Source organism: Nitritalea halalkaliphila LW7, assembly GCF_000265075.1.
Lineage (GTDB): Bacteria > Bacteroidota > Bacteroidia > Cytophagales > Cyclobacteriaceae > Nitritalea > Nitritalea halalkaliphila.
The window spans coordinates 1-57,671 of record NZ_AJYA01000002.1; the positions used below are offsets into that span (position 1 = coordinate 1).

Annotated in this window: 38 protein-coding genes, 4 tRNA genes and 10 pseudogenes (1 of these 52 running past the window's edge); 43 read left to right on the top strand and 9 right to left on the bottom strand. The window is 46.9% G+C overall.

Annotation, left to right across the window (positions count from 1 at the left end):
* Window positions 1-98: 98 nt before the first annotated feature.
* From A3SI_RS00545 to A3SI_RS21920, 3 genes are all read right to left on the bottom strand, one after another.
* The gene (locus A3SI_RS00545) at window positions 99-1,241 is read right to left on the bottom strand and encodes an acyl-CoA dehydrogenase family protein (RefSeq protein ID WP_009053138.1); all 1,143 of its coding nucleotides are present in this window, start codon (window positions 1,239-1,241) and stop codon (window positions 99-101) included.
* 238 nt (window positions 1,242-1,479) lie between these two features.
* Window positions 1,480-2,202, bottom strand: coding sequence for an adenine deaminase C-terminal domain-containing protein (locus A3SI_RS21915; protein ID WP_316929021.1), 723 nt, complete (start codon window positions 2,200-2,202; stop codon window positions 1,480-1,482).
* A 34-nt stretch (window positions 2,203-2,236) separates the two neighbouring features.
* Window positions 2,237-3,112 carry an amidohydrolase family protein gene (locus A3SI_RS21920; RefSeq protein ID WP_316929022.1) on the bottom strand — a complete coding sequence of 292 codons (876 nt, stop codon included), beginning with the start codon at window positions 3,110-3,112 and terminating at the stop codon, window positions 2,237-2,239.
* 152 nt (window positions 3,113-3,264) lie between these two features.
* Here A3SI_RS21920 and cmk point away from each other — a divergent pair.
* From cmk to A3SI_RS00590, 8 genes and pseudogenes are all read left to right on the top strand, one after another.
* A pseudogene (gene cmk / locus A3SI_RS18705) lies at window positions 3,265-3,953 on the top strand ((d)CMP kinase).
* 2 nt (window positions 3,954-3,955) lie between these two features.
* Window positions 3,956-4,851: pseudogene (locus A3SI_RS00560) on the top strand (4-hydroxy-3-methylbut-2-enyl diphosphate reductase).
* A 138-nt stretch (window positions 4,852-4,989) separates the two neighbouring features.
* Window positions 4,990-6,354: a Na(+)-translocating NADH-quinone reductase subunit A gene (locus A3SI_RS00565; protein WP_009053141.1), complete on the top strand. Its 1,365-nt coding sequence runs from the start codon at window positions 4,990-4,992 to the stop codon at window positions 6,352-6,354.
* 4 nt (window positions 6,355-6,358) lie between these two features.
* Complete coding sequence (locus A3SI_RS00570; protein WP_009053142.1) at window positions 6,359-7,573, top strand: NADH:ubiquinone reductase (Na(+)-transporting) subunit B; 1,215 nt, start codon at window positions 6,359-6,361, stop codon at window positions 7,571-7,573.
* Window positions 7,560-8,333: an NADH:ubiquinone reductase (Na(+)-transporting) subunit C gene (nqrC, locus tag A3SI_RS00575; protein WP_009053143.1), complete on the top strand. Its 774-nt coding sequence runs from the start codon at window positions 7,560-7,562 to the stop codon at window positions 8,331-8,333. Before A3SI_RS00570 ends, nqrC begins: the two co-directional genes overlap by 14 nt.
* A gap of 28 nt (window positions 8,334-8,361) precedes the next feature.
* Window positions 8,362-9,045, top strand: coding sequence for an NADH:ubiquinone reductase (Na(+)-transporting) subunit D (locus A3SI_RS00580; protein WP_040669706.1), 684 nt, complete (start codon window positions 8,362-8,364; stop codon window positions 9,043-9,045).
* Window positions 9,046-9,058: 13 nt separating this feature from the next.
* A complete protein-coding gene (gene nqrE, locus A3SI_RS00585) occupies window positions 9,059-9,670 on the top strand; it encodes an NADH:ubiquinone reductase (Na(+)-transporting) subunit E (protein ID WP_009053145.1) in 612 nt (203 codons plus the stop codon).
* A gap of 114 nt (window positions 9,671-9,784) precedes the next feature.
* Window positions 9,785-10,348: a DUF502 domain-containing protein gene (locus A3SI_RS00590; RefSeq protein ID WP_009053146.1), complete on the top strand. Its 564-nt coding sequence runs from the start codon at window positions 9,785-9,787 to the stop codon at window positions 10,346-10,348.
* A 99-nt stretch (window positions 10,349-10,447) separates the two neighbouring features.
* On the opposite strand, the gene trxA is transcribed toward A3SI_RS00590, so the two are convergent.
* From trxA to A3SI_RS00605, 3 genes and pseudogenes are all read right to left on the bottom strand, one after another.
* Entirely contained in the window at window positions 10,448-10,768 is a 321-nt protein-coding gene (gene trxA, locus A3SI_RS00595; RefSeq protein ID WP_009053147.1) for a thioredoxin, read from the bottom strand.
* Between the two features lie 124 nt (window positions 10,769-10,892).
* A pseudogene (dnaE, locus tag A3SI_RS00600) lies at window positions 10,893-15,179 on the bottom strand (DNA polymerase III subunit alpha).
* Window positions 15,180-15,386: 207 nt separating this feature from the next.
* A pseudogene (locus A3SI_RS00605) lies at window positions 15,387-18,004 on the bottom strand (DUF5686 and carboxypeptidase regulatory-like domain-containing protein).
* A 556-nt stretch (window positions 18,005-18,560) separates the two neighbouring features.
* Here A3SI_RS00605 and A3SI_RS19920 point away from each other — a divergent pair.
* From A3SI_RS19920 to rsmG, 13 genes and pseudogenes are all read left to right on the top strand, one after another.
* On the top strand, window positions 18,561-19,250 hold the full coding sequence (locus A3SI_RS19920; protein ID WP_009053148.1) for a carboxypeptidase-like regulatory domain-containing protein: 690 nt from the start codon (window positions 18,561-18,563) through the stop codon (window positions 19,248-19,250).
* Window positions 19,247-20,677, top strand: coding sequence for a SusC/RagA family TonB-linked outer membrane protein (locus A3SI_RS19925; RefSeq protein WP_009053149.1), 1,431 nt, complete (start codon window positions 19,247-19,249; stop codon window positions 20,675-20,677). The genes A3SI_RS19920 and A3SI_RS19925 overlap by 4 nt, the downstream gene beginning before the upstream one ends.
* A gap of 149 nt (window positions 20,678-20,826) precedes the next feature.
* Complete coding sequence (locus A3SI_RS19930) at window positions 20,827-21,537, top strand: TonB-dependent receptor plug (RefSeq protein WP_009053150.1); 711 nt, start codon at window positions 20,827-20,829, stop codon at window positions 21,535-21,537.
* 17 nt (window positions 21,538-21,554) lie between these two features.
* Window positions 21,555-23,051 carry a RagB/SusD family nutrient uptake outer membrane protein gene (locus A3SI_RS00615; protein WP_040669707.1) on the top strand — a complete coding sequence of 499 codons (1,497 nt, stop codon included), beginning with the start codon at window positions 21,555-21,557 and terminating at the stop codon, window positions 23,049-23,051.
* A gap of 92 nt (window positions 23,052-23,143) precedes the next feature.
* Window positions 23,144-24,616, top strand: coding sequence for an FG-GAP repeat domain-containing protein (locus tag A3SI_RS19935; protein WP_238531542.1), 1,473 nt, complete (start codon window positions 23,144-23,146; stop codon window positions 24,614-24,616).
* A gap of 80 nt (window positions 24,617-24,696) precedes the next feature.
* Entirely contained in the window at window positions 24,697-26,436 is a 1,740-nt protein-coding gene (locus A3SI_RS19940) for an FG-GAP-like repeat-containing protein (RefSeq protein WP_238531543.1), read from the top strand.
* Between the two features lie 93 nt (window positions 26,437-26,529).
* Window positions 26,530-27,042: a hypothetical protein gene (locus A3SI_RS00625; RefSeq protein WP_238531544.1), complete on the top strand. Its 513-nt coding sequence runs from the start codon at window positions 26,530-26,532 to the stop codon at window positions 27,040-27,042.
* Window positions 27,039-30,366 (top strand): annotated as a pseudogene (locus A3SI_RS23465) (CRTAC1 family protein). The gene A3SI_RS00625 and the pseudogene A3SI_RS23465 overlap by 4 nt, the downstream one beginning before the upstream one ends.
* Window positions 30,363-31,088 (top strand): FG-GAP repeat domain-containing protein, encoded by a 726-nt coding sequence (locus A3SI_RS19960; protein WP_009053156.1) that lies wholly within the window; start codon window positions 30,363-30,365, stop codon window positions 31,086-31,088. Before A3SI_RS23465 ends, A3SI_RS19960 begins: the two are co-directional and overlap by 4 nt.
* A gap of 110 nt (window positions 31,089-31,198) precedes the next feature.
* Window positions 31,199-33,757, top strand: coding sequence for a VCBS repeat-containing protein (locus A3SI_RS00640; protein ID WP_009053157.1), 2,559 nt, complete (start codon window positions 31,199-31,201; stop codon window positions 33,755-33,757).
* Window positions 33,758-33,839: 82 nt separating this feature from the next.
* A complete protein-coding gene (locus A3SI_RS19970) occupies window positions 33,840-34,247 on the top strand; it encodes a hypothetical protein (RefSeq protein ID WP_238531545.1) in 408 nt (135 codons plus the stop codon).
* Window positions 34,244-35,281 (top strand): vanadium-dependent haloperoxidase, encoded by a 1,038-nt coding sequence (locus A3SI_RS00645; RefSeq protein ID WP_238531546.1) that lies wholly within the window; start codon window positions 34,244-34,246, stop codon window positions 35,279-35,281. Before A3SI_RS19970 ends, A3SI_RS00645 begins: the two co-directional genes overlap by 4 nt.
* A 130-nt stretch (window positions 35,282-35,411) precedes the next feature.
* Window positions 35,412-36,044, top strand: a complete 633-nt coding sequence (rsmG, locus tag A3SI_RS00650) for a 16S rRNA (guanine(527)-N(7))-methyltransferase RsmG (RefSeq protein WP_009053158.1) — start codon at window positions 35,412-35,414, stop codon at window positions 36,042-36,044.
* A 144-nt stretch (window positions 36,045-36,188) separates the two neighbouring features.
* On the opposite strand, the pseudogene frr reads toward rsmG, so the two are convergent.
* From frr to A3SI_RS00665, 3 genes and pseudogenes are all read right to left on the bottom strand, one after another.
* A pseudogene (gene frr, locus A3SI_RS00655) lies at window positions 36,189-36,748 on the bottom strand (ribosome recycling factor).
* An 8-nt stretch (window positions 36,749-36,756) separates the two neighbouring features.
* On the bottom strand, window positions 36,757-37,470 hold the full coding sequence (gene pyrH, locus A3SI_RS00660) for a UMP kinase (RefSeq protein WP_009053159.1): 714 nt from the start codon (window positions 37,468-37,470) through the stop codon (window positions 36,757-36,759).
* Between the two features lie 97 nt (window positions 37,471-37,567).
* Window positions 37,568-38,062 carry an acetyl-CoA carboxylase biotin carboxyl carrier protein subunit gene (locus A3SI_RS00665; RefSeq protein WP_009053160.1) on the bottom strand — a complete coding sequence of 165 codons (495 nt, stop codon included), beginning with the start codon at window positions 38,060-38,062 and terminating at the stop codon, window positions 37,568-37,570.
* A gap of 46 nt (window positions 38,063-38,108) precedes the next feature.
* Here A3SI_RS00665 and A3SI_RS19975 point away from each other — a divergent pair, with 46 nt between their 5' ends.
* The 22 genes and pseudogenes from A3SI_RS19975 to rpsJ form a co-directional block, all read left to right on the top strand.
* Complete coding sequence (locus A3SI_RS19975) at window positions 38,109-38,807, top strand: hypothetical protein (RefSeq protein ID WP_238531547.1); 699 nt, start codon at window positions 38,109-38,111, stop codon at window positions 38,805-38,807.
* The gene (locus tag A3SI_RS19980; RefSeq protein ID WP_238531548.1) at window positions 38,750-39,019 is read left to right on the top strand and encodes a hypothetical protein; all 270 of its coding nucleotides are present in this window, start codon (window positions 38,750-38,752) and stop codon (window positions 39,017-39,019) included. The genes A3SI_RS19975 and A3SI_RS19980 overlap by 58 nt, the downstream gene beginning before the upstream one ends.
* Window positions 38,976-40,481, top strand: coding sequence for a M1 family metallopeptidase (locus A3SI_RS19985; protein ID WP_238531549.1), 1,506 nt, complete (start codon window positions 38,976-38,978; stop codon window positions 40,479-40,481). Before A3SI_RS19980 ends, A3SI_RS19985 begins: the two co-directional genes overlap by 44 nt.
* Window positions 40,433-40,699, top strand: a complete 267-nt coding sequence (locus A3SI_RS19990) for a hypothetical protein (protein WP_238531550.1) — start codon at window positions 40,433-40,435, stop codon at window positions 40,697-40,699. The genes A3SI_RS19985 and A3SI_RS19990 overlap by 49 nt, the downstream gene beginning before the upstream one ends.
* A gap of 173 nt (window positions 40,700-40,872) precedes the next feature.
* Window positions 40,873-40,955, top strand: a tRNA-Tyr gene (locus A3SI_RS00675).
* Between the two features lie 65 nt (window positions 40,956-41,020).
* Window positions 41,021-41,093, top strand: a tRNA-Gly gene (locus A3SI_RS00680).
* A 32-nt stretch (window positions 41,094-41,125) separates the two neighbouring features.
* Window positions 41,126-41,197 (top strand) — tRNA-Thr (locus A3SI_RS00685).
* Window positions 41,198-41,256: 59 nt separating this feature from the next.
* On the top strand, window positions 41,257-42,444 hold the full coding sequence (gene tuf / locus A3SI_RS00690; RefSeq protein ID WP_009053163.1) for an elongation factor Tu: 1,188 nt from the start codon (window positions 41,257-41,259) through the stop codon (window positions 42,442-42,444).
* Window positions 42,445-42,555: 111 nt separating this feature from the next.
* A tRNA-Trp gene (locus tag A3SI_RS00695) sits at window positions 42,556-42,626 on the top strand.
* A 14-nt stretch (window positions 42,627-42,640) separates the two neighbouring features.
* Complete coding sequence (gene secE / locus A3SI_RS00700; RefSeq protein ID WP_009053164.1) at window positions 42,641-42,829, top strand: preprotein translocase subunit SecE; 189 nt, start codon at window positions 42,641-42,643, stop codon at window positions 42,827-42,829.
* An 18-nt stretch (window positions 42,830-42,847) separates the two neighbouring features.
* A pseudogene (nusG, locus tag A3SI_RS00705) lies at window positions 42,848-43,404 on the top strand (transcription termination/antitermination protein NusG).
* A 4-nt stretch (window positions 43,405-43,408) separates the two neighbouring features.
* Window positions 43,409-43,851: pseudogene (gene rplK / locus A3SI_RS00710) on the top strand (50S ribosomal protein L11).
* Between the two features lie 10 nt (window positions 43,852-43,861).
* Window positions 43,862-44,560, top strand: a complete 699-nt coding sequence (gene rplA, locus A3SI_RS00715) for a 50S ribosomal protein L1 (RefSeq protein ID WP_009053166.1) — start codon at window positions 43,862-43,864, stop codon at window positions 44,558-44,560.
* A 2-nt stretch (window positions 44,561-44,562) separates the two neighbouring features.
* The gene (gene rplJ, locus A3SI_RS00720; protein ID WP_009053167.1) at window positions 44,563-45,102 is read left to right on the top strand and encodes a 50S ribosomal protein L10; all 540 of its coding nucleotides are present in this window, start codon (window positions 44,563-44,565) and stop codon (window positions 45,100-45,102) included.
* Window positions 45,103-45,149: 47 nt separating this feature from the next.
* Window positions 45,150-45,524 carry a 50S ribosomal protein L7/L12 gene (gene rplL, locus A3SI_RS00725; protein ID WP_009053168.1) on the top strand — a complete coding sequence of 125 codons (375 nt, stop codon included), beginning with the start codon at window positions 45,150-45,152 and terminating at the stop codon, window positions 45,522-45,524.
* Between the two features lie 155 nt (window positions 45,525-45,679).
* Window positions 45,680-49,555, top strand: coding sequence for a DNA-directed RNA polymerase subunit beta (rpoB, locus tag A3SI_RS00730; RefSeq protein ID WP_009053169.1), 3,876 nt, complete (start codon window positions 45,680-45,682; stop codon window positions 49,553-49,555).
* A 45-nt stretch (window positions 49,556-49,600) separates the two neighbouring features.
* Window positions 49,601-53,910 (top strand): annotated as a pseudogene (gene rpoC / locus A3SI_RS00735) (DNA-directed RNA polymerase subunit beta').
* A 51-nt stretch (window positions 53,911-53,961) separates the two neighbouring features.
* Entirely contained in the window at window positions 53,962-54,273 is a 312-nt protein-coding gene (locus tag A3SI_RS00740; RefSeq protein ID WP_040669753.1) for a DUF3467 domain-containing protein, read from the top strand.
* A 125-nt stretch (window positions 54,274-54,398) separates the two neighbouring features.
* Window positions 54,399-54,782: a 30S ribosomal protein S12 gene (gene rpsL / locus A3SI_RS00745; protein ID WP_009053171.1), complete on the top strand. Its 384-nt coding sequence runs from the start codon at window positions 54,399-54,401 to the stop codon at window positions 54,780-54,782.
* A 25-nt stretch (window positions 54,783-54,807) separates the two neighbouring features.
* Window positions 54,808-55,274, top strand: a pseudogene (rpsG, locus tag A3SI_RS00750) (30S ribosomal protein S7).
* A gap of 5 nt (window positions 55,275-55,279) precedes the next feature.
* On the top strand, window positions 55,280-57,400 hold the full coding sequence (gene fusA / locus A3SI_RS00755) for an elongation factor G (RefSeq protein WP_009053172.1): 2,121 nt from the start codon (window positions 55,280-55,282) through the stop codon (window positions 57,398-57,400).
* A 12-nt stretch (window positions 57,401-57,412) separates the two neighbouring features.
* Window positions 57,413-57,671 carry the 5' portion of a 30S ribosomal protein S10 gene (gene rpsJ / locus A3SI_RS00760; protein WP_009053173.1) on the top strand. It continues 47 nt past the right edge of the window, so only the first 259 of its 306 coding nucleotides appear in the window; it begins with the start codon at window positions 57,413-57,415; the stop codon falls past the right edge of the window.

Below are 57,671 nucleotides of genomic sequence, written 5' to 3' on the forward strand. Positions count from 1 at the left end.
CTAAGCGCTTGGGCGGGGAATAAATAAAAAGGAAGCCAGTTTCGTATTGGCTTCCTTTTTATTTTTTTTTGGCCGAAGGCCAAAGGAGGGGCATGTCCTTAGCGGAGCATTTCTCTGGAAATCACTAATTTCTGGATCTCTGAGGTACCTTCACCGATGGTGCAAAGTTTAGAGTCGCGGTAGAACTTCTCTACCGGATAGTCCTTCGTGAAACCATAGCCGCCGAAGATCTGAACGGCCTCATTCGAAACGCTTACGCACACTTCGGAAGCGTAGTATTTCGCTTGTGCACTGGCTAGGGTTACTTTTTGGCCCTTGTTTTTCATGTCGGCCGCTTTAAAGGTAAGCAGACGGGCAGCGTCGATCTGGGTGTTCATGTCGGCAAGTTTAAAGCTGATCGCCTGGAACTTACTGATGGGCTGATTAAACTGCTGTCTTTCCTTCGCATACTGTATGGAAGCTTCGAGGGCACCCTGTGCGATGCCGAGGGAAAGTGCGGCGATGGAAATACGTCCACCATCCAGAATTTTCATAGATTGGATAAAACCTTCCCCTACCTCACCGAGAATCTGGCTTTTATGTACGCGGCAATCTTCGAAGATTAGCTCGGCTGTTTCGGAAGCACGCATGCCCAATTTATCCTCTTTACGGCCGCCGCGGAACCCGGGAGTGCCTCTTTCGATGATAAAAGCAGTCATGCCGTGGGAGTCGCCCACTTTGCCGTACGGGCGATCACCACTGCGACATCCCCTGAGACTGCCGTGTGTGATAAAGTTTTTCGCGCCGTTAAGTACGTAATAATCGCCATCTTCCACGGCCACTGTACGCATGTTTCCTGCGTCGGAACCTGTGTTCGGCTCGGTGAGACCCCAAGCACCTAGGAATTCACCTGTAGCAAGTTTGGGGAGGTATTTTTGTTTTTGCTCCTCATTTCCGAACTGAAGGATGTGACCGGTGCAGAGCGAGTTATGTGCTGCCATGGAGAGGCCTACTGAAGGGTCTAATTTCGTTAGTTCTTCGATGGCGGTGACATATTCGAAGTAACCAAAGCCAGAGCCTCCATATTCTGTGGGCACTAAAACACCCATGAGACCGAGTTCACCTAGTTTTTTAAACAGTTCGAGGGGGAAGTGCTGCTCATCGTCCCATTTGTTGCGAAACGGGGTGATTTCCTTTGCTCCGAAATCTCGGATCATTTGGGAAATCATGACTTGATTTTCGTTGAGCTCGTAAATCGACATATAAAATTATATTTGGGTTTATTCTTTTAATCTACCCTATAAACATACAAATAATACATGAAGTTTGGAAATTCGATTAATAATAATTTTTCGCTCGGGAATGTGGTCTTTCGGCTTATTGACTGGCGGATGTTGTTCGTCCCTGAAAAAAGTAAAAAGATTAGCGAATGAAAGGGCAAAAAAGAAAAAGGAAAATTGGTTTCCCGTCTTCCCTTTTTCTTTTACTTGCGGTAAAAATTTAGGATAAAAAGAGGTCTTTAAAGGTAAAGGCTTGTCCGTCGAAGAGGCCTTTATCGCTGAGCTTCAGGTCTGGGATAACTAAAAGCGCCATAAAGCTTAGGGTCATAAAGGGTGCCTGCAGCTGTGCGCCCATGCGTTTAGCCTGTGCGTCGATTTGGGTGTAGGCCTGCGCCACGCTGTATCCGTCTTCGCAGCACATCAGGCCCGCCACGGGTAGTCCGAGCACCTGCTTTTCTTCTCCGTTCACGGCAGAAATACCCCCTTTTTCTTGGATGAGGAGGTTGACCGCATCACAGATACTGGCATCGTCTACGCCCACGGCGATGATATTATGGGAGTCGTGGGCCACTGTGGAGGCGATGGCGCCTGCTTTTAGGCCGAAATTTTTCACAAAGGCCATGGCTACGGGGGCTTCGGCATAGCGATTGACCACGGCGATTTTTAGGATATCGGCGGCGACATTGGCCTGGGCCAAACCTTCCTCCACGAGAATATCCCCACTGCTTTCGGGTGTGATCAGCTGTCCATCGAGTGCGGTGATGACGCGTACTCGGGTGCCAGCCGCGGGGAGGTGAAAGTCCTCCACTTTTTTCGGCCCGATGGAGAAGTTGTTAATCGGGGTTTCAGGGTAGGAGGGAAGTAAAGTTTGGCCTTTTTCGGCCACTTTTTCCCCTTGGATATAGGTAGCGAGGTGGAGGAAGTTTTTCAGGTCTTCCACCACGATAAAGTCAGCGGGATCTTGTAGGCGGAGGCTGCTACCGGCAATTTATAGTGAGGATAGGGTTCAGGCAGGCGGCGCGTAGGACGGGGAAGAGGGCTTTTCCTTTGGCGATAGCCCGGCGGACGAGCTCATCGATATGGCTAATGGCCAGGTAGTCTGGATGCTTGTCGTCGGAACAGAACATGACCTGGTCGGGATGGGTATCGATCAGGTCGATCAGGGCGTCGAAGTTTTTAGCGGCGCTTCCCTCGCGGATGGCGATTTTCATGCCGATATCAGCCTTGTCGCGTGCCTCCTCATAGCTGAAGCACTCATGGTCGGTGCTGATGCCTGCGGCGGCATAGTGAGCGGCCTGTTCTCCTCGTAGTCCGGGGGCATGTCCATCGACAGGCTTACCGTAACGATGTGCCAGGTCTATTTTGGCCATCACTTGAGGGTCACGGGCGAGGGTTCCGGGCCAGTTCATCATTTCGGCGAGGTAATGAATATCCGGATCCTCCATGAGCTGGTGGATATCGGCTACTTGGATGGTCGCTCCTGCTGTCTCGAAGGGAGTGGCTGGCACACAGGATGGGGCTCCAAAAAAGAATTTAAAGGGTGTTTTTTTGCCATTTTCGATCATGAATCGGATGCCTTCCATGCCGCAGACGTTAGCGATTTCATGGGGGTCAGAGATGGTGGCGATGCTTCCGTGGCAGACGGCCATGCGGGCAAACTCGGTCGGGATGAGCATGGAAGATTCTATGTGCACGTGGGCATCGATGAAGCCGGGGAGGATAAAGGGAAGGCTGCTGTCGGGCTGGAGCTTTTGGATGCGGCAGATGCGTCCGTTTTTCACTTCGATTTCAGCGGCGTAGATGCTTTCTTGGTGCAGGTCCACTAACTGGCCTTTTAGGCGGAACTCGTTCATGCCGGAGGGGAGTAAAGGTTTGAAATTCAATTTTTAAGAAACTTTCTAAATGCGTGTGTGGGGCGCAAGTCCCGCTTACAGAGGCATTAATTATGCGATAAACTTACTATATTTGCATTTGAAGTAAAAGCATACAGACACTTTTGGGTTTAATGAATAAGATAGTTATTGCCATAGATGGCCTTTCGGGCTGTGGTAAAAGTTCTACTGCGAAGGCGGTGGCGAAAGCCTTAGGCTATGTATATATAGATTCTGGGGCGATGTATCGGGCGGCGACGCTTCATTTTTTAGAAAATGCTACCGAGCTTACTTCCGAGGAGTCTGTGGCAGAGGCTTTAGCGAGTATGGAGATTCGTTTTCGGCCGGGGGCCAATGGTTCCGGGCAAGACACTTACTTAAATGGTCGGCATGTAGAGCAGGAAATTCGAACTATGCGGGTATCGAATTATGTTAGTAAGGTAAGTAAAATTAAGGCAGTACGTGAGGCGCTTGTGGCCAGCAGCAGGCGCTAGGAGCTGAGAAGGGAGTGGTGATGGATGGTCGAGATATCGGTACGGTCGTCTTTCCAGATGCTGAATTAAAGATTTATATGTCAGCGAATTTGGAAGTAAGGGCTGCCCGCAGGCAGACAGAACTGGCAGCAGCCGGGGATGAAGTTTCTCTTTCCGACATCATGGATAATTTAGCTTCGCGCGACGCGATCGATAGTTCGCGCGAGGAGAGTCCCCTGTACCAGGCGGAGGATGCTTATGTCATTGATACGAGCAGTCTACGCTTCGAGGAGCAGGTGGATCAGATCCTGACTTTGGCACGGCGTGCCATGAACCAACAAACCAAGTGAATATGCAAATCACGATAGATAAGAATTCTGGATATTGTTTCGGGGTAGAGTTTGCCATTAAGATGGCTGAGGATGAGATGGAGGTCTCGGACAAGCTTTACTGCTTAGGTGATATCGTGCATAATGATATGGAGGTACAGCGCTTACGGGATAAGGGTCTGGTGGTGATCGAGCGAGAGGATTTACAGGAGCTCAGGAACTGCAAGGTGCTGATTCGTGCACATGGGGAGCCTCCGGAGACGTATAAGCTGGCGATCGCAAATAACATTGAGCTGATCGATGCTTCCTGTCCGGTGGTGCTGAAGCTGCAGCATCGGGTGAAGACAGCTTTCGATAAAATGGAGCAGGAGGAAGGCCAGATTGTCATTTACGGAAAGAAAGGCCATGCAGAAGTGTGGGGCTTACAGGGCAGACTTTAGAGAAGGCTATCGTGGTGATGGAAGATAAGGATCTGGAGCAGATAGACTTCACGCGGCCCGTGACGCTGTTCAGTCAGACGACGAAAAGCACGAAGGGTTTTTATGCGCTAAAGGAAAAAATCGAGGAGCGTATTCGCGCAGTCAAGGGAGAGTTTTCTGCAGTCGATTTTAATGCGAATGACAGTATTTGTCGGCAGGTTTCCAACAGGGAGCCGCAGTTAGCGCGTTTCGCTGAGGAGAATGATGTACTGATTTTCGTAGCGGGCAGAAAGAGCTCGAATGGCAAGGCGCTGTATCAGGTGTGTAAATCGGTAAATGAGCGGAGTTATTTCGTGGAGAATGAGCGCGAAATTCTGCCAGGTTGGTTTTCGCCAGAGGATAAGGTGGGGATTTGCGGAGCTACTTCCACGCCGATGTGGTTGATGGAACAGGTGAGCGAGCATATTCAGGCCTTAGAACAGGATTTAATTCTAGGCTAAAAAGTAGGTCAAAAATTCTTGTTATCCTGTGACTCTACGCACGGTAAAACCTAAATAATAGCTTAAAACGCTTCAATTAACAACTGTATTTTATTAGATTTGAGGCGATTTTCAAGGGATCATACATTCTAAATAAATATGTCAAAAATAGTTAAGCTAAAAAAGGGTTTCGACATTAAGCTAGCCGGGAAGGCGGAGCCGAAAGAAGTCGAATTCCAGACAGCCAAAACTTTTGCGCTAAAGCCAACTGATTTTCAGGGGATTCAGCGGCCAAAGGTTACGGTGAAAGAGGGTGATACCGTGAAGGCGGGAAGCATCATCTTCTTTGACAAGGCGATGGATGAAGTGAAGTATGCGGCACCGGTTTCGGGTGAGGTGGTAGAAATCAAGCGTGGAGAAAAGCGTAAGCTACTCGAAATTAAGATTTTGGCTGACAGCCAGATCGTTTATGAGGAGTTACCTAAGTTCACGCTTTCTTCTATTCGTTCTGCAGATGCGGAGGCACTTAAGAAACACATCGCTGGATCTGGAATGTGGCCACACATCATTCAGCGTCCCTTCGGCGTAGTCGCGAATCCTGCTGACACCCCGAAAAATATCTTTATTTCGGGTTTTGACACGCATCCTTTAGCTCCCGATTATAGCATCGTGCTTAAAGGAGAGGAAGAGAATTTTAAGGCTGGATTAGCGGCCTTAAAGAAATTCACCTCCGGTAAGGTGCACTTAGGAGTAGACAGTGCGAAAGAAGTTCCGAGTGTGTACGCTAATCTAGAAGATGTTCAGGTGAACAAATTCTCCGGCCCACATCCAGCGGGTAATGTTGGTGTACAAATTCACCATATCGATCCGATTAACAAAGGGGATATCGTCTGGACAGTTTCTCCAAGTGGAGTAGCACAAATCGGTAAGCTGCTTTTAACGGGAAGGTATGACGCCTCCAAATTAATAGCTGTTACGGGTTCTGAATTGAAGCAAACAGGTTATGCTAAAGTCATTTCGGGGACTTGTGTGGATAAGCTGGTTCAAGGGAATCTAAATTATGATAATGTACGTGTAGTTTCTGGAAATGTTTTAACTGGAGAGCGCATTCAGCAGGATGGCTACCTAGGCTTTTATCATAACCAGATCACGGTGCTTCCAGAAGGAAATGAATACGAGTTTTTAGGTTGGTTAAAGCCTACGGCGAAAAAGCTAAGCTTCCACCGCGCACTTGGTTTACTTTCTTTCTTAAATGGAAGCAAAGAGTATCGTTTAAACACCAACACTAATGGTGAGGAGCGAGCATTTGTGCAGACAGGCGTTTTCGAGAGTGTAACGCCTATGGATATTCTTCCTGTGTACCTGATGAAGGCGATCATGGCGGAGGATTTTGATGAGATGGAGGAGCTTGGCATCTACGAGTTAGTGGAGGAAGATCTAGCCCTATGTGAGTTTGTGGACGTATCGAAGCATCCGGTACAGGAGATATTGAGAAAAGGAATAGATTTAATACAATACAGTTAACGATATGAAGTTTCTACGAGAATTATTAGATAAGCAGAAGCCCATGTTCGAAAAGGGCGGTAAGCTTGAAAAATTCTATTATGCTTTCGAGGCAGGCGAAACCTTCCTCTTTACACCGAATCATACAGCCGGTATAAAGGGTGCGCAGGTTAAAGATGCTATCGATCTGAAGCGTATGATGATTACCGTGGTGATCGCGATGATCCCATGTTTGTTATTCGGTATTTATAATACAGGACATCAGCATTTCTTGGCCACTGGCCAAACGGCAGGCCTATGGGAGGATTTTGGCGGCAAAATGTTAATTGGTTTGCAGCTGGTACTTCCAATAGTTATCGTGGCCTACGCTGCGGGAGGTTTAGTGGAGGCGGTTTTCGCTGTTATTCGTAAGCACCCAATTAATGAGGGCTTCCTAGTAACGGGGATGTTAATTCCATTAGTAGTTCCAGCTACTATTCCTTTGTGGCAGGTAGCGCTCGCGACGATTTTCGCAGTGGTTATAGCGAAGGAAGTGTTCGGTGGAACGGGGATGAATATCTTAAACGTAGCCATGACGGCGCGTGCCTTCCTATACTTCGCCTATCCGGCGCAGATTTCAGGGGATACAGTTTGGACTTACCTGGGTGACCAAGCGGTAGTCGATGGCTTTTCTGGAGCTACCGCCTTAGCAGTAGCCTACACGGCAGGCGTAGAGGGTGAAGCGGTAACGAGTGCTTTGGCAGCGCATAATACAGCTATCGGAGCAGGCTTATTCGAGTTCGGAAACCTATTTATGGGGTGGATTCCTGGTTCTATCGGTGAAACGTCTACCTTGATGGCACTCGTGGGTGCTGCGATTTTAGTAGCTACAGGAGTGGCAAGCTGGAAGATTATCGTAGGTGGTTTCGCTGGAGCTTATATCATGGGCGCCTTGATGAACTTACTTGCTGTAAATGAGTATATGGCTATGCCTGCGGAATACCACTGGGTAATGGGAGGTTTAGCATTCGGTGTGGTCTTTATGGCTACAGATCCAGTTTCTGCTGCGCAGACTGAAATCGGTAAATGGATTTATGGAATTATGATTGGGGTGCTTACAGTTATCATTCGTGTTTCTAACCCGGCTTATCCGGAGGGAATCATGTTAGCTGTACTCTTTATGAATGTGTTTGCACCGCTAATCGATCATTATGTAGTTAAAGCGAATAAAACAAGGAGGTTACAACGTGCAACAGTCTAATGTATATATCGTAACGTTCTCAGTTATCCTCACGGTGGTACTGGGGCTATTACTATCTGGAACATCGCAGGTTTTAGGACCAATTCAGAAAAAAGCGGTGGAGCTGGATACGAAAAAGCAAATCTTAGGTGCTGTTTTAGAGGCATCTGAGCTTTCTAAAATGAGCGGTGAAGAGGTCTTTGCCTACTACGATAAAAGGATCTCTTCTAAAGTAGTAAACATTAAGGGCGAAGAAGTAGAAAAAGATGAAGACGGCATCGCCATCATTCCGGAGAATGTGGATATCGGCAGAAACTACAAGCGTAAGCCTGAAGATCGCCTTTACCCAGTGTTCATGTTCCTCGCTGAGAATGGTGAAGACGTGGAATCTTTCATTATCCCTGTTTATGGTGCAGGCCTTTGGGATGCTATCTGGGGTTATGTCGCTTTGGAAACAGATTTGACCACGATTAAAGGGGTTACTTTTGCGCATGCATCTGAAACTCCAGGTCTAGGAGCTAGAATTACAGATGCTTCCGTCCAGGCACGTTTCCAAGGGAAGCGTATTTTCGATGAATCTGGTGAATTACAGTCTGTCAACATGCAGAAAGGTGAGGGCAGAGATTACAGCGATGATGCGCATAAGGTAGATGGTCTTTCAGGCGCTACGATTACCGCTGTCGGTGTAAATAACATGCTTAAGGCGTACATGTCTCACTATAGCGCTTATATTCAAAAGCGTAGAAGTGGTGAGTCAGGCGGTATGGCTGTTTTAAATTGATGTTCCACGTCTCTATATTACGATAAGAATGAGTACAGAAACTGCACAAGTGACAGAAGTAAAAAAGCCCGCTGAGGCGCTCCTGTCGAAAAGAAGAAAAAAGTTATTGAGCGATCCGCTTGTCGACGATAATCCGATCACCATACAAGTATTAGGTATCTGTTCCGCACTGGCGGTTACGACACAGTTACAGCCTACATTCGTTATGGCGCTCTCTGTGATCTTCGTAATGGTATTTGCGAACTTAACGATTTCCTTGCTGCGTAATACGATTCCTAGCCGTGTGCGAATCATTGTTCAGCTGGCTGTTATTGCTTCCTTAGTAACTTTAGTAAATGAGGTATTGAAGGCCTTCGCTTACGATATGTATAAGGAGCTTTCGGTTTTCGTAGGTCTAATCATTACAAACTGTATTGTAATGGGTCGCTTAGAAGCTTATGCACTTGGAAATAAGCCGTATGATTCCGTTTTAGATGGTTTCGGAAGTGCTTTAGGTTATGCTTGGATTATCCTTGCAGTAGCTTTCTTCCGAGAGCTGTGGGGTTCTGGATCTGTATTTGGAGTTCCAGTTTTTGACCAAATATCTGGTCTTTTCGGAGATGACTTTAGCTTAGCTACGAATGGTCTGATGGTTTCCCCTGTAGGAGCCTTTATCATCTTAGGCCTTATCATCTGGGTACAGCGTACCAAAACTGGCTATGTAGAACACTAAAAAGAAGCGTAAAATGGATTTATTTAATTTAGCAATTAAGTCGATTTTTATCGACAACATGGTTTTCGCTTACTTCTTAGGAATGTGTTCTTTCCTAGCTGTTTCTAAGAAAGTAAGTACTGCGCTTGGTTTGGGTGCCGCCGTTATCTTCGTTTTAACAGTGACGGCTCCAGCTAACTGGCTCTTGAATGAGTTTATCCTTAAGGAGGGTGCTCTTGTGTGGTTAGGCGAGTCTTTCGCTGAGATCGATCTATCCTTCCTTCGCTTTATCATGTTCATCGCGATTATCGCGGCAATGGTTCAGCTGGTGGAGATGATTGTTGAAAAATTCGCCCCAGCCCTATACGGTGCACTAGGGATTTTCTTACCGCTAATCGCAGTAAACTGTGCGATCCTCGGTGGGTCGCTTTTCATGGCAACTCGTGACTACACGCTTGCGGAAGCGGGTGTTTACGGTTTCGGTTCTGGTGTAGGCTTTTTCTTAGCAATCGTGGCACTAGCAGCTATCCGTGAAAAGCTAAAATATTCTAATGTTCCGAACGGTTTGAAGGGACTAGGAATTACCATGCTGATTACAGGTCTTATGGGAATCGCCTTTATGTCCTTCATGGGTATCGATCTATAAGATTTGACCGTACTATATGAAGTCTTAAAAAAAGCCTCGAGGAAACTTGAGGCTTTTTTTATACGTGTAAATGTTTGATGGTTTTCATTCTTTCACCTTTTCTGTTTTCTTCTTATGTCTTTTGGAAATAAACGCCTCATAACCTTTTTCTTTCGAGGGCTCTTATTTGTCGTTCCCATCGCGCTGACCGTTTATGTGATCGTCATGCTGCTTAATTTTTTAGACGGCATCATTCCTTCACCTATTCCGGGAATCGGGATTCTGCTGATGGTCATCAGTATCACCTTTGTGGGCTATTTAGCGGGGCTTTTCTTGACGCGCCCCCTCTTTGAGATGTTTGAGCGCTGGGTGTACCGTATTCCGCTTGTAAATATATTGTACACGAGTATAAAAGACTTGATGTCTGCCTTCGTGGGGGATAAGAAGAAATTTAATACCCCTGTGATCGTCAAACTTTCGAAAGGCATGTCGCGACTGGGCTTTATTACACAAAATGATCTTAGCGTGCTGGAAGAAGAGGAGCTCGTGGCTATTTATTTCCCTCACAGCTATAACTTTAGCGGTAATTTATACTTGGTTCCTCGCGAAAATGTGCGCATCTTACGACATGTGAAAAGTGCGGATGTGATGAAATTTATTGTTTCTGGCGGGGTTTCTAACCTCGAAAAATGGGACTAAGGGAAGCGTTCTTGTCCTCTCTGCTGCAGTAGCTTTCTTAAAAATAAGGGGAGCCTGTACATGTACAAGCTCCCCTTATGATGCCATTTTACAGGTTGGTTAGAGTTGAGCGTCCAGCTTTTGCGCCAGCACACCCTTAGGCACAGCACCTACCTGCTTGTCTACGATTTCTCCTCCTTTAAAGAACAGAAGGGTAGGGATACTTCTAATGCCGAACTTTGCAGCTACACTAGGATTAGCATCTACATCTACCTTTCCAATCACCGCCTTGCCGTCATAATCGCCAGCGAGCTCTTCAACAACAGGGCCAATCATCTTACAAGGCCCACACCATTCTGCCCAAAAATCTACTAATACAGGTTTTTCAGATGCGATGATTTCCTCAAAATTAGCATCTGTGATCTCAATTGCTTTTGCCATTTTCTATGTCAGTTGTAATTCTTAATGTAATGGAGAATATATGTTTAAATCCAAATATAAGGGAATAAGTTCATTTCGTGTATAGATATACCAAATAGGCGGTATAACAGCGCTTAGCATAGCTTTATTCACTTACCAGTGTATAGGTCAGTTCAGGGAATTGAGCTAATTCACGCATCAATGCATTAGAGGGCTCCACTCGGTACTGGGTGGCTAAAAGCTCCAGGCTGATATTTTCTTTTTTGTCTATTACCGTTACGTACAAGCGCGCATCTCCTTTATACTGTTTGCCTAAGCGCTCCAGCTGATCCATGACATTATAGGTGAGATCATCGAGATCCACGCTGATGCGTATGCCCTTTACGACGCGGTCACGCAGATCATTCAGTAGACCGATACTGTTAATTTTAAATTCAAACTCGCCTTCTTTCCATTTATTCGCATGCATGGAACCTGAAATGTACAGGAACCAACCTGTCATAAAGAATTCCTTAAAGCGCACATAATCGTCCCCGAAGATGAAAAAGGTATGGCTTCCGGCATAGTCTTCCATTGTGAGTGTTCCGAAAGGTTTACCTGTCTTGGTGGTGCGGTGCGCAAAGGCACTTACCTGACCCGCTACCTTGATCTCAGACTTGGCCCGGAGACGGTCTGTGTCTGTTAACTCGGGCAGTGTCGTATTCGTGTAGGCATCTATTTCTACTCGAAATTGGTCTAAAGGATGCCCTGAGATGTAAAGTCCGACTACTTCTTTTTCAAGGTTCAACTGCTGCAACTGGCTGAACGGTTCCATCGGTGTGACGGTGGGCAACGGAATATCTGTTCCTCCCCACCGAATAGGCTCACCTGTGCACTCATTTCTTCCTGTTGGATACGTTGCGCATATTTTGTGGCCTTTTCCAGAAGGGTTACGTCACCATCAGGCGCTTCCAGGTACTGCCGGCGGTGATGCTCTTTAAAGCAATCAAAGGCCCCTGCCTGTGCGAGCGCTTCCAAGGTTTTTTTATTGAGAGCTTTGCCATTCACTCGCTTGCAAAACTCAAAGATACTGGCATAAGGCCCTTTCGCTTCTCGGTTCTCGATGATGTGATCTACGGCTGCATTTCCGGCACCTTTAATCGCTGCTAAACCAAATCGAATTTGTCCTTCTTTATTTACGGTAAAGCCATTCTTAGACTCATTGACATCCGGCCCGAGCACCTGAATACCCATTCGCTTGCACTCCTCCATGAAAAAGGTAACTGTAGCGATGTCATTCATGTTATTCGAGAGAACGGAAGCCATGTACTCTGCAGGATAGTGTGCCTTCAGGTAAGCGGTCTGATAGGCAATCCAGGCATAACAGGTGGAGTGCGACTTGTTAAAGGCATAGGAGGCAAAGGCTTCCCAGTCTTTCCAGATTTTTTCGAGCTTTTTCGCGTCGTGGCCTTTGGCGGCAGCCTGCTCCACGAATTTCGGCTTCATTTTATCTAAGACATCCTTCTGCTTCTTTCCCATCGCCTTTCGCAGGACATCGGCCTCCCCTTTCGTGAAGTCGGCTAGCTTCTGGGAAAGGAGCATCACCTGCTCCTGATATACGGTAATCCCGTAGGTCTCCTCCAGATACTCTTTCATATCGTCGAGGTCGTAGGTGATGGGCTCAAGCCCATGTTTACGCTGAATGAAGCTCGGGATGTATTCCAGTGGCCCAGGTCGGTAAAGGGCATTCATGGCGATTAAATCGGCGAAAACCGTCGGCTTTAATTCCCGCATGTACTTCTGCATCCCTGGGGATTCGTACTGGAAGATTCCCACCGTTTCACCGCGCTGGAAAAGGGCATAGGTCTTCTCATCGTCGATCGGAAAGTGATCGGGATCTAACTCGATGCCGTGCCGCTCTTTTACTATTTTAACGGCATCCTTAATCAGCGTCAGGGTTTTTAGCCCTAAGAAATCCATCTTCAGGAGCCCGCACTCTCTACCACGGCATTATCAAACTGTGTGCATACCATGTCCGAGTCCTTCGCTAGTGCCACTGGAACAAAATTCGTGATGTCGTCTGGCGTAATGATCACTCCGCAGGCATGAATGCCTGTATTCCGTACCGTGCCTTCCAAAACTTTAGCCTGGTTAATCGTCCGAGATAGTGGGTCACTGCCAGAAGAAATCCGTAGCAGCTCGTCCGCTTTTTCGATGCTTTCACTGTTGTTCTTCAACTTCTCCATCAGCTTCGGCCGCTCTTTCGCCAGGCTAAAAAGAGCTTTTAGCTTGATGTCGGGCACTAACTTCGCCAGACGGTCTGCATCACTGAGTGGTAGATTAAGGACGCGGGCCGTGTCACGAATGGCTGATTTCGCTGCCATCGTGCCATAAGTAATGATCTGGGCTACCTGATTCGATCCGTATTTGTTGATGACGTAGTCTATCACACGCTGCCGTCCTTCATCATCGAAATCAATATCAATATCGGGTAAGGAAACCCGGTCTGGATTCAGGAAACGCTCGAATAGCAGGTCGTAGGCGATCGGATCCACATTCGTAATACCGATGCAGTAGGCCACAGCCGAACCCGCGGCGGATCCACGACCTGGGCCTACCGAAACCCCCATCTCCCGTGCCGCTGTCGTAAAGTCCTGTACGATCAGAAAATACCCCGGATATCCCGTTCGCTCGATCGTCGCCAGCTCGAAATCCAGACGTTCTCGGATTTCGTCCGTGATGGTTTCGTAGCGTTTTTCGGCACCCACATAGGTGAGGTGACGCAGGTAAGCATTTTCTCCCCTTTTTCCCCCGTCTAGCTCATCCTCGGGATGCTTAAACTCCTCTGGAATGGCGAACTTAGGGAGAAGCACTTCCCGCGCTAGCTTATAAGCCTCCACCTTATCCACGATCTCCTGCGTGCAGCGAATCGCCTCAGGTAGGTCTGCGAACAGCTTTTTCATTTCCTCAGGGGTCTTGAGATAAAACTCATCGTTCGGAAAGCCATAGCGGTATTCTCGCCCTCTTCTGCCTATGTATTTTTTCGGCTTCTCTACCAGCTCCCCATCTTTAACGCAGAGTAAAATGTCGTGGGCTTTGGCATCCGCCTTTTGATTGTAATAGGTGTTATTCGCTGCGAAATAGCGGACGTCATATTTTTGCGCGAAGCGCAAAAGCACCTCATTCACCTTTTCCTCTTCGGGGATGCCATGCCGGTTCAGCTCCACGTAAAAATCTTCCCCGAAATGGTTTTCCACCATAAAAAGGCTTCTTCCGCCTGGGTCTCGCCCACGTTTAGAATTAAAAAGGGCACTTCTCCCCAAAGCCCTCCTGTGGTGGCGATAAGATCTCCCTTGTATTGCAATAGGATATCTCGATCGATTCTAGGGACGTAATAGAATCCCTCTATGTTTGCATAGCTCGCCAGCTTGGCTAGATTGTGATAACCTGCCTTATTTTTGGCCAAAAGGACCGTTTGATACCCATCGTCCTTGGTATTTTTATTCTTTCGGTCTCGGCATAGGTTAAACTCACATCCTAAAATAGGCTTGATTTCCTGCGCGAGGGCTTCCTTCACGAATTGGAAGGCACCCATCATATTTCCATGATCTGTCATGGCCAGGGCAGGCATCCCCTGGCTTTTCGCCTGCCGAATGAGGGCTGGGATTTCGCTGGTGCACTGTAAAATAGAATACTGTGTGTGCACGTGTAAGTGCGTAAAGGGCACATCACTGAGATCCGATATGTCCGCTCGACCTGCTGCACGAAGGACATCTTTGGCGGCCTCTTGCTGCTTGTCTTTTGCTTGCGCAAAGTTGGCTTCCTCCAAATCAGGCGCTTCATAAACGACATCTTTGGGCTGCAAGCCCTCCGCAGGTGCCTGCACACCTTTTTGGATCAAGCCGAAGAAGCAACGTGCAGTGGCGTCCACATCATAGGCTGCATCGTGCGCATCTTCGAAACCTACGCCAAAAAGCTTTTGGTGGAGCTCTGTTAGGGTCGGCCATTTAAAGCGGCCTCCCTTACCACCAGGGATGGCGCAGAAATCCGTCGATATGTCCTTCGTGTCTAAGGAGGCCTTCGCCTCGAAAGGCATCAGTAATCCCTGGCGCAGAAATTCTGCCCCGACGACATTAATATCAAACTCTATATTATGACCGACGCTGTACTGCGCCTTCTCTAAGGCTTTAAAAAAATCTTCTAAAACAAACTGGAGCGGTTTACCCTCTCGGGTCGCGCGCTCTGTGGAAATGCCATGGACTTTTTCCGCATTATAAGGAATGGTGAAGCCCTCTGGCTTGACGATATGATTCCCTTGGCTGAGTAGTTTTCCCTTCGCGTCGTGCAACTGCCAGGCGAGCTGCACCAGCCGTGGCCAGTTATCTAAGTCACTGATAGGGGCATTATAGTCTCTGGGTAATCCAGTGGTTTCGGTATCAAAAATGATGTACATACGCTTCGATTCTCCTTTTGGGATCATGAAGATAAAAAAAAAGTGGCTAAAAAGAGGAAAAAAATAGGGTTAGGATAGAAAAAATAAAAGGCTTCAGAGAAGCCCTCAAAAGAGTAACGACTATCGGTCGTTCATCTATTATTTATTAAACCTTACAGGCTCTAAGGTCTTGAAAAAAAATGATTTTTCCAAGACCCTACAGCTTTTTTATTGGAAGGTGAAGATGCTGGCTACACCAAAGCGCAGACCGGAACGGAGCATGGTATCGTTTTCAAAGGCCATACCTGCTTCCACCCTAAAAATGCGGAAGATATTATCGACTGCGTATCCGATTTCAGTGTATCGTGGAGCGGTAGGAGTGGCGAGAAAGTTGACAAAAAGATTTTCGCGTAAACCGCTCGTGCGCAGGTACGGCAGCTGGGTTAGCGCGAATTTCCGGAACTGATAGTTCGTTAAGAATTTTGCGTACTGATCTCGCGTACTGTAAAGGTAATAATCCATGAATCGGAAATTATCCACCACCCCGAGGCTGGCGAACACGGTCCTGTTGCCACCGAAATGCGCGAAGTCCATCAAATACACCTGATCATTTGTCAGGAACTGACCTACTTCCGCAGCTACATGCAGACGGCCTGAAATCCCAAAACGCATTTCATGCTCCAGGCGACCACTAATAAAATCAAACTGTGCTGCTGTAGGGGAATCGAAAAGCTCGCCGAAGGCTCGTGAATAGTGCAGCTTGAGGGTAGGGCCTACTTGTTTTTCCAGTGACTTCCGCCCGTTCGAAATGCTGTAGCGAATACCGAAGCGATAGGTAAGATCCACAGCGGCGATGAGTGCCTCATGGTCGCGTGCCTCTCCGATATCCATGATTTCGACATTTTCGGGGAAGTTGGGGGTGAAAACGCGCTCAGGCCTATTGTAGAGGCTAAAGTTATTGGTGTTTTCCAGAAAACGTCTCTGGCTGTAGAGTAGGTGACCGTTCAGGGTAAAGGCATCGCTAAATTTGCGTTCCACCTTGGCTTCCAGAAAATCCTCTGCATAGATTTTCATCAGGTTTTGGCGCAGTAGTAAGGTGTACAGGGAGTTTACCTGTTCTACTATGGGCCCATTACCGATGACTCCCTCTGAATTAAACTGTTGGATGCGGCTTCCACCTCCTATCCCATAGGTGAGACTGCTTCTGTCTTTATAGTCTCTCATCCAATTAAGGGCGAAACGAGGAAGAAAGAGTTCAGAGGAGAACCCATAGCGCAAGTGTCCCGCCGCCACGAATTCTTTGCGGCGCAGCCGCGTATCCACCGTATCTGCGAATCGCCGTGTCTTTTCATAGCGCATGCCACTCCCCACCGTCACGCCCTCGACGGTATTAAAGTTAATTTTACCCCAGGCATCTTCTACGATAAGGCGCTGCCCGCCGCCGAGGTTCTTCTGGGTGCCGTTAAGTAAGATTCCTGGACGGAAGCGCCACTTGGACCTGGTATTTTGTTGTGTGCTGTCCTTCGGTTCGCGCTTTCCGGTCATTTCCTCCCTTTCGATTTTGGCGATACTATCATCGCGCATGTAGCCTTTCAGTTCGGCCTCCGTTAGGGCTACCGGTCGGATGCTGTCCCAGTAGCTCAGGTTCCGCCTACGCGCCAGACTATCTACCTTGTAGGTTTTTACCTCAGTTATTTGGGTAGCATCAGCCTCCTTAAGGGCCTCTTTTTCCAGATCCTGCATGAGCCGGCGCAGTTCTTTACGGCTCACCTCTTCCCCCTCTTCCAGCCTTTCCAGGGTTGATTTCTGACGGCTGGCTTTATCTAATGTGGTGATTTTCTCATCGATAAGCTTCGGCCGAATCGCCAGGGTCTCGTCCAGCTCTAATTCGTAGCGATCCGAGGAAGAGAGGTAGGTAAAGGAGCCTCCGAAGCCCATGACCTTTCCCGAGAAGCGCAGCTCCAGGGTGCCGGGCAGCCATATATCCTCCTGCACTTCTATAAAGAGCTCTTTCTGCTCGATTTTAAAGCCAAGCTGCGAGACGAATACATCGATACTGTGGATGGCCCAAAGCTCATCGATGATGTGGATGGTGCCTTCGAACACCCCCTCACCACGGGAGCGCGGCGTAACTTTAATTTTGTGAATAAGCCGGTTTCCTTCAAAGAAGGAGCCCATCAGCGTGAAACGGTAATAGGCAAAAGCCTGACGCGCGAGAGGGGAGATCCCACCCGCCACTTCTTGTTCATAAAAGGAAGTATTTAAGTAAGGGGCCGGCTGGCGCCAAAATCCTCTCCAGAGCTGCGGATGCTTAGCACTTCTTCCGCGTACGTGTTGGGCTGTGTGAACGTGATTTTGGAGACCGACTCTAAGGTATAGGCCTCATTTAGGTTTAAGCCCTCCTCTTTGAGTTGCTTTTTGATGAAGAAAGGGGCATTTTCGAGCACGCCCGTTCCTCTTAGGTAGACATATTTGGTGTAGCGCTTGATTTGGAGGCGGTGAAAATCTGCTTTGGCGATCGCCTTTCGCATGATCGTGTTCGCAGGATCTTCCTTTCCGGCCTTCACTTCCACTTCCTGCAGGGCGTAGGTCTGCTCTTCGAGCAAAATATCTTTTTCTATCCAGTTTTGGCCGCTTATGGTAAAGGTCTGCACTTGGGTTCCAAAGCCCATAAACTGGACGACGACGTCATAAACTCCTTCCGGTAACGGAATTTCAAAATAACCAAGCTGGTTCGCCGTAAAGCCCTGGCCTGTGTTTCGGACGTATAGGGAAGCGAAAGGGAGTGGGGTATCCGGTCCAGCTTTTACATATCCTTTTACTCCGGACTTGGCCTGCTGAGCCATTGCGCAGGCGCAAAGAAAAGGAAGAGCAAGGTGAAAAGAAGAATATTCGGTTTCACGGCATTCATGCTGTTAGATTATTCAAATATGTCGTGCAAGATAGCGGATTAATGGAAATAACACGACGTTTTAGCGGGGAAAATAATGTTGAGTTTAAACTTGCGAAGGGGGAAGTGTAGAGCATTAGATATAAAAGAGAATTTACTATCCTTTTTCGAGGGAGCGGGGAGCTCTGGAACAAAAGAATAGTTGGGAGAAGTGTTTCTTTCCAAATATTCGTTTTTCGGTAGGGAAAAACGGGAAAGCTGATTTTCAGTTTTTTAAAAAAAATTGAAAATTTTAACATTTCGTAAAGCTCAATCGATTTCGGTTGTCGAAAATTTAAATTATAAGGCTGTTTGTTGAGTTTAGATGAAAAATATCAATATTCTGTTAGCAGTGCATGAACGCTTTAGAAAGGTTCTGTTTTGTTAAATTTTGCAAAATTAAAATTAAACGTCCATTTTAGATTCGGAATTAAGTAAACACAACGTCGTTCTAAAAACAAACAACAAACCCTATGAGAAATTATTTACGAAAGCTGAAAGCACTGACACTCGTCGCCTTTATGCTGATGCTAGGCGTGCAAGTGGCTTTTGCTCAGGGTCGTGAGGTGACCGGGACAGTCCTGGATGCCGATTTTAACGATCCACTGCCGGGAGTTACGGTAGTCATAAAAGGTACCACGCGCGGTACCACTACGGACTTAGATGGTAAGTTTCGGATAACTGTAGAACCAGGAGACAGGACTTTAGTCTTTTCTTTTGTAGGCTTTACGTCACAGGAATTCGCCATCGGAAATCAGAGTACCTTTAATGTTACGATGGAAGAAGATATCACCTCTTTATCAGAGGCGGTAGTAGTCGGTTACGGAACCCAAGATAAGAAAGAGATTACATCTTCAGTAGCAAGTGTAGGTGTGGAAGATTTCAACAGAGGTAACTTCCCGAATCCGCAGAGCTTGTTAACGGGTAAGGTAGCGGGTTTGAACATTTCTACTCCTGGAGGTTCGCCAAATGCCCAGCCGACTGTTCGTCTAAGAGGTATCTCCTCTTTTGGAGCAAACTCAGCACCTCTTATTGTACTGGATGGTGTTATCGGTGCTTCCATCGATGCGGTGGATCCGAATGATATCGAAACGATCGATGTATTAAAGGATGCCTCTGCTGCTGCTATTTATGGTACACGTGTGCAGCGGGTGTTATTTTGATTACAACTAAGCAAGGGTCTTCCAAAAAGGGCTTTTCTAATGTAACCATTAATACCTTCGGTTCGGTAGATCAGGCTACAAACCTTATCCCTGTTTTATCTCCTGAAGAATTCAGAGCAAGAAGAATTCCAGAAGCAGATTTTGGCAATGAAACCAACTGGAGAGACGAAATTTTACAAACTCCTGTAAATGGTACCACAAACGTGTCTTTATCAGGCGGTTTCGGAAACACTAGCTACCTAGCATCCGTTAATTATAGAAATAATGCAGGTATCGTAAAGAATTCGGGGAGAGAGACATTGAATACGCGTTTAAATTTAAATCACGGAGCACTGAATAACAGATTACGTATGAACGTTAATCTATCCTTCACAGATACGGAGGCAAATGACGTGCCAGGTGAAGCCATGCTGATGGCTACTATTTTGAACCCAACGATGCCTATTTTTGACAACTCTGCTGAGGGTTTACGTAATGGAGGTTTCTTTCAGCCTACAGGATTTGACAATAATAACCCTGTTTCGCTTATTAACCTAAGACAAAATCAGACGAAAGTAAGGAATGCCTTATATTCTTATCGTGCGGAATTCGATTTAACAGATAAGTTAATTATTTCTGGGCAGTTTTCTCAGGATGTATTAAATACATTAAATGGTCAGGCTACCTCACGTTTTGATGGTGCTCCAGGTGGAGGTCGTGCGAACAGAGGGATCGCGGAGCAAAACACCTTTGATCGTGTGAATACGGTAATTACAGGTAACATCCGTTACGAAGATGAAATCGCAGATGGTTTAGAAATGGCCGTTTTAGCGGGTGCTGAATCTCAAATTTTTAACGAAAGAGGTTTCGGTGCACAGGTTAGACAGTTCTTATTTGACCAATCCTTTAATAATTTAGGTGCTGCGGGCGTTCGTTTTGGTGAAAACACCAATTTGTACTCTTTCGCAAACCGCTCGGTTCTGAATTCTGTATTTGGTAGAGCGAATTTCAACTACAGAAATACGTACTTCTTCTCTGCTACTGTTAGGGCGGAAACTTTCTCAGGTTTTGGTAGCGAAAACCAAACGGGTATCTTCCCAGCATTCTCCGCTGGTGCGGATTTGACGCAGGTATTCGATATGGGTATTTTCAATCAGTTTAAGTTAAGAGGTTCCTTCGGGGTAGTAGGTCAGTTGCCTCCTTCTCCAACCTTGGCGCTTGGTGTATTCGGAAATGGGAACCGTATTCAGCTTGATCCTCAGGATTTAAATACAGCTTTCGTAGCACCACAGCAGATTACGAATCCGAACCCTCAGTTACAGTGGGAGACGACTACTGAGATCACTTTAGGTTTAGACTATGCGATCATGAATGGTAAGATTTCGGGTAGCATTGATGTCTACAGAAGAAATATCTCTGATCTCCTATTCGAAACGCCGGTAGGGTAGGTAACCCAAATCCATTCGATCCAGGAAACTTCTTTACAGCTCCTGCCGTATGGGCGAATATCGGTGAACTTCGCTCTGCTGGTTTGGAATTCTTGATGACTACTGATCGTATAAATCTAGGTAGAGGAATTACATGGACGCCGACGGCTATGTTTACAATCTATCAGCGTGCTAGAATTCAGAACATCGGTGTGGGAAGTATTCAGCTACCTGAAATCAGACGCGGTGTTCCTGGATCTCCAGGGGTAAATAACTCTCAAGTAATCCGTAACATCGAAGGCGAGCGTGTAGGGGACATTTGGGCACCTCGTTTATTAGGTATTCTTGAAGATGGAACGACGGTATTATCTTCTGAAGAGCCTGATGATTTCGAGCGCATTGGTAATGCATTACCAACAGGTGATTTCGGATTTACGAACCAATTCAACTACGGTAACTGGGATTTCAATTTCCTACTACGTGGTTCTTGGGGTCACATGATGCTAAACTCATTCCGACTATTCTACGAAGGGGATGGAAATGCTACTTGGAACTCTGTACGCACGCGTAATACGCCGACTGATCCAGTAATCCGCAATGCGCCAAGTCAAGCATCTGACTTCTATTTTGAAAGAGGTGATTTCATTCGCTTGGATAACATGCAGTTAGGCTATACGATCCCTACTACATCTGAAAACATTTCTTCTTTCAGAGTGTATGCAGGTGTTCAGAACCTATTTACTTTATCTACATTTACTGGTGTAGATCCTGAAGTAAGATGGACTGACGGTGGTGATCAGTTAGCCCCAGGGATCGAAAGAAGAGATACGTATTTCGTACCACGTATCTGGACAGCAGGATTAACAATAACCTTTAAATAACATAAACTAGTTTACATATGTTACGAACAATTAAATCAATAGGTGTAGGAGGGCTCATGGCGCTAACCTTAGTGTCATGTGAGCTCGAGCAGGAGGTATTGACGGGAGTCACCGCAGAAGATTTAGCGAATAACCCTCCAGATGAATTAGTAGAAGTTTTGAAGCAGTCTGCGTATGCGCGACTGATGGGTGGTGGTAGCTTTGGGGGCCATGGAGGTTTCTATAGTTATCAGGAAATTAGCTCCGATGAAATTGCGATCCCTGTCAAAGGGGGTGACTGGAATGATGGTGGTGTGTGGGTACGTGCTCATAGACACACTTGGGCGGTAGACGATGTGGACATTAATGGCATCTGGGATTTTCCTTACCGTGTAATTGCTGAGTCCAACTTATTAATTCAGCAGTATCCCGATGTAGAGGAGCTTGTGGCAGAGCTACGCGTCCTACGTTCATTAGGTTACTTATGGTTATTGGACAGCTTCGGTAATGTGCCGCTGATTATCGAGACCACTACGGATCCTGCTCCTCCAGCAGCTACGGACAGAGAGCTTTTCGATTTTATCGAAGCAAGTGTGAAGGATAATCTGGATATGTTAACGAAAGATAATGTACGCATTAACCTGAACTACTGGACAGCGCACATGATTCTGGCGAAATTATATATCAACGCAGAAGCATATATCGGAGAGCCACGCTGGGCAGAGGCTGAGGAAATGCTAGATATTATCATTAATGAAGGTCCGTATACACTTTCTCCAAACTACTTCGCGAACTTCTCTGCGAATAACGCGGGTTCAGTAGAGAATATGTTTACGCTTCCTTATGATGCGAATAACGCAGGTGGCTTTAATATCCACCACATGACTTTCCACTATGACTCTCAAAGAACCTTTAACTTGGTAGATCAGCCTTGGAATGGTTATGCTGCATTAGAGGAGTTTTACAACAGCTACAGCGATAACGACCTAAGAAAGAACAACCTTCTAACAGGTCCTCAGTTTGAGTTAGACGGTGTAACGCCTCTACGTGATGAGTCTGGCTGGGATGGAGATCCTGATGGTCCTGAAATCAACTTCACTCCTGAGATCAATGAGCTACAGCCAAATGCGTTCCGTCAAGCGGGAGCTCGTATCAATAAGTTCGAGATTCCTTTAGGTGCGCAGCCTGACTTGAACAACGATTTCCCTATCTTCCGCTATGCAGATGTCATTCTGATGAAAGCTGAGGTTCGTTTACGTCAAGGTGATGTTAGCGGCGCTCTAGGTTTCGTGAACCAGGTGCGTCAGCGTGCTGGAGTAGAAGATTTCACTACGCTTACGCTAGACGATTTGTTAGCAGAAAGAGGTCGTGAAATGTTCGCTGAAGGTTGGAGACGTTCTGATCTGATTCGTTTCGGACGCTTTAATGGTACTTGGTGGGAGAAGCCAACTTCCCCTGTCACCAGAAACCGTTTCCCGATTCCGCTCAATCAATTACAGGGTAATCCAAACCTTAGACAAAATCCAGGTTACTAAACCTATTCAACCTGTTATAAGCTAAAAGAAGTGCGCTCAGGCGCACTTCTTTTACATTAAAGCCAGCTCATCCTTACTAGAGACCACGTAGCATGCGTTTACAATCCACCTTCCTTAGTTTACTCGTTGGTTTCCTCTTTTTTCAGTCTTGTGGGTCTTCCGACCCAGAGACCTCTACGCTATTTGAATTAGTACCAGCTTCTCAGTCAGGCATTGACTTTAGAAATGAGCTGGTCTATGATGAAAAGTTTAATCCATATACTTTTCGGAATTTTTATAATGGTGCGGGCGTAGCTGTAGGTGATATCAATAATGATGGCCTGCTTGATATTTTTTTTGCCGGGAACCAGGCAGATAATAAACTATACCTAAATAAAGGAAACTTTCAGTTCGAAGATATAACAGCCCAAGCAGGCCTCGCTGTACCGGGTATTTGGTCCACTGGTGTGAGTATGGTGGACATAAATGGCGATGGCCTTTTAGATATTTACATTTGTAAGTCCGGTCCTCTCGGGGGAGAGGAAAGGCATAATGCGCTTTATATCAACAACGGAGATCTCACCTTTACCGAAATGGCCGAAGCCTATGGCATTGCTGATGAAGGCTTGTCCCAGCATGCTGTGTTTTTTGATTTTGATCGAGACGGTGATCTGGATATGTACCTACTTAATAATTCTGCGCGTTCCGTGGGGATAAATGATCTCCGAACAGGACAGCGAGATATCCGAGATCCTTTAGGGGGGAATAAATTGTATCGAAACGATGATGGTTTCTTTGTAGATGTAAGTGAGGAAGCCTGTATCTATGGCAGTGCGATCGGCTATGGTCTAGGGGTAACCGTTTCTGACGTGAATCAAGACGGCTGGCCAGACCTGTATGTGTCGAATGATTTTTTTGAGAAAGATTATCTGTACCTGAACAACGGGGATGGCACCTTTTCGGAGGCCTTAGAAGACATGATGCAGGAAATTAGTATGGGCTCTATGGGAGCCGATATCGCCGACCTGGATAATAATGGTTGGCCAGATATTTTCGTCACCGAGATGCTCCCGGCCACCTTAGAGCGTGTGAAAACCAAAACCCCTTTTGAAGATTGGGACAAGTACCAAGCGAATGTAAAAGCGGGGTATTTTCATCAGTTTACGCGTAACACGCTACAGCGCAATTTAGGACGCCAGCCGGGTTCTGATCAGGTTCATTTCATCGATGTGTCACGGCAGACTGGACTCCATGCCACCGACTGGAGCTGGGGTGCACTCATATTTGATATTGATAATGACGGGCTTCGGGATGTTTTCGTGGCGAATGGCATCGTGAAAGACTTGACAGATTTTGATTATGTGGACTATTATGTAAACAATCAAAACCTAATTGCCACTTATCGAAAAGATTCCGTTTTGCTGACCAAGCTAATCGATCAGTTTCCCTCTGTTCCACAGCCTAATTTTCTTTTTAAAAATCAAGGAGGTTTTCGCTTCGAAAATATCGCGCCAACAGCCGGCTTGGAGCAACTTACTTTTTCCACAGGGCAGTTTATGCCGACCTGGATAATGATGGAGATTTAGACCTTATTATCAATAACCTAAACGGAGAGGCTTTCATTTATGAAAATAAAAGTGAAACGCTTTACCCGGAGCATCGCTTTTTGCAGCTGGATCTCGGCATGCGTTTCGGAGCACGCGTGATGCTTTATGCAGGTGACCAGCAGTTTATGGCGGAGCATAACCCCGTTAAAGGCTATATGTCTTCGGTGGATCAGCGCATGCATTTTGGGCTGGGCCCAATTACCGAACTGGATTCCGTTATCATTTTCTGGCCAAATGGCCAACGTACGCGCTTGGAGGCTGTAGCTACAAATCAACTTTTACAGGTTTCACCGCAGGCTTCAGATCCGTCTTGGTCCGACTTGCTTCCACAAGCAGAGGAGGGACTCTATCGGCTTTCGGACACCCTGCTGGAGTGGTCACATGAAGAAAGTAATTTTGTGGATTTTGACCGGGATAGGCTGCGCTTCCATATGATTTCAAATGAGGGACCGCGCATCGCTGTAGCCGACGTGAATGGAGACGGACTAGATGATCTCTGTCTGCCTGGAGCAAAAGGTCAGGCAAGTTCTGTTTGGCTGCAGCAGGAGGATGGTTCTTTTCGACATAGTCAGGATCTTTCTGTGCCAGAGGCAGAGGATGTGCAAGCGCTCTTCGTAGACGTTAATGGTGATGGGGCGCTCGATTTGTACCTTGCCTCGGGAAGCATCGAGCATGGGGTAGGGAGTATGCTCTATCAAGACAGGCTTTACACGAATAATGGCGCTGGCCAATTTACCCAAGTTGAAAATGCTTTGCCCACGCGTCCGATTAGCACTTCCTTTGTGAGGACCTTAGATTATAATGGAGATGGTTTTCTGGATTTGTTGGTCGGGGGCAGGTCGATTCCTTTTGCTTATGGGGTACCGCTGGATGTGCAGCTCTTAGAAAACGATGGAAAGGGTGGCTATTCACTCGTAACGGGTGAAAAAACGGCCGCTTGGAAGGAAGTGGGGATGACCCGAGACGCGGTAATCGTCGACATTGACGGTGATGGCTCCGATGAGGTGGTTTTGATCGGCGAGTGGATGCCTATCCGTGTATTTAAATGGCAAAACGAGCGCTTTGTAGATATTAGTCAGGAGGCGGGCTTTGCGAAAACTTCTGGGTTATGGAACACCGTGCATGTGTTTGATTATAATGGTGATGGGCATCCTGACCTCTTTTTCGGGAATCATGGCCGGAATACCCGTTTATCGGCGAGTGCTGCTCAGCCCATGCGCCTTTATGTAAATGATTTCGATCAAAATGGCAGTATCGAGCAGCTACTTACCATTTATGAGGGAGCTCAAGCTTACCCACTGGTGCTCAAAGGTCCTCTTTTGCGTCAGCTCCCCGCACTGCGAAAGCAGCTCCTTACCTACGAAGCGTATCAGGATAAGCGGATGGAGGATTTATTCCCTGCTGAGGTTTTAGCGCGGAGCCTCGTGCTAGAAGTGGAAACCCTGGAGCATCACTTGTTTCTGAATGATGGAGCGGGTAAGTTTACACGGCAAAAGCTACCCGAACTGCTGCAGGCGGCTCCGATTTATGCGGTTCACAGTATTCCCGAAAGTCAGCAGCTATGGTTAGGTGGAAATCAGTCGCGCATCAAACCAGAGCTTGGAACTGCCATGGGGAGTTTTGGCTGGGTGCTCAGCCATCGAGATCCCGCATCACCGCGGGTGCTTTCCGCTGAGGAGTCGGGGTTATTTGTAAGAGGTGAGATTCGGGATATGCAGTCCATTCGCAGCCGAAATGGAGAAAAAATTTTAGTCATTCGAAATCATGATAGCGGTTTAGTATATGAAAAAGTGGAGTAACTGTATGTGTTTTCACAGCGTAGCTAAGGCATTTCGTTCCAGTTTGGGGCTCCTGCTGCTCCTGTCGGCCAGCGCCTCCTGGGGGGCTGTAGCTTGGAGACCACCTATGAGAAGACAAAGAAGCGGGAATTGGCCTCCGGCCAAATCTACGAAGAGCTGTTCTTAGGCTTGGAGTTCGGTATGTCCCGAAAGGACTTTTTTTCTACCTGCTGGGAGCTGAATAAACATGGGATTTTAATTAATGGTGCACACGAGCTTATGGTGCGCTATCAGCCAGACCTACCTTCGGGAAATGAAGCCAATATGTTTTTTTATCCGCGTTTCGAAGGAGATAAGATATTTTATATGCCTGTGGAGTTCCAGTATCGCAACTGGTTTCCGACGAATCCGGCTACCACATCTGAGAAGCTGGTGGAGGATGTAGTCGGCCTTCTGAGCAGCTGGTACGGGGAAGGATTTTTCCGTGTAGAGGACAAAAGCGGAGCCTTTGCGATGGTGAAAATCGATGGAAATCGCCTTATTCGTGTATATATAAAGAGTCTTAGTGCGGTACGGGTGGATATTCTAGACTTGCGCGTGAAAGATATTACGGAGATTAGCTCATGAGGAGAATAAATAGCTTTTTACTAGTCCTAGCTGCCGGTGCCGTACTGTTGGCATGTAACTCGAAACCGGATGCGGCACCTCAGGAAACGCTTTTCCGCTCCCTGTCTCCCGAAGAGACAGGTGTGGACTTTCGGAACGACTTGGGCTTCGATCCCCGCTTTAATATTTTCACCTATCGGAACTATTATAATGGCGGCGGTGTGGCCTTAGGTGACGTGAATGGGGATGGCTTGTTGGATATTTATGTGACGGCGAATCAAGGCCCCAATAAGCTGTACCTAAACCGAGGAGACTTCCGCTTTGAGGATGTTACCGATGCCGCCGGAGTAGCCGGAAATGCGGCTTGGGCCACAGGTGTGGCCATGGCAGATGTGAATGGCGATGGCTTGCTCGACATTTATGTGTGTAATTCCGGTGATGTGGCCGGTGATAATAAAAAAAATGAGCTCTTCATTAATAATGGCGATGGTACCTTTACCGAGCAGGCAGAAGCCTATGGCCTCGCGGATGAAGGGTTTTCCACGCATGCAGTCTTCTTTGATTTCGATGGCGATGGCGACCTCGACGTGTACCTGCTGAACAATAGCTATCAGGCTATCGGAAGTTTTAATAAGATGCAAAACGAGCGTGTGCGTCGCGATCCCGTGGGTGGAGATAAGCTCTACCGTAATGATGGCGGCCGCTTTGTAGACGTAAGCGAAGAAGCCGGAATCTTCGGCTCTGTCATTGGCTTCGGCCTGGGCATCACCATCGGCGATGTCAACAGAGACGGACTGCCAGATATTTTTATCTCGAATGATTTTTTCGAAAAGGATTATCTCTACATCAACCAAGGGGATGGCACCTTCAGCGAGGAGCTCGAGCAGTACATGCGTAGCATTAGCGCTGCCTCTATGGGGGCCGATATCGCCGATATTAATAACGATGGCTTTCCCGATATCTTCGTGACGGATATGCTCCCCGAGCCACAAACCCGATTGAAGCAGGTGACGACCTTCGAAAACTGGGACAAGTTTCAGTTTAATAAGACCCACGACTATCATTATCAGTTTAATCGCAACATGCTGCACCTGAATAATGGTGATGGTACCTTTTCGGAAATCGGTCGCATGACGGGTATGGAAGCTACAGACTGGAGCTGGGCAGCTTTGATCGCGGATTTCGATAGTGATGGGCTTAAGGATGTGTTCGTAGCGAACGGCATTTACCAAGATATCACCGATCTGGACTACCTGAATTTTATCGATAATGAGGAGACGAAGCGGCAGATTATCAGCAAAGAAGCAGTAGATTACAAGGCGCTGATCGACCCGATTCCTGTTAACCCTATTTCGAACTATGCATTTCAAAATAAAGGCGATCTTTTCTTCGAAAATGTGGCTGCCAGCTGGGGCTTGGATACCCCTAACCACGCGAACGGTGCCGCGTACGGGGATCTGAATAACGATGGCTACTTGGATCTGGTCGTTAATCAGGTGAATGGGGCATTGGCCATTTATAAGAATCAAAGCGCCCAGCTGCAGCCAGAGCATCATTTTCTTCAGGTGCAGCTAAAGGGCAAAGGCATGAACACGTCTGCTATCGGTGCGCAGGTTCAAGTGCTCACGGCCTCCGGCCAAAAGTATCTGGAGCAGATGCCCAACAGAGGGTTTCAGTCCTCCGTAGATCCCAAGTTGACGATCGGTCTCGGCGCAGACAGCCTCGTACAGCGCCTGACGGTTCGCTGGCCAGATGGTACTTTTACGGTAAAAGAGCAGGTAAAGACGAATCAGCTGCTGACCCTAGACCAAGAAGAGGCCGTTTCCGCTGTCCCTGAAGGCTTCTACCCAAAAGTACATGCACCTGCGTTTACTTTGGCCGAGAGGCCTGCATTCCAACATACCCATGAAGAAAATAAGCTGGTAGATTTCGATCGAGAGCGCCTGCTTTACCATAAGCGTTCGACAGAGGGGCCTGCTTTCGCGGAGACGACTGTAGCGGACGGAACGCTGATTTATATCGGCGGTGCCAAAGGCTTCGCAGGGCGCTTTACCTGCTGGATACCAAAGGAGTAGCGAAGCCCGTGGTGGTGCCCGATCTTATCGAAGACGCTTCCTCGGAAGATGTTTATGCAGTGTTTTTCGATGCGAATGGAGATGGTCATCCAGACCTGTATGTCTCGAGTGGAGGGAGTGATAGTGGCTTCGGGGATCCCGGTTATACGGATCGCCTTTATCTGGCAGATGGTGCAGGGAATTTCATACGTGCACGTGATGCGCTGCCGAAGCTACGGACGAGCAGCAGTGTCGTGCTGCCGGTAGACCTCACGGGGGATGGCATCTAGACCTGATCGTAGGGGGGCGTTTGGTGCCTTTTGCTTATGGTGTGCCCGCGGCTACCAAAGTGTTTATTAATGATGGAAAAGGTAAGTTCCGCGATGAGACGGCGGCACGTGCGCCAGGCTTCGAACAGCTGGGTCTCGTGACGACAGGCCTCGTGACGGAGGTAAATGGACAGCAGGCGGTGCTGCTAGCGGGTGAGTGGATGGCACCTCAGCTCTACCTCATTCAGGAGGGCAAGCTGCAGCTAGATGAACGGCAGCCTTTCGGAGACTGGAGTGGCTGGTATTTTACCGCGAGCCAGGCGGATCTCAGTGGAAATGGCCGTATGGATATCGTCTTAGGAGCGCAGGGTCTTAATTCACGCCTCAAGCCCAGCACGGAGCGGCCACTTGTGATGGTGGTGAATGATTTCGATCAAAATGGGAGTGTCGAGCAGGTTTTCACCTATAAGGAGGGCAGCAAGCATGTGCCGATTACCTTAAAGCATGAGCTGGAGCGCCAACTGCCCTATTTGAAAAAGCGCTATCTGAAGTATAGTGCCTATAACAATCAGTACTTAGAGGATATTTTCGAGCCTGCGCTGCTGGAGCGGTCGCTGTATAAGGAGGTGCAAAGCTTCGCTTCTATCGTGCTCCTGCAGGGAGAGGATGGCATTTTTCGGGTACAGCCACTGCCGCGGGAAGCGCAGAAAAGCCGGATTTTCAGTGTGCTAATTGATGATTTTAATGATGATGGTATTCCAGATCTCCTTTTAGGGGGTAATTTATATGGGGTGAAGCCCGAAATGGGCAAGTACGACGCCAGTTTCGGTGAGCTTTTCCTCGGGAAAGGGGATGGAACTTTTGATTTCGTGCCGAACAGGGTGCACGGCATGCGGCTGGAAGGCGATGTGCGTCACCTTCACTGGCTGCCGGGCGATAAGCGACAGCTACTGGTGCTGCGGAATCAGGCGCCTACGCAAGTCTGGGAGCAGGTAAAAGTCGTAGAAAGGGGGAATCCGTGAGGTATAGCTGTGGGCATTTGCGCGTGAAAATGGGGCGAAAGCTGAGCGAGTATGCAGTTTCGGGTCGGTCCTTTTTGCTTACTGGCAGCCTGTTTTGGGTCTTGATTGGCGTTAGTTTACTTTGGGGCTGCGCCCCAAATTCCCCTCAAGAAACCGAAGACCTGCGCTTTCAGCTGCTGGATCCCGAGCAGTCTGGACTGCGCTTCGAGAATAGGCTTACGCCATCGGACAGTTTAAATATTTTAGAATACCTGTACTATTATAATGGCGGCGGTGTGGCCATCGGGGACATTAATGGAGATGGCTTGGATGATATCTACCTGACTGCGAACGAGGGTGAAAACAAGCTGTTTTTAAACCAAGGGGGCATGCAGTTCGTCGATATCACGGCCAGTGCAGGGGTGGGACTTGCGGATAGCTGGTCGACAGGTGCCACGTTCGTGGATATCAATGGTGACGGCCTTTTAGACCTCTACGTCTGTGAGGTGGGAGACTATAAGGGGCTGAAGGGGCGTAATAGGTTGTTTATTAATCAGGGCGATCTCACTTTTACCGAGGAGGCGGAGGCGTATGGACTGGATTTCGTAGGGTTCGGGACGCATGCTGTTTTCTTTGATTATGATCAGGATGGGGATTTGGATGTGTACCTGCTGAATCATTCGATTAAAAAGCCGGAAGTTTTCGCACATGCCGATACTAAATTTGAATCTTTGGACCTTTAGGCGGGGATCGTCTGTATCGTAATCTACATGCGGAAACGGGGAGTCCCACCTTTGAGGATGTCACGGCGGAATCAGGCATTTTTTCGAGTAGCCTGGGTTTCGGCCTAGGGGTGGCTGTCGGGGACGTGAATGGAGATGGCTGGCCAGACTTGTATGTGTCGAATGATTTTACGGAGGACGATTATCTTTACATCAACAATAAGGATGGCACGTTTACAGAGCGGCGTGCGGAGAAACTGTCCCAAACGTCACGCTACAGCATGGGAAATGACATCGCTGACTTAAATCAAGATGGCCTTCCGGATATTTTTAGTACGGATATGTTGCCCGCGGATCCGGAAATCTGGATGCGATCGGTGGGGGAGGACAAGCAGGAGGTGTTTGAAATCAAAGAGCGTATGGGCTATGGTGCCCAGTATGTGCGCAATCACCTGCAGCTGAACCATCCCGATGGTCGGTTTCGCGAAATCGCTTTGTTGACGGAGACCTTTGCGACGGATTGGAGCTGGTCTCCACTTTTAGCCGACTTGGATAATGATGGGCGGGTGGATATTTTTGTTAGTAACGGGATTTACTTGCGTCCGAATGACTTGGACTTTATCCAGTACGGCCAGGGGCAGGTGCGGGCCGAGGAGGCTGCCGATTTTCAGGCACAGCAGATCGCGCTTCTGCCTAAGGATAAGTTGCCCAACTTTCTTTTTGCACAGCGTGCGGACCTAAGGTTCGAAGAGCAGCAGCGGGAATGGGGTCTGGGGGCGGAGAGCTATTCGAGTGGGGCCATGTATGCTGACTTGGATAATGATGGCGACTTGGATCTGGTCTTGAATAATGTGAACCAGGCGGCTTTTTTGTATGAAAATCGAAGCCGGCAGCTGACGGATCCCGGGCATTTCGTACAGCTGCAGCTGAGAGGAGCGGGTTTAAATCCTTTTGCGGTGGGGGCGGAAGTGTTACTGGCCTTAGCAGATGGCAGCTGGCGCCATGCCTATCACAGTACCAGTCGGGGCTTTCAGTCGGGAGCATCTACGCGTCTGCATGTAGGAATCGGCGCTGCGCAGGAGGTGGAGGGCCTCTGGGTGCGCTGGTCTGCCACCGAAGCCGAACGTTTTTCTGTACCCGCCTTAGATAGTCTTTTGGTATTAGAAAAGGGCACAGGGACGCAGGAGGCATTTCCGAACCGGTTTCTATTGGAGGCATCTCCTGTCATTCGACAGGCACAGGTAGCCCTAGACTGGCGGCATGAGGAAAATGACTTTAATGATTTCAGGCGTGAATACTTGATTCCGCGACGGTACAGCCAGGAGGGTCCCGCCGTGGCCGTGGCGGATGTGAATGGAGATGGCTTAGAGGATATTTTTCTCGGAGGCGCCCGCGGGCAGGCCGCAAAATTATTTTTGCAAGAGCCGGATGGCTCTTTCACCCCCCAAACTGTCCCTGTCTTCGAGCAAATGGCCGAAGCGGAGGATGTGGTGGCGATCTTCCATGATTTTACAGGAAATGGGGTGCCGGATCTTTATGTAGGCAGTGGCGGAAATGAGCATGGCAAAACGGCTGTTTTTAATTTCGACCGCGTGTTTATTAATGATGGCAGCGGGCGCTTCACCTTTTTGCCGCAGGCACTTCCCCCGATCGCGGAGAACACGGCGACCGTGGCTGTGTCGGATGTGAATGGAGATGGTTATCCCGATTTATTTATCGGCGTGGCTGTGGAGACGGGAAATTTCGGGCAGCGACCGCCGGCATTTTTGCTGCTTAATCAGGGGAATGGTACCTTTCGAGATGCCACAGCGCAGTATTTTGGCCCCGACTTTAGGCCAGGCATGCTGCAAAAAGCGCTTTGGGAGGATCTGAACGGGGATGGCAAGCTCGAACTCCTGCTCGCGGGCGAGTATATGGCCGTAACCGCCTATCGGCAAAATGAAAGTGGGCAGTTTGTCCGATGGAAGGAGCTGGCCCCAGCGGGCTTGTACTCGGGGATGCGCGTACAGGAGCTGGAGGGAGCCAACTACCTGCTTTTAGGAAATTTAGGGCTAAATGCCAAGCTAAAAGCTTCGGACGCTCGGCCAGCCTATCTCTACACGGGGGACTTGGATCAAAACGGTAAGCGGGAGGCTTTTTTGATGCACCATAAAGGCGATGCATTGGTTCCTTTTTCTTCGCGGGATGAGTTGATCACCGTGATGCCGGCTCTCAAGCGGCAGCATGCAAGTTATGCGGCCTACGCGCAGTCGAAGGGGCCAGAGGCGATTTTCACTCCAGAACAGCTGGCGCGCGTGGAGGAGTTTCCGATTCGGGAGCTGCGGTCGGGGATGCTAGCACTGGGGCTGGATACGGCAGCTTTCGAGGCCCTTCCGCTGGAGGCACAGTTTAGCCCGATCCAAGATTTCTTTCCTTTTCAAGTGGACGGGGTGCCTTATATGCTGGCTTTAGGTAATTTTTACGCGTATCGGGTAGACCTAGGCCGTGCAGATGCACAAGCGCTAAGTCTGTGGAGCTGGCAAAATGGAGCTTGGAAAAAGGAATCTCATGGCCTTCAAGCTTCGCGCTACTGGGGGAGTTTCCGGCAGGCTGTCGGGATTCAGATCGGTGGTCGCCCGCATGTGCTGCTGGTTCGGAATGATGATACGCCCCTCTTCCTGCGACTCGAGGGAACTGAAGTTTTGTATTAATCGCTTTATCTAGTAGATTTAGGGTTGAAAATGACAGCTGAACGGAAAATTCTCTTCTCAGCTGTTAAAAGTCAAGTAGTATATGAAGTTTCGCGTAATTAAAAATAGGGTAGGTAAGCTTTGGTTTTCGGTGCTCCTACTCGGAATTATCGGTAGTATCTCCTGTACCGAGCAAAAAGAACGGCCAGCCATCCCGCATTTAGAGGAAGGCGAGTTTCTGGTCGCTGCCCAGCTTAAGTTGACCGAGGTCATCATCCATGATATTTTCTCTCCACCTGTAGCCAGCCGGATCTATGTGTACCCAGCATTGGCGGCGTATGAGTTGGCCGTACTGGCTGAGCCTGAGCGCTACGCAAGTCTGGGAGGGCAGCTGAATGATTTTCCCGCTTTAGAGGTAAGTTTACCTGAGGAAGGGACTTTTTCGTATCCTTTGGCGGCAGCCACGCCTATTACACGGTCGCCAAGGCCCTTATCTTTTCCGAGGACATGATGGAAAGCCATTATGCTCAGCTTTTACAGTATGTGCGTGATGCGGGCATGTCTAAAAAAGAGATCGCGGCCTCCGAAGCATTAGGAGCCGAGGTCGCGGCGCATGTTTTGGCTTTCGCCAAAAAGGACAATTACCACGAGAGCCGTTCGTTTGAAAAATATGCCATCAGTGATGATCCGGGGACTTGGCAACCTACGCCGCCCGCTTACATGGAGGGCATCGAGCCGCACTGGAATACGATTCGTCCATTAGTTATGGAGCATGCGCATCAGTTCCCTGTTCCGCCACCGCCGGCATTTTCTTCGGAACCGGGATCAGCATTCTATCAGGATGCGGAGGAGGTCTTCACGATTACGCAAAACCTTACACCTGAGCAGCGTGACATCGCCTTTTTCTGGGATTGTAATCCTTACAAGATGAATGTACGTGGGCATGTGATGTTTGCGGAAAAGAAAATCACGCCAGGGGGGCATTGGATGGGCATCGCAGCCATAGCCGCCAAGACGGCTGGAGCGGACTGGGCAGGCTATGCCGAGGCACTCGCACTTACGGGTATCTCGCTTTTCGATGGTTTTATCGCCTGCTGGGATGAGAAATACCGCTCTGCACTTATAAGGCCAGAGACATATATCAATCGCTACATCGATGAGGAGTGGCTGCCACTCCTGCAGACGCCACCATTTCCGGAGTACACCAGCGGGCACAGTGTGATTTCAAATGCGGCTGCGGAGACGCTTACTGCGATTTTCGGAGAGCCCTTCGCTTTCGTGGATTCTACAGAGGTGGCCTTTGGTCTGCCGATTCGGAAATTTAATTCCTTCCGTGAGGCTGCGGATGAGGCGGCGATCAGCAGACTATATGGGGGCATCCACTACATGCCCGCGATCGAGTATGGTTCCCAGAAGGGAAAGGCACTGGCGGACTATTTTTTAGGAAAGGTGCGCTGGCAAAAGCAGGATAGCGGCTTGGCCCTTTCCGCGGAAAGAAAGCAGGGAGCAGAGGCGGAGCCCTTGCCAGCAGCGAAAGAAGAGTAGCTGATGGCCCAGAAGCGTTCAGCAGCAGCTACATTTTCCATTTCCTTTTCAAGTAGCCCCTGTGGATAGTCTGTAAGTCTGGAAAGAAAATGGTACTTTTGTGCTCTCATTTCTTTTGCGCCAAGCAATTATGGAACTCATTAAAAAATATTTTCCGGATCTCAGCGAGCAGCAGTATGCGCAGTTCGAGCAGCTGGGGCCACTCTATGCCGACTGGAATAGTAAAATTAACGTCATCAGCCGGAAGGACATGGAGCACTTTTACGTGAAACATGTGCTCCACTCGTTAGGGATCGCGAAGGTAATGCCTTTTCTTGCAGGGACTAAGGTTTTGGATGTAGGGACGGGAGGAGGTTTTCCGGGTATCCCGCTGGCGATTTTGTTCCCAGAGGTTCATTTTCACCTCGTGGATTCTATCGGTAAAAAAATCAAAGTAGTCAAAGATGTGGCCAAGCAGCTGGGGCTTTCTAATGTGGAGGCCGAACAGGCACGCGCGGAGCAGCTGGTACGTCGCTATGATTTTGTGATCAGCCGTGCGGTCACGCGCTATGCCAACTTCCATCCTTGGCTAAAGGGGAAGTTTAAGAAGGAGGACAAGCATGACTTTATTAATGGCGTTTTTTATCTCAAGGGCGGAGATGTAGATGAGGAAATGGAGGAAGTGATGGTGTCTTACATCACGTACCACTTGGAGGACTATTTCCAAGAGGAATTTTTTGAGACCAAAAAAGTGGTTTATGTGCCCTGGGAGGGCCGGCGTTAGACTGATCTCTTAGTGCATTGGTCTGGGTGCTTCTTCTTCGTTCTGCTCCTCGTTTTTGTTCGAATTTTAGGATGGATAAAAAAAGCTACTCGATGGCTAAGGCCGAAGAGTAGCTATTTTTAACTATACAGATAGATATCTGACTTAGACCGTCATGATCTCTTCTTCTTTTTTCTCGATGAGCTCATCGATTTTCGCGCTGAACTGATCGGTTAATTTCTGTACTTTATCTTCCGCTCGCTTCACCTCGTCTTCAGAGGCTCCTTCCTTTTGAAGTTTTTTTAGTGCTTCATTCGTGTCTTTACGCACAGATCGGATGCTGATTTTACCGTTTTCACCCTCCGCTTTACACTGCTTGACGAGTGTCTTTCTTCGCTCTTCCGTAAGGGGAGGAAGGGTAAGTAAGATCACCTCACCGTTATTTTGGGGCGCAAGCCTAAATCTGAATTGATGATAGCACGCTCGATGTCTGGAATGATATTTCGCTCCCATGGTTTTATCGAGAGCGTCCGTGCTTCAGGGGTTGTAACGGAGGCAACTTGCTGCAGCGGGGTAGGGGCGCCGTAATACATGACCATTATCCCATCTAATAGGTTAGGCATGGCCTTTCCGGCACGGATTTTCACAAGCTCAGATTTGGTGTGCTCCACCGCTTTTTGCATCATTTCCTTAGCTTCATCCAGATGCATTTGTATCTCTTCCATAAAATCGCTTAAATATTAGACGTGATTAATGTACCTACTTCTTCTCCGTTCACGAGGGCTTCCAAGTTACCGGACTTATTCATGTCGAAGACGATGATCGGCAGATTATTTTCATGACAAAGCGTAAACGCTGTCATGTCCATTATGTTAAGATTTTTTTCGTAAGCTTCCGTGAAGGAAAGGGTCGCATAGCGTGTCGCGGTCTTGTCCTTCTCTGGATCCGCTGTATAAACGCCATCAACCCGCGTGCCCTTCAGCACCACATCTGCTTCGATTTCCACCGCCCGTAAACTCGCAGTGGAGTCTGTGGTGAAGTATGGATTCCCGATACCAGCACCGAAGATAACGATACGCTTTTTCTCCAAGTGACGGATGGCACGCCGACGGATAAAGGGCTCACAAACACTTTCCACTTTAATCCCTGACATGAGACGCGTAAACATCCCGTTTTGCTCTAAAGCACTCTGCAGCGCCATCGCATTTATGAGTGTGGCGAGCATCCCCATGTAATCGCCCTGCACACGGTCTATGCCCGTATTTTCAGCTTGTACACCACGAAAAATATTACCTCCGCCGATAACGATCGCGATTTCTACGCCCAAGTCCCGAACCTTTTTAATCTCCTCAGCATACTGCTGTAGGCGGATAGGGTCTATCCCGTAGTTTTTCTCGCCCATTAATGATTCTCCGCTTAATTTGAGTAATATCCGCTTGTACTTCATGATTAGGATGTCCTTGAAAGTGTTTTTCGATCAGAAATTAAAATCTATAAATTGGGCAAATATAGATTTTACCTGGCAGAAACGGGGCTTTTTTTTATTAAAATTGGAGGAGTACTTGATTTTTCTCGACACTCTGGCCTTTCTTGATTAAGATGGCCTTCACCTTACCGGCACCTGGGGACTTCAGTACGTTCTCCATTTTCATGGCCTCTAGGATAAGTACCGGATCGCCTTTTTGTACTTCATCCCCTACTTGAACCTTGATATCAAAGATCAGCCCCGGCATCGGCGCCTTAATCTCTTTCATTTGCGCGTCAGCGCCAGCCCCCATGCCCAACTTCTCCAGCAGGAGGTCAAATTTATCCTTTACAGACACTTCCGCCACCTCACCATTTAGCTTCAGGCGCAGGGTTTTGGCTTCCATATCTAGGTTTAAAAGCTCGAAATTAAAGGATTTACCATTCCAAAGCACATGGTAGTGATGCTCTCCTGATTTGGTAATGTCCCACTGCAGGAGGGTGCCATCTACCTGTAGGCCCTCGGCGGTAATTTCAGTCTGGTGGCTAGTCTTATCTAATTTTACTGTGTACATTTGGTTGTTTTTTGCGTTAAATATACTAATGATTCTTTTCGACTACATGAAAATCTATACTCGCTTTACATATTTGTTGCTTTTTCTCTCGTTTACGGCCTGTAAATCCACCGAAAAAGTAGAGCGCTCCGGTGCCGACCAGGAGGTTTTGGCGCTGGCGCAAAATGAGCTCGCAGCCCAGCAGGCGCGTCGTGAGCAGGTGCGTGCCGCTGAGGACCGCCTCCAAAACTACCGAGGGATCCAAAGCCTGGACATGGTGCTTCTGCATACACAGCTGGACTTACGGATCGATTTTGAGCAGGAGCAGGTACATGGTGAGGCGGTGCTGACGATGCATCCACACTTTTTTCCGCAGACGGAGGTCACCCTGGATGCGAAAGATTTCGACCTGCATGCTGTCAATTTATTCCGAGGGGATAGCCTGCTCCCCCTTCCTTATCGCTATGACGAGCGGCGCCTGCACCTTTCTTTGCCGCAGGCTTACACCCGAACGGACACCCTACAGCTGCATGTGCGCTACACCGCTCATCCGAACAGAAACGCTGGAGGGGGAAGCCGCGCCATCACTGATACGAAAGGATTTTACTTCATAAATCCCCGTGGTGAGGAGCCCGATAAGCCCCGCCAAGCCTGGACACAGGGGGAGACCGAGCATAACAGCAAGTGTTCCCGACCTTTGATACTCCGGTGCAGAAAACGACTCAGGATTTCACTCTTCGGTATCCTGAGGGTATGCGCAGCCTGAGTAATGGGCGTCTGGTGGAACAAAAATCCGAGGAGGGCCTGCAGGTGGATCGCTGGCTGATGGAGCAGCCCCATGCCCCTTACTTGGCAGCGGTGGTGATCGGTAACTTCGTGGAAATTCAGGACGAGTGGCAGGGCAAGCAGGTGAATTATTATGTGGAGCCGGCCTTTGCCGAAGGCGCCCTATCGTGTTCGGACGCACGCCAGAGATGATCCAGTTCTTTTCCGATCTGCTGGATCTGCCTTTCCTTGGGAGCGCTACGATCAGGTCGTGGTCCGGGATTTCGTGTCGGGTGCCATGGAGAATACGACCATTTCCGTGTTTATGGAGGCCTTAAACCTGACAACGCGGGAGGCGATCGACAGTGAGTGGGACGGCATTATCGCGCATGAGCTTTTTCACCAGTGGTTCGGCAACTATGTGACGACGGCTTCTTGGGCGAATTTGACCTTGAATGAGGCCTTCGCGAATTATGCTGAGTATCTCTGGTATGCGTATAAGGAGGGTCAGGACGATGCGGATTTACACCATATCGCAGAGATGGAGCAGTATTTAGATGAGGCGGCCGGGGGCCAAAAGGATTTGATTCGCTATCAGTATGCCGATCCTGAGGACATGTTTGATAGCCATTCGTATGCGAAAGGAGGGCGGATTTTGCATATGCTACGCGATTACCTTGGGGATGAGGCCTTTTTTGCTTCTTTGCGGCATTACCTGAAAGCGCATGCGTATGGTGCGGTGGAGGCGGATCAGCTGCGGCTGGCCTTTCGTGCTGTGACGGGGCGGGATTTGAGCTGGTTTTTCGATCAGTGGTTTTTCGCGAGTGGCCATCCTGAGTTGCAGATCGCCTTAGATGATTCGGATCCGGAGAATGTCTTGTTACAGGTGGAGCAGACCCAAGACCTCGGTAGCACGCCCCTTTACAGGCTTCCTCTGGAGGTGAGTTGGTACCGGGAAGGCGTGCGTGAAACACGTCGTGTAGAGATTCAGGAGGGCTTCTTTCAGGTGGCTTTAGAAAATGGTCCGGGTGTGGAGGCCATTTATGTGGATGAGCGGCATGTGCTGTTAGCGGAGAAGCGTGCGCAGCTGCCCATCGCTCATTATGAGACCCAGTTTCGGGAGAGCCGTTATGGGGTAGCGCGTCATGCGGCATTTGACACGCTGATGCAGCGCGGGGACGAAGGGCTACGGCTGCGCGTGATGGTAGAGGCCTTGGAGGATCCTTTTTGGGGGATTCGCGAGAAGGCCTTAGGCGCACTGTATCAGGAGCCGGACCTGTTAGCTTTAGCTCCTGAGGTTACCCAGCGCGTGGCAGCGTTAGCGGCGGGGGATGAGCGGAATACGGTGCGTGCGGCGGCCATAGAGCTTTTGGGCAGGGCCCAATTAGAGGGCTACCGTTCGGAGCTCGAGGACTGGTTAGAGGAGGAGAGTTATTATGTGGCGGCTGCGGCATTAACGGCCTTATTAGAGGATGAAACAGCGGACCGGTCGGCTTTGGCGGCGCGTTACCGCGATGAAACGAATATCCGGATGGTGACGGCAGTGGCGGGTTATTACATCGAGGTTTCGGATGCGGGTCAGGTGCTTGGTTTTTACAGCATCTCTCACGTTTTTCGGGGCAGAATTTGTACTATATCATCGGCTATGTCGGAGAGTATTTCGCTAAGGAGTTAGGGACTGAGCAGGAGCAGGCGGAGGCGAAGGCGCGTTTATTGGCTTTAGCAGGTACCCATCAGGCGAATTATATTCGTTTAACAGCCTTTCAGAGTCTGTTTGGGTTCGTAGAAGATGAGGAGGTGATGCGTGCATTAAAGAAGATTTTCGAGGCGGAAGAGGATCCATTAGCGCGACAGTATATGGCCTTTTTTTTAGGGATGTTCGAAGACGCCTAGGGGAGAAGTGGAAGATGAAGTAAGAGGGGGTAAAAATTAAGCTATTGATAGTCAAAGTACTTTAGAAATTTCAGGATTTTTTTTGTGCAATATTTTGATACTTTCGAAAAAGCCTCTAATTTTGCCATCCGTTAAGACATCAATAAAACAAACGCGTTTTAGTCGAGACAATCGGGGGAATACCAAAGCGGCCAACTGGGACGGACTGTAAATCCGTTGACTTATGTCTTCACAGGTTCGAATCCTGTTTCCCCCACGTAGAATTCGAATATTTTTATTAATATTGCAAAGCATTTGAGTATCGGCCTTAGGGTCGCAAAAGCGGGAGTAGCTCAGTTGGTAGAGCGGCAGCCTTCCAAGCTGCAGGTCGCGGGTTCGAGCCTCGTCTCCCGCTCATTGCTTTTATAGCAAAGGGTAATGTGATTAGCCGACGTAGCTCAGGGGTAGAGTACTTCCTTGGTAAGGAAGGGGTCACGGGTTCAAATCCCGTCGTTGGCTCTAACATTGTAAGTAAACAAAAAAAAACTATCATTAACTAAAACAGGGGATTTTCACGCATGGCAAAAGCAACCTTTGACCGTTCCAAACCACACGTAAACATTGGTACGATTGGTCACGTAGACCATGGTAAGACTACTTTGACTGCTGCCATTACTACAGTATTGGCTAAGAAGGGTCTTTCTGAATTAAGAGATTTCTCTTCTATCGACAATGCTCCAGAAGAAAAAGAAAGAGGTATCACGATTAACACGTCTCACGTAGAGTACCAAACTGAAGCAAGACACTACGCTCACGTAGACTGTCCTGGTCACGCGGATTATGTGAAAAACATGGTTACAGGTGCTGCCCAGATGGACGGTGCTATTCTCGTAGTAGCAGCTACTGACGGTCCTATGCCTCAGACTAGAGAGCACATCCTATTAGCACGTCAGGTAGGTGTACCTGCGCTTGTGGTGTTCTTGAACAAGGTCGACATGGTAGACGATGCTGAGCTTCTTGAGTTAGTAGAAATGGAAGTTAGAGAGCTACTTTCGTTTTATGAGTTCGATGGTGATAATATTCCTGTAATCGCTGGTTCAGCTCTTGGTGGTCTAAACGGTGAAGCTAAGTGGGAAGAAAAAATCATGGAGTTAATGGATGCGGTAGACAACCATATTCCACTTCCTGAGCGTCTAATCGACAAAGATTTCTTAATGCCAGTAGAGGATGTATTCTCGATCACAGGTCGTGGTACTGTAGCTACAGGTAGAATTGAGAGAGGTGTTATCAACTCTGGTGAGCCTGTTGACATCATCGGTATGGGTGCTGAGGGTCTTAAATCTACAGTAACTGGTGTGGAGATGTTCCGTAAAATCCTTGACAGAGGTGAAGCTGGTGATAACGTAGGTTTACTACTTAGAGGTATTGAGAAGTCTCAAATCAAGCGTGGTATGATTATCTGTAAGCCAGGTTCTGTGAAGCCACATGCTCACTTTAACGCTGAGGTTTACGTTCTTTCTAAAGAAGAAGGTGGTCGTCATACTCCATTCTTCAACAGATACCGTCCACAGTTCTATTTAAGAACTACTGACGTTACTGGTGAGATCAAGCTTCCTGAGGGTGTTGAAATGGTTATGCCAGGTGATAACATCACTATCGAAGTAACTTTGATTAATGCCGTTGCTCTTGAGAAGGGTCTACGTTTCGCTATCCGTGAAGGTGGTAGAACAGTAGGTGCGGGTCAGGTAACTGAAATTTTAGACTAATAGTCAGTCTATTCATAAATAACGATGCGATCCTAAAACTTTTTAGGATCGCATTTGTTTCTTATTTCTTTTAGGTGTAGTTTTGCAGTCCCAAAGAAATAAGAATCCTACACGGGCATAGTTCAATGGTAGAATAGCGGTCTCCAAAACCGTTGATGGGAGTTCGAATCTCTCTGCCCGTGCAAAATTTCGTATCATGAATATCAAAAGTTTTGTAATCGAATCCATTGACGAGATGAAGAATAAGGTCACTTGGCCTGATTATGCCTTTCTTCAGAACAGTGCGGTTTTAGTGCTGGTAGCGTCTTTGATTTTTGCCCTACTCATCGGTGTGATGGATTTAGGCTTCGAGAATGTGATGTCGTGGTTTTACGATTTATTTTAATCAGAGATAACATTACGGATGGCTGAACATAAGTGGTACGTGCTCAGGGTGGTAGCCGGGCAAGAGAAAAAGGCTAAGTCTTACTTAGATAATGAAATTGCTCGCCAGAAGCTGGAGGAATTTATTCCTGAGGTTTTGGTACCTACTGAGAAGGTATATGAGATGCGGAATGATAAAAAGCGAGTTCGGGAGAGAAACTTCTTTCCGGGCTATGTTTTGGTTCATGCGGATCTCAGTCACGGTGAGGCGAATCACGTAATTACAAGCATACCGGGAGTTATCGGGTTCTTAGGGTCGAACCAAGGGGGAGCTTCCAAAACCCTGAGCCATTACGTCAGTCAGAAGTCAATCGCATCTTAGGACGCGTAGAGGAGATTGATGAGTTCGCAGAGAATCAGGATTCACCATTTATAGTCGGGGAGGTCATAAAAGTAATGGATGGTCCTTTCAGTGGTTTTTCCGGGACAATTGAGGAGATATTTGAAGACAAGAAAAAGCTTAATGTTATGGTTAAGATTTTCGGTCGAAATACTCCTGTAGAATTAAACTTTATACAAGTAGAAAAACAAGATTAGGAAAATGGCTAAGGAAATCACTGGTTATGTGAAATTACAGGTGAAAGGTGGCCAGGCAAATCCTTCTCCTCCAGTAGGTCCAGCTCTTGTTCCAAGGGTTTGAACATCATGGAGTTCTGTAAGCAGTTCAATGCGCGTACTCAGGACAAAATGGGTACAGTATTACCTGTAGTGATTACGGTTTATTCTGACAAGTCTTTTGATTTTGTCGTGAAGACACCTCCTGCGGCTAACTTGTTAATCGAGGCAGCTAAAATTAAGGGGGGTTCTTCTGAACCTAATCGTAAGAAAGTGGGCTCTGTTACTTGGGATCAAGTAAAGGAGATTGCTGAGTTGAAAATGCCTGACCTGAATGCTTTCCAGGTGGAGCCTGCGATGAAAATGATCGCTGGAACTGCACGAAGCATGGGTATCACTGTATCTGGTAAAGCCCCATGGGAGGAATAAAATAAACATTATGGCTAAGTTAACAAAAAAGCAAAAAGAAGCTCTTTCTAAGTACGACCCAAGCCAACTGTACTCCCTTGAGGAAGCTTCTTCCATCGTGAAAGAAATCACGAATGTGAAGTTTGATGCTTCTGTGGATGTTGACGTTCGTTTGGGCGTTGATCCACGTAAGGCGGATCAGATGGTGAGAGGTGTAGTAGCGCTTCCTCACGGTACAGGAAAAGACGTTCGCGTTTTGGTTCTTTGTACGCCTGATAAGGAAGAAGAAGCGAAGGCAGCTGGTGCTGACTTCGTGGGTCTTGATGACTATATAGCTAAAATCGAAGGGGGATGGACTGACATCGATGTGATCATCACCATGCCAAACGTAATGGCGAAAGTGGGTCGTCTAGGTCGTGTGTTAGGTCCTCGTGGCTTAATGCCTAACCCGAAATCTGGTACAGTTACTTTAGACGTGGCGAAAGCTGTGAAAGAAGTTAAGGCCGGTAAGATCGATTTTAAAGTAGATAAATTTGGTATCATTCATGCGAGCGTAGGGAAGGTTTCTTTTAGTCCGGAGAAAATCCAGGATAACGTGAAAGAACTGATCGCCACGATTTCTAAGTTGAAGCCATCTTCATCTAAAGGTACATATTTTAAAAGCATCCACTTGTCTAGCACGATGTCACCGGGTGTGAAAGTAGATAAAGGTAGTATTCAAGGTATTTAATCATGACTAGAGACGAAAAGAAAATACAAATCGAAAGTCTTACTGAGAAATTCCAAGAAAACCCTTACTTCTACATCACGAACGCTGGTGGTTTTACGGTAGCTCAGGTAAATGCTTTCAGAAAGGCTTGTTTTGAGAAGGGTGTTGAGTATAAAGTATACAAGAACACGATTATCAAGAAAGCTTTAGAAAATCTAGATGCGGACTACTCTGAATTAGTGGATAAGTCCCTTAAAGGTTTTTCAGGAATTGTTTTTTCAAAGGAGATTGGTAATCTTCCTGCGAAAGTAATTCTTGACTTCAGAAAGAAATTAGGTAAAAAAGAGACGCGTCCTGTATTTAAAGGTGCTTCCATCGATAGCGATGTTTTCGTTGGGGATGAGAATCTTGAAATGCTTGCTGCTCTTAAATCCAAGAACGAACTCATTGCGGACGTTATGCATATTCTCGGTTCGCCGATGCAAAATGTTATGGGTGCGCTACAGTCTGGTGCTAATAACCTTACTGGTGTTCTTAAGACACTTTCTGAGAAAGAATCATAATTATTATCAATTTATTTAGTTTAAGAAAAATTTAAAATTTCAATACAATGGCGGATTTAAATCAACTTGCTGAGCAGTTAGTGAACTTGACTGTTAAAGAGGTAAAAGACCTAACTGATATCCTTAAAGATCAATATGGCATCGAGCCTGCTGCTGCAGCTGCTCCTGTTATGGTAGCTGGTGCTGGCGCTGCTGCTGCTGAAGAAGAGAAAACTTCTTTTGATGTTATTTTAAAGGCTGCTGGTGCTTCTAAGCTTGCTGTAGTGAAGCTTGTGAAAGAGCTTACTGGTCTTGGTCTTAAGGAAGCAAAAGAACTAGTAGACGGTGCTCCAAAGGCGCTTAAGGAAGGTGTAGCTAAGGATGAAGCTGAAGGCCTTAAGAAGTCTTTAGAAGAGGCTGGTGCTGAAGTAGAGATTAAGTAATTGCTTGCATACTCAGCCTTTTGGTATGGGTATGTGGGGTTAGACCTGACTGGTTAGTCAGGTCTTTTCCTGTTTGTGCTCAGGAAAAAATTGCACTATTTAAAGCGAAAATTGTCGCTTTTATCTAAATATTATAACTAAAAATATATACTGCCTTGGCTATCCAGAATCAAACCGGAAGGAAAAGTTTCTCATCTATTAAGGTAGTCAAAGACTATCCTGACTTCTTAGATATTCAGCTCCAATCGTTTAAAGATTTTTTTCAGTTGGATACTCCAGCGGAGCGACGCAGACAGGATGGGCTTTTCAAGGTGTTTTCTGAGAACTTCCCGATCTCGGATTCTCGTGAAAATTTCACTCTTGAATTTATTGACTATGCAGTAGATCCACCTAAATATAGCGTCGCCGAGTGTATCGATCGCGGACTGACGTATTCGGTGCCTCTTAAAGCAAAGCTTCGCTTGCTCTGTTCAGATGAGGACAATGAGGATTTTGAAACTATCGAGCAGGAGGTTTTCTTAGGGAATCTTCCTTACATGACGGAAAAAGGCTCCTTTGTGATTAATGGGGCCGAGCGTGTGATCGTTTCTCAGCTTCACCGTTCTCCGGGTGTATTCTTTGCGCAGAGTAAGCATACGAACGGTACTAAATTATACTCCGCTCGAATTATTCCTTTTAAAGGTAGTTGGATCGAATTCGCCACAGACATTAATAATGTGATGTATGCGTATATTGATCGTAAAAAGAAATTTCCTGTTACCACTTTGTTACGTGCCATCGGATTCGGGTCTGATAAGCAAATCTTAGATCTCTTTGGTCTTTCTGAAGAAGTGGATGCTACCAAGGCCGCTTTAAAAGAGGTAGCAGGACGTAAATTAGCTGCTCGTGTACTTCGTACTTGGGTAGAAGATTTCGTAGATGAAGATACTGGAGAGGTAGTATCTATTGATAGAAATGAAGTGCTCTTAGAGCGCGATAGTATTTTAACAGAAGAAGATATCGAGTTAATCGTAGATTCTGGTGCGAAATCCATTATTCTCCATCGTGAAGATGTAAACATCGCAGATTACTCGATCATTTATAATACGCTTCAGAAGGATAATTCTAACTCGGAGAAGGAAGCAGTAGAGGTGATCTATCGTCAACTTCGAAATACGGAGGCTCCTGATGAGTCTACTGCCCGTGAGGTGATTCATGGACTGTTTTTCTCCGATAAGCGATATGACTTAGGTGAAGTAGGGCGTTATCGAATCAACAAAAAGCTTGGTTTAGATATTGATCATGATAAAATTGTCTTAACGACTGAGGACATTATCAGTATTGTAAAGTATTTGATTGGTCTAATTAACTCGAAAGCGGTTGTTGATGATATCGATCACCTTTCTAATCGACGTGTAAGAACGGTAGGCGAGCAGCTTTATAGCCAGTTCGGTGTTGGTCTTGCTAGAATGGCGCGAACTATTCGTGAGCGTATGAACGTGCGCGATAATGAAGATTTCAAGCCCGTTGACTTAATTAATGCCAGAACACTATCCTCTGTAATTAATTCTTTCTTCGGTACCAACCAGCTTTCTCAGTTTATGGACCAAACCAATCCACTAGCTGAGTTAACGCATAAAAGAAGGTTGTCTGCACTTGGTCCAGGGGGGCTTTCTAGGGAACGTGCGGGTTTTGAGGTGCGTGATGTTCACTATACGCATTATGGTCGTTTGTGTACGATTGAGACGCCTGAAGGTCCTAACATTGGATTGATTTCCTCACTTTGCGTTCACGCAAAAGTAAATGCTATGGGCTTCCTAGAGACGCCTTATCGTAAGGTACGGGATGGCCAAGTGAGTATGGATCCTTCTGATATTGTGTTTTTAACGGCAGAAGAGGAAGACAACAATAATATTGCGCAGGCAAATGCACCACTAACTGAAAATGGGCAATTTGTTAATGAGCGCGTAAAAGCGCGCTATGAAGGGGATTTCCCTGTTTTAGAGCCGAATGAGATTAGCTACATGGATGTGGCTCCGAATCAGATCGTTTCGGTAGCAGCTTCCTTGATTCCTTTCTTAGAGCATGATGATGCGAACCGAGCGCTTATGGGCTCTAACATGCAGCGTCAAGCAGTTCCTTTGTTAAAAGCTGAAGCTCCTATCGTAGGAACTGGTTTAGAGGCGAAAGCGGCGATTGATTCACGTTCGCTAATTATCGCTGAGGCTGATGGTGAAGTAGCAGCAGTGGATGCGCGTAAAATCACGATCAAGTATGATCTAAGTGAAGATGAGTTACTTGTAAATTTCACGGATGAATATAAGACCTATGATCTGATTAAGTTCCGTAGAACAAACCAGGATACGACGATTAACCTCACGCCACTTGTATTAAAAGGTCAGCGTGTAGTTAAGGGTCAGGTTTTAGTGGAGGGTTATTCTACGAACAAAGGTGAGCTCGCACTGGGTAAAAACCTTCGTGTAGCCTACATGCCTTGGCAAGGATACAACTTTGAGGATGCGATTGTAATTTCTGAGCGTGTAGTGCGTGAAGATATTTTTACTTCGATTCACGTAGAGGAGTTTCAGCTGGAGGTTCGTGATACGAAACGTGGTGAGGAGGAGTTAACTTCTGAGATTCCTAACGTTTCTGAAGAGGCGGTTAAGAACCTCGATGAGAATGGTATCATTCGCGTAGGTGCTGAAATCAAGGAAGGCGATATCATTATCGGAAAGATTACGCCAAAAGGCGAGACAGATCCGACTCCTGAAGAAAAGCTACTTCGAGCCATTTTCGGTGACAAAGCGGGGGATGTAAAAGATGCTTCCTTGAAAGCTTCTCCTTCCTTAAACGGAGTCGTTATCGGAACGAAGTTATTTTCTCGTCCGAAAAAAGATAAGGACCTACGTGCCAAGGCTAAAGCTGAGGTGGAAAGATTAAAGTCGAAGTATGCGAAAGACCTTTTAGGTATTCGTGCCCGTATGATTAATAAGCTGGTTACGCTTTTAGAGGGTTTAACTTCTCAGGGAGTGAAGCATAAGTTTGGTGATGAGATTATTAGTAAGGGTGTGAAGTTTAACTACCAAAACATCGAGAATAATTTATTCCCAGCCAAGAACCCTTACCGTGACGAGAGTAATTATAATGTTCAAGAGGAAGCGAATCTAATCGCGGATATTATCTTAGATGACTGGACGGAAGACGAGCATGTGAATGGTTTGATCAAGCAATTGGTTAAAAACTATGTGAATGCGCGTAACGAAATTTCAGGTCGCTTTAAGCGTGATAAGTTTACTTTAGAAGTTGGAGATGAGTTACCAGCGGGTATCGTCCAACTGGCTAAGGTATATGTAGCTAAGAAGCGTAAGCTTAAAGTAGGTGATAAGATGGCGGGTCGTCACGGTAACAAAGGTATCGTGGCGCGAATCGTTCGTGATGAGGACATGCCGTTCTTAGAGGATGGAACGCCGATGGACATTGTATTGAATCCACTAGGTGTGCCCTCTCGAATGAATATCGGTCAGATATTTGAGACGGTGTTAGCTTGGGCTGGTTCTAAGTTAGGGAAGAAGTATGCCACTCCTATTTTCGATGGAGCTACTTTAGAGGAGGTATCCGCAGAGTTAGAGGAAGCGGGTTTACCTGCTTACGGCAGAACGTATTTGTATGATGGATTAACTGGGCAGCGCTTTGATCAGCCGGTGACAGTAGGGATCACGTACATGCTGAAACTGGGTCACTTAGTAGACGATAAGATGCACGCGCGTTCTATCGGACCTTACTCACTTATTACGCAGCAGCCGCTAGGTGGTAAGGCGCAGTTCGGTGGGCAGCGTTTCGGAGAGATGGAAGTGTGGGCATTAGAGGCATTTGGAGCTTCCCATGTGCTTCAGGAGATTTTGACTGTGAAGTCGGATGATGTTATTGGCCGAGCGAAAGCTTATGAAGCGATCGTGAAGGGGGATAACTTACCGAAGCCGAACATTCCGGAATCCTTTAATGTTTTGGTACACGAGCTTCGTGGCCTCGCGTTAGAAATCACCCTTGACTAATACTTAAATTGGGCCGAAAGGCCCTAAACATATACTTCAACGACTATGGCGTTCAGAAAAAATAAAAAACTAAACAACGACTTTTCCAGAGTCACTATTAGTTTAGCTTCTCCAGAATCTATTCTGGATAGCTCACATGGTGAAGTAACGCAGCCGGAGACCATTAATTACAGAACGTATAAGCCTGAAATGGGTGGTTTATTCTGTGAGAGAATCTTCGGACCTGTGAAAGATTGGGAGTGTCATTGTGGTAAATATAAGCGTATTCGGTATAAGGGCATTATCTGCGACCGGTGCGGTGTTGAAGTGACGGAGAAGAAAGTACGTCGTGAGCGTATGGGTCACATAGAGTTAGTGGTTCCAGTAGCTCATATTTGGTACTTTAAGTCTTTGCCAAATAAGATAGGATATTTACTTGGTCTTCCGACTAAAAAGCTAGATCAGATCGTGTATTACGAGCGCTATGTGGTGGTGCAAGCGGGAATAAAGGGCGAGGATGGTCTGCAGTACTTAGACTTCCTAACGGAGGATGAGTATTTAGATATTATGGATAAGCTTCCGAAAGAGAATCATGCGTTAGAAGATGATGATCCGAATAAGTTTATCGCCAAGATGGGTGCGGAGGCACTTGAAATGCTACTGTCCCGTCTAGATTTAGATGATTTATCTTACAGCTTGCGTCACCAAGCGGCTACTGATACTTCTCAGCAGCGTAAGGCGGAAGCGCTTAAGCGTTTAAAAGTAGTAGAGGCTTTCCGTGATGCGCGTACGCGTATAGAAAATCGTCCTGAGTGGATGATCGTCCGTATGGTTCCGGTTATTCCACCAGAGTTACGCCCTTTAGTTCCTTTGGATGGAGGTAGATTCGCTACGTCTGATCTTAACGATCTTTACAGACGTGTGATCATTCGTAATAATCGTTTGAAGCGTCTTATTGATATTAAGGCTCCGGAGGTGATTTTGCGTAATGAGAAGCGCATGCTTCAGGAAGCTGTGGACTCCTTGTTTGATAACTCGAGAAAGGTAAATGCTGTGCGTGCGGATGGAAACCGAGCGCTAAAGTCACTTTCCGATATGTTAAAAGGAAAGCAGGGTCGTTTCCGTCAGAACTTATTAGGTAAGCGTGTGGATTACTCTGGTCGATCTGTTATCGTCGTGGGTCCCGAGCTTAAGCTACATGAGTGTGGTTTACCGAAAAACATGGCGGCTGAGTTATTTAAGCCATTTATTATCCGGAAATTAATCGAGCGTGGCATCGTTAAGACGGTAAAATCTGCGAAGAAAATTGTAGACCGTAAGGATCCGGTAGTTTGGGATATTCTGGAGAATGTAATTAAGGGGCATCCGGTGCTTCTAAACCGAGCTCCTACCCTTCACCGATTAGGTATCCAGGCATTCCAGCCTAAGCTAATCGAGGGCAAAGCGATTCAGCTACACCCTTTAGTGTGTACTGCATTTAACGCTGACTTCGATGGTGACCAGATGGCCGTTCACGTTCCGTTAGGACATGAGGCTATTTTGGAGGCGTCCACGCTAATGCTTTCTTCGCATAACATTCTAAACCCAGCGAACGGGGCCCTATTACGGTTCCTTCTCAGGACATGGTATTAGGTTTATACTATGTGACGAAAGGACGTAAGTCTACTCCTGAAGAGCCAGTGCCTGGAGAAGGTATGGTATTCTATGGGGAGGAAGAAGTGATTATTGCCTTGAACGAGGGCAGAATCAGTAAGCATGCCCATGTGAAATGTAAGGTTAAAGTTCGTCATGAGGATGGCAGTTTAGAGGAGAAAATCATCGATACTGTAGCCGGCCGACTTATTTTCAACCAGTTCGTTCCAGAGGAAGTGGGGTATGTGAATGAATTGTTAACCAAGAAAAAGCTGCAGCAAATCATCGCCGAGGTTGTTAAAATCTGTGGTATAGCGCGTACAGCCCACTTCTTGGATGATATTAAAGACCTTGGTTTTAAGATGGCCTACTCAGGTGGTCTTTCTATGGGACTTAACGATGTTATTATCCCAGAGGAGAAAGAGGTTCTAACAAGCAAGGCGAAAGAAGAAGTTAACCAGGTGACGAGTAACTATCTTATGGGTTTAATTACCGATAATGAGCGTTACAACCAGGTGATTGATATATGGACGCGTACCAACTCGAATTTGACAAATATTCTAATGCGTCAAATGGAAGAGGACAAGCAAGGATTTAATGCGATCTACATGATGATGCACTCTGGTGCACGGGGTTCTCGTGAGCAGATTCGTCAGTTAGGTGGTATGCGAGGGCTGATGGCTAAGCCACAGAAGAACTTGCAGGGTTCGGTAGGGGAGATTATTGAAAACCCGATTCTTTCCAACTTTAAAGAAGGTTTGGATGTATTGGAGTACTTTATCTCCACGCACGGTGCACGTAAGGGTCTTGCAGATACAGCACTTAAGACAGCCGATGCGGGCTATCTGACACGTCGATTAGTGGATGTAGCGCAAGATATGATAGTTTCTGAAGAGGACTGTGGTACATTACGTGGGCTTGTTGTATCGGCTTTAAAGGACAATGACGAAATAGTAGAGCCATTATCTGAAAGGATTCTGGGTCGTGTATCCGTACATGATGTGTACGATCCGATTTCCGAGCAGTTAATCGTTCCAGCAGGAGTAGAGATTACGGATGATATCGCTAAAATGGTAGATGAGTCTGCTATAGAAGAGGTAGAAATTCGTTCTGTGCTGACTTGTGAAACCCGTCGGGGTGTTTGTGCGAAATGTTATGGACGAAATCTTTCTACAGGAAAGATGGTACAGAGCGGTGAGTCTGTGGGTGTGATTGCAGCTCAGTCTATCGGTGAGCCCGGAACTCAGCTTACCTTACGTACTTTCCACGTAGGGGGTACCGCTTCGAACATCTCTGTAGAGGCTTCCATTAATGCGAAGTTCGATGGTGTCATCGAATTCGAAGAGGAGTTACGCTGGATTAATACGACCAACAAGGATAATGAGCCAGTGGCTATCGTCATGGGTCGTTCTGGAGAAATCTTGATTAATGATCCGAAGACGGGTAAAACATTGGTTTCGAATCACGTTCCTTATGGTGCAGTACTGAACGTTCAGGATGGTCAAACCATTAAAAAAGGCGATTCTTTATGTACTTGGGATCCTTATAACGCTGTCATTCTCTCTGAATTTGATGGTGAGGTGGATTTCGATTCCATCCTAGAGGGGATTACCTATAAGGAGGTAGTCGATGATCAGACTGGTCACAGAGAGAAGGTCATTATCGATACGAAAGATAAAACGAAAAATCCTGCTGTTGTCGTAAACTATGGTGATGAGACGAAGGCGTACAATATTCCGGTAGGAGCCCACTTAGCTGTAGAGGCGGGTGAGAAGGTACGTGCAGGCCAGATACTTGTGAAGATTCCACGTTCTGTGGGTAAAACGCGAGACATTACTGGGGGTCTACCACGTGTGACGGAATTATTCGAAGCGCGTAATCCAAGTAATCCGGCTGTAGTTTCTGAAATAGATGGTGTAGTTACTTACGGCGGCATCAAACGAGGAAATAGAGAGATCTTTATTGAGTCACGCGATGGTGTTCGTAAGCGTTATATGGTGTCGCTTTCAAAGCATATCTTGGTGCAGGAAAATGACTTTATCCGTGCGGGCGAGCCGCTTTCTGATGGAGCTATTACGCCTAACGATATCTTATCGATAAAAGGACCAACTGCTGTTCAGGAGTACTTAGTGAATGAAATTCAAGAGGTATATCGTTTACAAGGGGTAAAAATTAATGATAAGCACATCGAAGTAATCGTAAGTCAAATGATGCAGAAGGTAGAGATACTTGACGCAGGTGACACTGGTTTCTTACAAGGGCAGATTGTCGACAAGTGGGCTTTCCGTGAGGAGAACGACACGATTTTAGACAAAAAAGTCGTGATGGATGCTGGCGATAGTTCTACTTTAAAGCCAGGCATGATCATTACGGCTAGAAGGCTGAGAGATGAGAACTCCAGCTTGAAGCGTCGTGACATGAAACTTGTACAGGTTCGTGATGCAGAAACGGCTGTTTCTAAACCGACCTTGCAGGGTATCACAGCGGCATCCTTGGGTACGGAGAGCTTTATTTCAGCGGCTTCCTTCCAGGAAACGACGAAGGTCCTCAGTGAGGCAGCTATTCGCGGTAAGCGCGATGAGTTACTCGGCTTGAAGGAAAACGTTATTGTAGGTCACCTAATTCCAGCAGGTACAGGGCAGCGCAAGTTAGCCAACTACATTGTAGGAAGTACGGAGGAATATGAGCGTTTAAGTTCTGAGCGTGACAGGACGACGAAAAAGATCAAGGAGTCGATAAAGTAATTAATAGTGAGGAAGGGCCTGTGGATGCAGGCCCTTTTAAAGTTTATTCCTATGGAAGATAAAAAACCACAGCAGCAGATCAATATTGATTTAAGTGAAGATTTAGCTGAGGGAGAGTATGCCAATTTGGCGATGATCGCGCATTCTAATTCAGAGTTTGTGATTGACTTTATTCGGATGATGCCTGGTTTGCCGAAGGCAAAAGTCAAGGCGCGCATTATTATGACTCCTGATCATACACGTCGCTTGTTAGCTGCTTTAAAGGATAATATTCAGCGTTACGAAGAAGCCTTTGGTAAGATTTCAACAGACGAAGGGGTTAATTTTCCATTAAATTTCGGAGGAAGCGGAGGCGAGGCTTAATAAATCTTTAAATAAGTTTATGAGCTTCTAAAATTATAAGGCCTTAATTTTGTTAAGATTAGCCTTTTACCTACCTTTGCATTCCAAATTTTATATGTTTTCTTAATACATAATTCTATCCATTAATGCCTACTATACAACAGTTAGTAAGAAAAGGTAGAACCACACTTGAGAGCAAGTCAAAGTCAAGAGCTTTAGATGCTTGTCCTCAGCGTAGAGGTGTATGTACCCGTGTGTACACTACCACTCCTAAGAAGCCTAACTCAGCGATGAGAAAGGTAGCTAGGGTTAGATTGACAAATGGTAAAGAGGTGAATGCCTACATCCCAGGTGAGGGTCACAATTTACAGGAGCACTCTATAGTTTTAATTAGAGGTGGTCGTGTGAAGGACTTACCAGGTGTTCGTTACCACATTATCCGAGGTGCACTGGATACTGCAGGGGTTAAAGACCGAAAGCAAGGTCGTTCCAAGTACGGTGCTAAGCGTCCTAAGGCCGCTAAGAAGTAATTTTAAAAATATTTAGCTAAAAGAAATGAGAAAAGCGAAACCAAAGAAGAGATATATTCTTCCTGATCCTAAGTTTGGCGATACTTTGGTGACTAAGTTCGTAAACTGTTTAATGGTGGACGGAAAGAAGAGTATTGCTTACAAAATCTTCTACGATGCGATCGAGAAGGTAGAGACAAAAGTAGGTGAGAACGGTCTTGAGGTTTGGAAGAAAGCGCTTAACAATATTACTCCCGCTGTCGAGGTGAAGAGTCGTAGAGTTGGTGGTGCTACTTTCCAGGTCCCAATGGAAGTTAGACCGGAAAGAAAAGTATCCCTCGCATCAAGTGGATGATTACTTACGCCAGAAAAAGAGGTGAGAAAACCATGATGGATAGATTAGCTGGAGAGATTATCTCTGCATCCAAAGGTGAAGGAGCTGCGGTGAAGAAGAAGGATGATACGCACAGAATGGCAGAGGCCAATAAGGCATTCTCACACTTTAGATTTTAATTGAAATGGCAAGAGACTTAAAATATACGAGAAACATCGGTATCGCCGCGCACATTGATGCTGGTAAAACGACGACAACGGAACGTATTCTTTTTTATTCTGGTGTAAGCCATAAAATCGGAGAGGTACACGATGGTGCCGCCACGATGGACTGGATGGCTCAGGAGCAGGAAAGAGGTATTACCATTACTTCTGCTGCAACGACAGTTTTCTGGGACTATAGAGATAACAAGTATCAAATCAATATTATCGATACTCCAGGTCACGTAGACTTTACAGTAGAGGTTAACCGATCTCTACGAGTGCTAGATGGTCTAGTGTTCCTATTCAGTGCTGTAGATGGTGTAGAGCCGCAGTCTGAGACGAACTGGAGATTAGCAGATAACTATAAGGTAGCACGCATTGGTTTCGTGAATAAAATGGACCGTGCTGGTGCTAACTTCTTGGAGGTTTGTAAGCAAGTTAAAGAAATGCTTGGTAGCCATGCTGTTCCTTTACAGTTGCCTATCGGAGCTGAAGATAAATTTAAGGGGGTTGTTGACCTTATCAACAACAGAGCGATTGTTTGGAATACGGAAGACATGGGGATGACCTATGAAGTGGTTCCTATTCCAGAAGATATGCAGGAGGAAGTTGACCAGTGGAGAGAGTACCTTCTTGAGTCAGTAGCTGAGTTCGATGAGTCTCTTATGGAGAAGTTCTTCGATGATCCAGACTCTATCACTGAGGCGGAAATTTTAAATGCACTTCGCCAGGCTACCATTGCGATGAAAGTCGTTCCTATGGTTTGTGGCTCTTCTTTCAAAAATAAAGGTGTTCAGACGATGCTCGATCTAGTGATGGAACTGTTGCCATCTCCGCTAGATAAAGATGATATCATCGGCCGTGCCTTGGATAATGAAGAGGAAGAGGTGAAGATCGCTCCTGATGAGAATGAGCCTTTCACGGGATTAGCATTTAAAATTGCTACAGATCCATTCGTAGGTCGTCTTTGTTTTGTTCGCGCATATTCAGGTGTTCTAGAGTCTGGTTCTTATGTCTTTAACACGCGTTCAGGCAATAAAGAGCGTATTTCTCGTGTGTTCCAAATGCACGCGAATAAGCAAAACCAGATTCCTCGTCTTGTAGCGGGTGATATTGGTGCGGTAGTTGGCTTTAAGGACATTAAGACGGGTGATACGCTATGTGATGAAAAGCGCAAAGTAGTATTAGAGTCCATGATCTTCCCTGAGCCGGTAATCGGTTACGCGATTGAGCCTAAGACACAGGCGGACGTAGATAAGCTAGGTATGGCGATCGCTAAACTAGTGGAGGAAGATCCTACTTTACAGGTTAACACGGATCACGAGACGGGTCAGACCATTCTTCGTGGTATGGGTGAGCTTCACTTAGATATCATTATCGATCGTCTAAAGCGTGAGTTTAAAGTTGAGATCAACCAAGGTGCTCCTCAGGTAGCTTATAAAGAAGCTTTATTCGGTAGCGTAGAGCACAAAGAGGTTTACAAGAAGCAGTCTGGAGGTAAGGGTAAGTTTGCAGACATTGTGTTCGAGCTTGGTCCAAAAGATCCAGATCCTGAGACGAATGAAATTAAGCCAGGATTAGACTTTGTGAATGGTATAGTGGGTGGTGTAATTCCTAAGGAGTTTATCCCTGCGATTCAGAAAGGGTTTAATGAGGCGATGAAAAATGGTCCTTTAGCGGGTTATCCTGTAGAGGCTATGAAGGTTAGGTTATTCCATGGGTCCTTCCACGACGTCGATTCCGATGCACTTTCTTTCGAATTAGCTGCGAGAATTGGCTTTAAAGAAGCTGCTAAAAAGTGTAAGCCACAGCTTTTAGAGCCTATTATGGCAGTGGACGTGGTGACTCCTGATGAGTACACTGGTCCTATCACTGGTGATCTCAACAGAAGAAGAGGTTTAATGAAAGGGATGGATACGAAAGGTTCATCGACTGTAATTAAGGCAAATGTACCTCTTTCTGAGTTGTTTGGTTATGTAACAGATTTACGTACCATTACGTCCGGTAGAGCCACTGCTTCTTTAACATTCTCACATTATGAGCCTGTACCTACGAACATTGCTACTGAGGTAATCGCGAAGGTAAAAGGTGAAAATGCCTAATTTCGATAGAACATGAATCAGAAAATCAGAATAAAACTAAAATCCTACGATCATTCTTTAGTAGATAAATCCTCAGAGAAGATTGTAAAGGCTGTTAAGTCTACAGGTGCTGTGGTGGTAGGTCCGATTCCATTGCCTACTAAGAAGGAGAAGTTTACTGTGTTAAAGTCTCCACACGTAAATAAGAAAGCACGTGATCAATATCAGCTATGTACCTACAAGCGTTTGGTTGACATTTACTCTAACAGTCCAAAGACTGTGGACGCGTTAA

Coding starts and splice junctions, on each gene's coding strand:
- A3SI_RS00545 (WP_009053138.1), bottom strand. CDS start 1,241: ATGTCGATTTACGAGCTCAACGAAAATCAAGTCATGATTTCCCAAATG.
- A3SI_RS21920 (WP_316929022.1), bottom strand. CDS start 3,112: ATGAACGAGTTCCGCCTAAAAGGCCAGTTAGTGGACCTGCACCAAGAA.
- A3SI_RS00565 (WP_009053141.1), top strand. CDS start 4,990: ATGTCAAAAATAGTTAAGCTAAAAAAGGGTTTCGACATTAAGCTAGCC.
- A3SI_RS00570 (WP_009053142.1), top strand. CDS start 6,359: ATGAAGTTTCTACGAGAATTATTAGATAAGCAGAAGCCCATGTTCGAA.
- A3SI_RS00580 (WP_040669706.1), top strand. CDS start 8,362: ATGAGTACAGAAACTGCACAAGTGACAGAAGTAAAAAAGCCCGCTGAG.
- nqrE (WP_009053145.1), top strand. CDS start 9,059: ATGGATTTATTTAATTTAGCAATTAAGTCGATTTTTATCGACAACATG.
- A3SI_RS00590 (WP_009053146.1), top strand. CDS start 9,785: ATGTCTTTTGGAAATAAACGCCTCATAACCTTTTTCTTTCGAGGGCTC.
- trxA (WP_009053147.1), bottom strand. CDS start 10,768: ATGGCAAAAGCAATTGAGATCACAGATGCTAATTTTGAGGAAATCATC.
- A3SI_RS19920 (WP_009053148.1), top strand. CDS start 18,561: ATGAGAAATTATTTACGAAAGCTGAAAGCACTGACACTCGTCGCCTTT.
- A3SI_RS19930 (WP_009053150.1), top strand. CDS start 20,827: ATGTTTACAATCTATCAGCGTGCTAGAATTCAGAACATCGGTGTGGGA.
- A3SI_RS00615 (WP_040669707.1), top strand. CDS start 21,555: ATGTTACGAACAATTAAATCAATAGGTGTAGGAGGGCTCATGGCGCTA.
- A3SI_RS19935 (WP_238531542.1), top strand. CDS start 23,144: ATGCGTTTACAATCCACCTTCCTTAGTTTACTCGTTGGTTTCCTCTTT.
- A3SI_RS19970 (WP_238531545.1), top strand. CDS start 33,840: ATGAAGTTTCGCGTAATTAAAAATAGGGTAGGTAAGCTTTGGTTTTCG.
- A3SI_RS00645 (WP_238531546.1), top strand. CDS start 34,244: ATGATGGAAAGCCATTATGCTCAGCTTTTACAGTATGTGCGTGATGCG.
- rsmG (WP_009053158.1), top strand. CDS start 35,412: ATGGAACTCATTAAAAAATATTTTCCGGATCTCAGCGAGCAGCAGTAT.
- pyrH (WP_009053159.1), bottom strand. CDS start 37,470: ATGAAGTACAAGCGGATATTACTCAAATTAAGCGGAGAATCATTAATG.
- A3SI_RS00665 (WP_009053160.1), bottom strand. CDS start 38,062: ATGTACACAGTAAAATTAGATAAGACTAGCCACCAGACTGAAATTACC.
- A3SI_RS19975 (WP_238531547.1), top strand. CDS start 38,109: ATGAAAATCTATACTCGCTTTACATATTTGTTGCTTTTTCTCTCGTTT.
- tuf (WP_009053163.1), top strand. CDS start 41,257: ATGGCAAAAGCAACCTTTGACCGTTCCAAACCACACGTAAACATTGGT.
- secE (WP_009053164.1), top strand. CDS start 42,641: ATGAATATCAAAAGTTTTGTAATCGAATCCATTGACGAGATGAAGAAT.
- rplA (WP_009053166.1), top strand. CDS start 43,862: ATGGCTAAGTTAACAAAAAAGCAAAAAGAAGCTCTTTCTAAGTACGAC.
- rplJ (WP_009053167.1), top strand. CDS start 44,563: ATGACTAGAGACGAAAAGAAAATACAAATCGAAAGTCTTACTGAGAAA.
- rplL (WP_009053168.1), top strand. CDS start 45,150: ATGGCGGATTTAAATCAACTTGCTGAGCAGTTAGTGAACTTGACTGTT.
- A3SI_RS00740 (WP_040669753.1), top strand. CDS start 53,962: ATGGAAGATAAAAAACCACAGCAGCAGATCAATATTGATTTAAGTGAA.
- rpsL (WP_009053171.1), top strand. CDS start 54,399: ATGCCTACTATACAACAGTTAGTAAGAAAAGGTAGAACCACACTTGAG.
- fusA (WP_009053172.1), top strand. CDS start 55,280: ATGGCAAGAGACTTAAAATATACGAGAAACATCGGTATCGCCGCGCAC.